The organism is Aromatoleum diolicum (assembly GCF_012910955.1).
Taxonomy (GTDB): Bacteria; Pseudomonadota; Gammaproteobacteria; order Burkholderiales; family Rhodocyclaceae; genus Aromatoleum; species Aromatoleum diolicum.
On sequence record NZ_WTVQ01000035.1, the window covers coordinates 1 to 51,105 of the forward strand.

General features: G+C 62.6%; 42 protein-coding genes and 3 pseudogenes. 19 read left to right on the plus strand and 26 right to left on the minus strand.

Annotated elements, in window-relative coordinates; all coding sequences use genetic code 11:
• From GPA25_RS17500 to GPA25_RS17515, 4 genes and pseudogenes are all read right to left on the minus strand, one after another.
• Positions 1 to 128: pseudogene (locus tag GPA25_RS17500) on the minus strand (electron transfer flavoprotein subunit beta/FixA family protein); the annotation flags it as partial.
• Between the two features lie 173 nt (positions 129 to 301).
• The gene (locus GPA25_RS17505; RefSeq protein WP_169261700.1) at positions 302 to 835 is read right to left on the minus strand and encodes a MarR family winged helix-turn-helix transcriptional regulator; all 534 of its coding nucleotides are present in this window, start codon (positions 833 to 835) and stop codon (positions 302 to 304) included.
• Positions 836 to 855: 20 nt separating this feature from the next.
• Positions 856 to 1,770: an SDR family NAD(P)-dependent oxidoreductase gene (locus GPA25_RS17510; protein WP_169261701.1), complete on the minus strand. Its 915-nt coding sequence runs from the start codon at positions 1,768 to 1,770 to the stop codon at positions 856 to 858.
• A gap of 21 nt (positions 1,771 to 1,791) precedes the next feature.
• Positions 1,792 to 3,801 (minus strand): annotated as a pseudogene (locus GPA25_RS17515) (acetoacetate--CoA ligase); the annotation flags it as partial.
• Positions 3,802 to 4,029: 228 nt separating this feature from the next.
• On the opposite strand from GPA25_RS17515, the gene GPA25_RS17520 reads away from it, so the two are divergent.
• From GPA25_RS17520 to GPA25_RS17555, 8 genes are read left to right on the plus strand one after another with little or no spacing between them, the layout of a single operon-like run.
• The gene (locus GPA25_RS17520; protein WP_246265803.1) at positions 4,030 to 5,472 is read left to right on the plus strand and encodes a 3-oxoacyl-[acyl-carrier-protein] synthase III C-terminal domain-containing protein; all 1,443 of its coding nucleotides are present in this window, start codon (positions 4,030 to 4,032) and stop codon (positions 5,470 to 5,472) included.
• Positions 5,473 to 5,484: 12 nt separating this feature from the next.
• Entirely contained in the window at positions 5,485 to 6,690 is a 1,206-nt protein-coding gene (locus GPA25_RS17525) for an acetyl-CoA acetyltransferase (protein WP_169261702.1), read from the plus strand.
• Positions 6,691 to 6,741: 51 nt separating this feature from the next.
• Positions 6,742 to 7,518, plus strand: a complete 777-nt coding sequence (locus tag GPA25_RS17530) for a glucose 1-dehydrogenase (protein WP_169261703.1) — start codon at positions 6,742 to 6,744, stop codon at positions 7,516 to 7,518.
• A gap of 51 nt (positions 7,519 to 7,569) precedes the next feature.
• On the plus strand, positions 7,570 to 8,367 hold the full coding sequence (locus GPA25_RS17535; protein WP_169261704.1) for an enoyl-CoA hydratase-related protein: 798 nt from the start codon (positions 7,570 to 7,572) through the stop codon (positions 8,365 to 8,367).
• A gap of 35 nt (positions 8,368 to 8,402) precedes the next feature.
• Positions 8,403 to 9,953: an enoyl-CoA hydratase-related protein gene (locus tag GPA25_RS17540; protein WP_169261705.1), complete on the plus strand. Its 1,551-nt coding sequence runs from the start codon at positions 8,403 to 8,405 to the stop codon at positions 9,951 to 9,953.
• Complete coding sequence (locus GPA25_RS17545) at positions 9,950 to 10,396, plus strand: FAS1-like dehydratase domain-containing protein (protein ID WP_169261706.1); 447 nt, start codon at positions 9,950 to 9,952, stop codon at positions 10,394 to 10,396. The genes GPA25_RS17540 and GPA25_RS17545 overlap by 4 nt, the downstream gene beginning before the upstream one ends.
• A 5-nt stretch (positions 10,397 to 10,401) precedes the next feature.
• Positions 10,402 to 10,809 carry a MaoC family dehydratase gene (locus GPA25_RS17550; protein ID WP_246265804.1) on the plus strand — a complete coding sequence of 136 codons (408 nt, stop codon included), beginning with the start codon at positions 10,402 to 10,404 and terminating at the stop codon, positions 10,807 to 10,809.
• Positions 10,806 to 12,044, plus strand: a complete 1,239-nt coding sequence (locus GPA25_RS17555) for an acetyl-CoA hydrolase/transferase family protein (protein WP_169261708.1) — start codon at positions 10,806 to 10,808, stop codon at positions 12,042 to 12,044. The genes GPA25_RS17550 and GPA25_RS17555 overlap by 4 nt, the downstream gene beginning before the upstream one ends.
• Here GPA25_RS17555 and GPA25_RS17560 read toward each other — a convergent pair whose 3' ends face one another.
• The 5 genes from GPA25_RS17560 to GPA25_RS17580 form a co-directional block, all read right to left on the minus strand.
• On the minus strand, positions 12,045 to 12,842 hold the full coding sequence (locus tag GPA25_RS17560; protein ID WP_169261709.1) for an enoyl-CoA hydratase/isomerase family protein: 798 nt from the start codon (positions 12,840 to 12,842) through the stop codon (positions 12,045 to 12,047).
• A gap of 114 nt (positions 12,843 to 12,956) precedes the next feature.
• Entirely contained in the window at positions 12,957 to 13,175 is a 219-nt protein-coding gene (locus GPA25_RS17565; protein ID WP_169261710.1) for a hypothetical protein, read from the minus strand.
• Positions 13,176 to 13,186: 11 nt separating this feature from the next.
• On the minus strand, positions 13,187 to 14,350 hold the full coding sequence (locus tag GPA25_RS17570; protein ID WP_169261711.1) for an acyl-CoA dehydrogenase family protein: 1,164 nt from the start codon (positions 14,348 to 14,350) through the stop codon (positions 13,187 to 13,189).
• A gap of 394 nt (positions 14,351 to 14,744) precedes the next feature.
• Positions 14,745 to 15,188, minus strand: coding sequence for a universal stress protein (locus GPA25_RS17575; RefSeq protein WP_169261712.1), 444 nt, complete (start codon positions 15,186 to 15,188; stop codon positions 14,745 to 14,747).
• A gap of 109 nt (positions 15,189 to 15,297) precedes the next feature.
• Positions 15,298 to 16,095, minus strand: a complete 798-nt coding sequence (locus GPA25_RS17580; protein WP_169261713.1) for an SDR family NAD(P)-dependent oxidoreductase — start codon at positions 16,093 to 16,095, stop codon at positions 15,298 to 15,300.
• A 261-nt stretch (positions 16,096 to 16,356) separates the two neighbouring features.
• On the opposite strand from GPA25_RS17580, the gene GPA25_RS17585 reads away from it, so the two are divergent.
• Positions 16,357 to 16,911: a MarR family winged helix-turn-helix transcriptional regulator gene (locus GPA25_RS17585; RefSeq protein WP_246265805.1), complete on the plus strand. Its 555-nt coding sequence runs from the start codon at positions 16,357 to 16,359 to the stop codon at positions 16,909 to 16,911.
• Positions 16,912 to 17,026: 115 nt separating this feature from the next.
• Positions 17,027 to 17,683 (plus strand): TetR/AcrR family transcriptional regulator, encoded by a 657-nt coding sequence (locus GPA25_RS17590; protein WP_169261714.1) that lies wholly within the window; start codon positions 17,027 to 17,029, stop codon positions 17,681 to 17,683.
• A 69-nt stretch (positions 17,684 to 17,752) separates the two neighbouring features.
• Here the strand turns inward: GPA25_RS17590 and GPA25_RS17595 are convergent, their stop codons facing one another.
• The 5 genes from GPA25_RS17595 to GPA25_RS17615 form a co-directional block, all read right to left on the minus strand.
• Positions 17,753 to 18,871 (minus strand): acyl-CoA dehydrogenase family protein, encoded by a 1,119-nt coding sequence (locus GPA25_RS17595; RefSeq protein ID WP_169261715.1) that lies wholly within the window; start codon positions 18,869 to 18,871, stop codon positions 17,753 to 17,755.
• A gap of 50 nt (positions 18,872 to 18,921) precedes the next feature.
• A complete protein-coding gene (locus GPA25_RS17600; protein WP_169261716.1) occupies positions 18,922 to 20,109 on the minus strand; it encodes a CaiB/BaiF CoA transferase family protein in 1,188 nt (395 codons plus the stop codon).
• Between the two features lie 74 nt (positions 20,110 to 20,183).
• Entirely contained in the window at positions 20,184 to 21,092 is a 909-nt protein-coding gene (locus GPA25_RS17605) for an acyl-CoA dehydratase activase (protein ID WP_169261717.1), read from the minus strand.
• Between the two features lie 28 nt (positions 21,093 to 21,120).
• Positions 21,121 to 22,485 carry a 2-hydroxyacyl-CoA dehydratase subunit D gene (locus GPA25_RS17610; protein ID WP_169261718.1) on the minus strand — a complete coding sequence of 455 codons (1,365 nt, stop codon included), beginning with the start codon at positions 22,483 to 22,485 and terminating at the stop codon, positions 21,121 to 21,123.
• 31 nt (positions 22,486 to 22,516) lie between these two features.
• Entirely contained in the window at positions 22,517 to 23,686 is a 1,170-nt protein-coding gene (locus tag GPA25_RS17615) for a 2-hydroxyacyl-CoA dehydratase subunit D (protein WP_169261719.1), read from the minus strand.
• Between the two features lie 448 nt (positions 23,687 to 24,134).
• Here GPA25_RS17615 and GPA25_RS17620 point away from each other — a divergent pair, with 448 nt between their 5' ends.
• The 3 genes from GPA25_RS17620 (at position 24,135) to GPA25_RS17630 (ending at position 27,187) form a co-directional block, all read left to right on the plus strand.
• Positions 24,135 to 25,004 carry an SDR family oxidoreductase gene (locus GPA25_RS17620; protein WP_343034991.1) on the plus strand — a complete coding sequence of 290 codons (870 nt, stop codon included), beginning with the start codon at positions 24,135 to 24,137 and terminating at the stop codon, positions 25,002 to 25,004.
• A 92-nt stretch (positions 25,005 to 25,096) separates the two neighbouring features.
• Positions 25,097 to 26,242 carry an acyl-CoA dehydrogenase family protein gene (locus tag GPA25_RS17625; protein WP_169261721.1) on the plus strand — a complete coding sequence of 382 codons (1,146 nt, stop codon included), beginning with the start codon at positions 25,097 to 25,099 and terminating at the stop codon, positions 26,240 to 26,242.
• 366 nt (positions 26,243 to 26,608) lie between these two features.
• Positions 26,609 to 27,187 carry a DUF2889 domain-containing protein gene (locus tag GPA25_RS17630; RefSeq protein WP_169261722.1) on the plus strand — a complete coding sequence of 193 codons (579 nt, stop codon included), beginning with the start codon at positions 26,609 to 26,611 and terminating at the stop codon, positions 27,185 to 27,187.
• Between the two features lie 127 nt (positions 27,188 to 27,314).
• Here GPA25_RS17630 and GPA25_RS17635 read toward each other — a convergent pair whose 3' ends face one another.
• The 8 genes from GPA25_RS17635 to GPA25_RS17670 all read right to left on the minus strand — a co-directional run bounded on the left by GPA25_RS17635 (position 27,315) and on the right by GPA25_RS17670 (position 39,163).
• Positions 27,315 to 29,771, minus strand: a complete 2,457-nt coding sequence (locus GPA25_RS17635; protein ID WP_169261723.1) for an efflux RND transporter permease subunit — start codon at positions 29,769 to 29,771, stop codon at positions 27,315 to 27,317.
• Positions 29,772 to 29,807: 36 nt separating this feature from the next.
• A complete protein-coding gene (locus GPA25_RS17640) occupies positions 29,808 to 30,878 on the minus strand; it encodes a YCF48-related protein (RefSeq protein WP_246265808.1) in 1,071 nt (356 codons plus the stop codon).
• A gap of 92 nt (positions 30,879 to 30,970) precedes the next feature.
• Complete coding sequence (locus tag GPA25_RS17645) at positions 30,971 to 32,314, minus strand: DUF1329 domain-containing protein (protein WP_169261724.1); 1,344 nt, start codon at positions 32,312 to 32,314, stop codon at positions 30,971 to 30,973.
• 19 nt (positions 32,315 to 32,333) lie between these two features.
• Complete coding sequence (locus GPA25_RS17650; protein ID WP_246265809.1) at positions 32,334 to 34,031, minus strand: DUF1302 domain-containing protein; 1,698 nt, start codon at positions 34,029 to 34,031, stop codon at positions 32,334 to 32,336.
• Between the two features lie 401 nt (positions 34,032 to 34,432).
• Positions 34,433 to 36,400, minus strand: coding sequence for an AMP-binding protein (locus GPA25_RS17655; RefSeq protein ID WP_246265810.1), 1,968 nt, complete (start codon positions 36,398 to 36,400; stop codon positions 34,433 to 34,435).
• A gap of 153 nt (positions 36,401 to 36,553) precedes the next feature.
• Entirely contained in the window at positions 36,554 to 37,843 is a 1,290-nt protein-coding gene (locus tag GPA25_RS17660; RefSeq protein ID WP_246265813.1) for an acyl-CoA dehydrogenase family protein, read from the minus strand.
• Positions 37,782 to 38,660, minus strand: a complete 879-nt coding sequence (locus tag GPA25_RS17665; RefSeq protein ID WP_169261725.1) for an HpcH/HpaI aldolase/citrate lyase family protein — start codon at positions 38,658 to 38,660, stop codon at positions 37,782 to 37,784. The genes GPA25_RS17660 and GPA25_RS17665 overlap by 62 nt, the downstream gene beginning before the upstream one ends.
• On the minus strand, positions 38,657 to 39,163 hold the full coding sequence (locus GPA25_RS17670) for a MaoC family dehydratase (protein WP_246265817.1): 507 nt from the start codon (positions 39,161 to 39,163) through the stop codon (positions 38,657 to 38,659). The genes GPA25_RS17665 and GPA25_RS17670 overlap by 4 nt, the downstream gene beginning before the upstream one ends.
• 443 nt (positions 39,164 to 39,606) lie before the next feature.
• On the opposite strand from GPA25_RS17670, the gene GPA25_RS17675 reads away from it, so the two are divergent.
• The 4 genes from GPA25_RS17675 (at position 39,607) to GPA25_RS17690 (ending at position 42,536) form a co-directional block, all read left to right on the plus strand.
• Complete coding sequence (locus tag GPA25_RS17675) at positions 39,607 to 40,794, plus strand: acetyl-CoA C-acyltransferase family protein (protein ID WP_169261742.1); 1,188 nt, start codon at positions 39,607 to 39,609, stop codon at positions 40,792 to 40,794.
• 85 nt (positions 40,795 to 40,879) lie between these two features.
• Entirely contained in the window at positions 40,880 to 41,548 is a 669-nt protein-coding gene (locus tag GPA25_RS17680) for a transglutaminase domain-containing protein (protein ID WP_169261726.1), read from the plus strand.
• A 338-nt stretch (positions 41,549 to 41,886) separates the two neighbouring features.
• Positions 41,887 to 42,114, plus strand: a complete 228-nt coding sequence (locus tag GPA25_RS17685; RefSeq protein WP_169261727.1) for a type II toxin-antitoxin system prevent-host-death family antitoxin — start codon at positions 41,887 to 41,889, stop codon at positions 42,112 to 42,114.
• Entirely contained in the window at positions 42,111 to 42,536 is a 426-nt protein-coding gene (locus GPA25_RS17690; RefSeq protein WP_169261728.1) for a PIN domain-containing protein, read from the plus strand. The genes GPA25_RS17685 and GPA25_RS17690 overlap by 4 nt, the downstream gene beginning before the upstream one ends.
• 115 nt (positions 42,537 to 42,651) lie before the next feature.
• Here GPA25_RS17690 and GPA25_RS17695 read toward each other — a convergent pair whose 3' ends face one another.
• Positions 42,652 to 46,524 (minus strand): BTAD domain-containing putative transcriptional regulator, encoded by a 3,873-nt coding sequence (locus tag GPA25_RS17695; protein ID WP_169261729.1) that lies wholly within the window; start codon positions 46,522 to 46,524, stop codon positions 42,652 to 42,654.
• A gap of 163 nt (positions 46,525 to 46,687) precedes the next feature.
• Between GPA25_RS17695 and GPA25_RS17700 the strand changes: the two genes are divergently transcribed.
• A complete protein-coding gene (locus tag GPA25_RS17700) occupies positions 46,688 to 48,091 on the plus strand; it encodes a tetratricopeptide repeat protein (RefSeq protein ID WP_169261730.1) in 1,404 nt (467 codons plus the stop codon).
• 10 nt (positions 48,092 to 48,101) lie between these two features.
• Positions 48,102 to 48,863: pseudogene (locus GPA25_RS24040) on the plus strand (alpha/beta fold hydrolase); the annotation flags it as partial.
• 89 nt (positions 48,864 to 48,952) lie between these two features.
• Here GPA25_RS24040 and GPA25_RS17710 read toward each other — a convergent pair.
• The 3 genes from GPA25_RS17710 to GPA25_RS17720 all read right to left on the minus strand — a co-directional run.
• Positions 48,953 to 49,783, minus strand: coding sequence for a sulfite exporter TauE/SafE family protein (locus tag GPA25_RS17710; RefSeq protein WP_169261731.1), 831 nt, complete (start codon positions 49,781 to 49,783; stop codon positions 48,953 to 48,955).
• A gap of 80 nt (positions 49,784 to 49,863) precedes the next feature.
• Positions 49,864 to 50,277: a rhodanese-like domain-containing protein gene (locus GPA25_RS17715; protein ID WP_169261732.1), complete on the minus strand. Its 414-nt coding sequence runs from the start codon at positions 50,275 to 50,277 to the stop codon at positions 49,864 to 49,866.
• A gap of 419 nt (positions 50,278 to 50,696) precedes the next feature.
• Positions 50,697 to 51,105 (minus strand): putative sulfate exporter family transporter (locus GPA25_RS17720; RefSeq protein ID WP_169261733.1); only part of this gene is annotated, 409 nt, incomplete at its 5' end.

Sequence of the window (51,105 nt, forward strand, 5' to 3'; positions counted from 1 at the left end):
ACTGCAATCTCGTCGAAGGGGTTCATCGACATCTTCACGTTCGCAATATCAACGCCCGTGCCGTCGCCCTTCACTCGCACCTTGACGTTGTAATCGACTACGCGTTTGACGGGTACCAGGATCTTCATTGCTTCACTCCACGATTTGACTCTGCCCGATTTTCGGGGACAGTCAGTTGCAACGTAACTGCGCACATACGTATTTATACATACCATACACTAGCGCACTATATAATTGCAAGGGTTACGGATGGACATCGACCGTGCCGCGGCGAGCAGCCGCCCGCTACCGGATCGTGCGATCAGGCCGTATCGGCGGTCGCCTGGTCCGCACCACCCGACGCCTCAAGGTATCGCATCAGGTTGCGTTTCATCGTTCCAAGCGTCGCCACTGTGGCGGTCAAGTATTCGTCGGTCAGCCCGGAGAGGATCTGCTCATTGAGCTGGTGGTTCACCTTACGCATGGTCTCGATCAGCTCGTTACTCTTCGGACTCAGGAAGATGCGCTTGACGCGGCGGTCGTTGGGATCGGATTCCCGACGAACCAGCCCGCTCTTTTCGAGGCGGTCGATCAGCCCACCAATCGCCACCTTGCCGAGATCCAACTCCTCGGCAAGTTGCGATTGCGCCATGCCTTCCCCGCGCGACAGGTATGCGAGCACCCACCACTGCGAGCGAGTGACATTGAGCGGTTTGAGGCAGCGATCGAAGGCGCTGCGACGCAGCCGCGAAACGTCGTGAATCAGGAATCCCAAGCGGAGTTCCCAGTCGGTATCGGCAGGAGGCATTGGCGTCGGGCCCGCCACTTCCGTGACGAGCATCCTTACTGTAAACATGCGAATAGTTTAGCCTGAATCTAAACCGGTTCCCACGTGAATACGTCGGCGGAACGGTCGAGCGGATAGAAATCGGCCTTGAACATCGGCAAAGCCGTTTCGAGGACACCTTCCGGCGTCCAGCCCTCACCACAATGCGCGGTGCGAATCGGGCGAGGCTGGCTGAAGAGATAGATCTCGTTGTTGCGCACGCCGAAGACCTGGCCGGTCACGTCCCGGGCAGCATCGGCGCAAAGTGCTACGACGAAGGGCGCGACCTTTTCCGGCACCAGTTTCTTCAAGGATTCGACCCGCTTTTGCTGCTCCGGCGTCTCGCTCGGGATCGAATCGATCATGCGAGTCCATGCAAACGGCGCAATCGCGTTCGAGCGCACGCCGAATTTCTGCATGTCCAACGCGATCGATTTCGACAGGCCGACAACGCCGAGCTTCGCCGCACTGTAGTTCGCCTGGCCGAAGTTGCCGACGAGGCCGGACGTCGACGTCATGTGGATGTAGACGCCGCCATTCTGCTCCTTGAAGATCGGAGCCGCTGCCCTGCTGACGTTGAAGCTGCCCTTCAGGTGCACGGCGACGACGTCGTCGAATTCCTGCTCGGTCATGCGATGGAAGATCGTGTCGCGTAGGATGCCGGCGTTGTTGACCACGATGTCCAATCGGCCGAACGCAGCGATCGCGTCGGCAACCATCGCCTGCGCTGCATTCCAGTCGGCGACCGATCCGCCGTTGACAATCGCGCGGCCGCCGAACGCTTCGATTGCCGCGACGACTTCCTGGGCCGGCTGCTCGCCGTCGCTCCGGCCGTCGAGCGTCGCACCGAGGTCATTGACGACGATGCTTGCGCCGGCCCTCGCGAGTTCCAGCGCGATGCCACGACCGACCCCGCGACCGGCGCCAGTTACCAGCGCCACCTTGCCTTCCAATAGCTTGTTCATGAATCCACTCCTTTGGGTTTGTCACGCGTGTGTTTCTTGTCGGCCTGCAGCGGCTTCGCGCTGTCGCGCGAAATCCACGAACCAGTCCAGTGCCTCGGGATTGGCGCAGGCGTCCTTGTTCACCACTTCGGCGAGCGGTTTGCCGAGTAGCAGCTTCTTCACCGGCAGTTCCTGCTTCTTGCCGGTCAGGGTCCGGGGAATCTCGGCGATCTGGACGATCTCGTCAGGCAGGAAGCGTGGCGAGACGCCGTCACGGATGCGTCGGCGCAACTCCCCCACCAACGCGTCGTCGAGCTGTTGCCCAGACTGCAGGACGACGAACAGCGACATGAAGCTCGCGCGCCCGAGGTACTCGATATCGACGACAAGGCTGTCGAGCACTTCCGGCGCGGCCTCGACCGCGCTGTACAATTCGCTCGTCCCCATCCGATGCCCGTGGCGATTCAAGGTCGCATCACTGCGCCCGTAAATCACCGCGCCGCCGCCCGGCGTGATGCGCAACCAATCGCCGTGCCGCCAGATGCCCGGGAACATGTCGAAATAGCTGTCGAGATAGCGGCGATTGCCGATGTCGTTCCAGAACCTCAGCGGCATCGACGGCATCGGCTGGACGACGACGAGTTCGCCTACCGCGTCGATCACCGGCTGCCCGGCCTCATTCCACGCCTGCACGTCGACGCCGAGGCACACACCCTGCATTTCGCCCGGCACCGTCGGCAACTCCGGCGTACCGCCAAGGAAGGCGCTCGCAATGTCGGTGCCGCCGGAAATGACGCCCCACCAGATGTTCTCGCGCACCTGCTCATAACTCCAGCGGTAGGCTTCAGGCGGCAACGGCGAACCAGTCGAGCCGAGCCCCTTCAGCTTCGACGTATCGATCACTTTGCGCGGCTCGACACCGGCCTTCATGCAGCCGGTGTAATAGGCCGCGCCGGCGCCGAGGAAAGTCGCGCCGACGTCGTCGACGAAGTGCCACAACGTGTCCGCGGCGGGAAAAGACGGATGGCCGTCGTAGAGGCAGATCGTCGTGCCAAGCAGCAGCGCTGAGATCTGCAGGTTCCACATGACCCAGCCGGAACTGCTGTACCAATGGAAGCGGTCACCGGTCTCGGCACTCGGGCCGAGGTCGAGATGGAAAGCGTGCAGCTTGAGCATTTCAAGCATCACGCCGCCGTGCCCATGAACGATCGGTTTCGGCAGCCCAGTCGTGCCGCTGCTATAGACGATCCACAGCGGGTGGTCGAAAGGCACCCATTCGGGCGCGCGCGCGCCGGCAAAACCCACGCAGTCCGGCCACAGCGTGATCTGTCCGCGCCACTCGCCAAGATCAGGCAGTCCAGCCGGCGTGCCGCTCGCCTCCTCCAAATACGGCACAAGAACCAGCATCTCGACGCTCGGCAGCGTCGGTAACAGCGACGCGATCAGCTCGCGACGGTCGGCGAGCTTGCCGCCATAGACCGTACCGTCGCATGCGATCAGCACCTTCGGTTCGATCTGCTTGAAACGGTCGCGCACGGTCGCGATACCCATGTCCGGCGCGCACTGGCTCCAGATCGCACCGAGTGAAGCACAACCGAGGAATGCGATCACCGCTTCGGGAATGTTCGGCAGATAGGCAGCGACACGGTCGCCGCGACGCACGCCCATCTCATGCAAGGCCGCTGCGACCGCCGCGACACGCTGCGCGAGCTCCGTCCAACCGATCTCGCGGCTGCGACCTTCGCCCTGCAGGCGCTCATTGCGGAAGATGATCGCCGGGACTTTGGCACGGTCGCCGGCCTCCACATGGCGCAACAAGTGCTGCACGTAATTGACCTGCGCACCGTCGAACCACTGGGCGCCGGGCATCTTCAGGTCCTTCAGTGCCACCGCATACGGTGTCGGCGATTCGACTCCAAAGTATTCCCACATACCACTCCAGAACGCCGGCAAATCCCGCACCGACCATGCGCGCAATGCATGGTAGTCGGGAAGACTCACCGCGTATCGCGCTCCCATCCATTCACGCAGTTTCACTGTATTTGCCACCGCAGTCTCCTCTCGTTCAAGGTCTGTGCCGCCCTGTGCGCCCCGCCATCAGCTCGACGTTCTGAAACGTCAACCGAGGGGCTTGCTTCGTCTTATTACACTAGTGTATTGTGTGCCACATGACGGTAAGACGCAATACTTCTTGTCTGGACCGTTTGGGCACGAGAGTCGAAAGCGATCTCCCCTGATCGCGCTCGTTTTTTCAGGGAAACAACCAACACCGGTCTCCATATGAACAACTCTCAAATCATTCATGGCGTGCTGTCCACGAGTCGCTATCTGCCACGCTTGAGGCTCGAGCGCAGCAGCATCTTTGCTGAGCACCGGTGGATGGCGCAGGGACTGAAATCCCTCGCAAAGGGCCGCCGTACGGTTGCGAACTGGGACGAGGACAGCGTGACGATGGCGGTCGAGGCCGCTCGCGCATTGCTCGCCAATTTTTCGGGCGCGAGGCCGGTCGAATTGACGCTCGCCTCGACGACGCTGCCGTTCGTCGAACGCATCAATGCCGGCATCGTCGCCTCGGCACTCGGCTTCGGGAACGAACTGGCGGTGCGTGACGTGACGTCGAGCGCACGCGCCGCCTTCACGGAGGTCGTCAGCGCGCTGCGTCACGCCGTGCCCGAGCATCGCGTCATACTCGGCGCAGAGCGCCGCGTCGCCCGCCCGGCGAGTACACAGGAAATGATCTTCGGCGACGGCGCCGCGGGTGTGCTGATCGGTTTCGGTCCGGCGATCGCGACCTACGTCGCAAGCCATAGTGTGCAGGCGGACTTCGTCGACCACTTCCGCGAGAGCGGCTCGGACTATGACTATGGTTGGGAAGAGCGCTGGGTGCGCGACGAGGGCTACATGAAGATCGTCACCGGGGCGATCGCCAAGTGCCTTACGTCGGCAGGCCTCGCCGCGAGCGATGTCGCGCATTTCGCGATGCCGGCACCGCTATCGCGCGTCAATGAAGCGGTCGCGAAACGCGCCGGCATCCGTCCCGAGGCCGTCGTTCCGACCGACTTCGAGTCAGTCGGCGATCTCGGCAGCGCCCAGCCGCTCGCCATGGTCGATACGGCCTTGCGCACGGCGGCGCCCGGCGCACTCATCCTTGTCGTCGCATTCGGCAGTGGTTGCGACGCGCTGCTCCTGCGGCGCACCGAGGAGCCGATCAGCGAACGTGCGGCCGACGATGGCAGATCCGAAACGAGCTATATGAAGTACCTGTCCTTTACCGGGCAGATCGCGCTCGAATGGGGTATGCGCGCGGAGATCGACAACAAGACCGCCTTGACCGCCGCCTGGCGCGAGGGAGCGAAAATCAGCCATTTCGAGGGTGGATGCTGTTCGGATTGCGGAACGGTCCAATTCCCGCGCTCGCGCGTCTGTGTGAATCCGGAATGCCGGGCCCAGGATACCCAGGACGCGAAGAGCCTCGCCAACGTTCCGGCGCACGTGCTTTCCCACACCAGCGACTGGCTGGCCTACACGCCGTGTCCACCATTCCAGTTCGGCCACATCGATTTCGAAGGCGGCGGCCGGGTGCTGATGGAATTCGCCGACACCGATCCGGATGAACTGCAGGTGGGCCTGCCGCTGCGGATGGTGTTCCGCGTCAAGGATTTCGATTCGAAAAGAGGCTTCCGGCGCTATTTCTGGAAGGCCACGCCGGCTCGCGGACAGTAAGGAGACAGCCAGATGGCTACAGGTATTCGCGACAAGGTCGCAATTCTCGGAATGGGTTGCTCGCGCTTTGGCGAGCGCTGGGACTGCGGTCCGGAAGACTTGATGATCGAAGCGTTCAACGAGGCGGTCGCCGACGCAGGCATCGCCGCGTCGCAGATCGAAGCCGCGTGGTTCGGCGTGTGCCTCGAGGAAAACAACGTCGGCAAGACGGCGGTACCGCTGGCGCAGGCGCTACGCCTGCCGCGCATTGCTGCGACGCGCGTCGAGAACGCCTGCGCGACCGGCACCGAAGCACTGCGGGGCGCCGCGTACGCGGTCGCCTCTGGCGCCTACGATATCGTGCTCGCGCTCGGAGTCGAGAAGCTCAAGGACACGGGCTACGGCGGGCTGCCGGTGCGCACCCGCGGCGTCAACAACGACTTGTGGCTGCCGAACGCGACCGCGCCTGGCGCCTTTGCGCAACTGGCATCGGCCTACGCAGCGAAGCACCGCGTCGACATGGCCGACCTCAAGCGCGCGATGGCGCATATCTCGGTGAAAAGTCATGCCAATGGCGCGCTCAATCCGAAGGCGCATCTGCGCAACCGGATTACCGAAGAGGACGTGCTGAAGGCGATGATGATCGCCGAGCCACTCGGCCTGTACGATTGCTGCGGCGTCAGCGACGGCGCAGCGTGCGCGATCGTCACCACGCCGGAGATTGCGCGGAGCCTGCGCCGGGACGCCGAAACCGTGACGGTCAAGGCGCTCGAACTGTCCGTCAGCAATGGCGAGGAAGCCGGCTTCAGTAATTGGGATGGCGCACATATCGCGACGGCGCGGACCGCGGCGGCACGCGCTTACGCGAGTGCGCGCGTCAGCGCCCCGCGCTCGCAGATCCAGATGGCGGAAGTCCATGACTGCTTTTCGATCACCGAGGCTGTGCTGATGGAGGATCTCGGCTTCAGTGAGAGCGGGCGGATGATCCACGACGTGCTCGACGGCGTGTTCGATCGCGACGGCACACTGCCGGTGCAGCCCGACGGCGGCCTGAAGTGCTTTGGCCATCCGATCGGCGCTTCCGGCCTGCGAATGATTTACGAGATCTACCAGCAGATCCACGGCCGCGCCGGGGAGCGGCAGTTGCCGCGCGTCGACCTCGGCCTGACCCAGAATCTCGGTGGCCATCCGCACCAGAACGTCTGCGCAATTTCCATCATCGGGCGACTCGGCGCCTGACATCACTTATGCAGCACCATCAACAACCATAGCGACTCAAGGAGACATCGAATGCGAGGACTCAGGGGCAAGACCGCCATCGTTACCGGGGCGGGCAGCGGCATCGGACGCGCAATCGCACTTCGGCTCGCCGAAGAAGGCGTGACAGTCGGCGTGTTCGACATCCGCGCCGAAGGCGCAGCGGAAACCGTCGCCGCGATCGAGAGCGCCGGCGGCAAGGGCCGCGCCGTCACCTGCGACATCACCGATTACGCGGGCGTCGTCGCGGCAGTGCAGTCCTTCGAGGCTGCGACCGGCACCGGCACCGGCACTGACATCCTGGTGAACAACGCCGGCTGGGATACGCCCATGCCTTTCCTGAAGACCGACGAGGCATTCTGGAAGAAGGTCGTCGGCATCAACTGGTTCGGTCCGCTGCACATGACACACGCTGTCGCCCAAGGCATGGCAAACCGCAAGTGCGGCCGCATCATCAACATCGCCTCCGACGCGGGTCGCGTGGGTTCGACCGGCGAGGTCGTCTATTCCGGCTGCAAGGGCGCAACGATCGCGTTCAGCAAGGCCCTGGCACGCGAACTCGCGCGCAGCAATGTGCTGATCAACAACGTCTGCCCCGGCCCGACCGATACGCCCGCAATGGACGCCTTCGTCGGCACCGGCGAGCAAGGTCAGAAGATCCGCGACGGCATGGTGCGCAGCGTTCCCGTCGGCCGCATCGGCGTGCCTGACGACTACCCTGGCATGGTGGCATTCCTCGCCAGCGACGATGCCTCTTTCATCACCGGCCAGACCGTCAGTATCTCCGGCGGCCTCACGATGCACGGCTGAGCGCCCTGCACCGAAACCTTTTCAGCACATCACTCCACACGGGACTACCGCATGAGCAACGAGTACAAAGACATCCTCTACGAAGTGGGCGAGAACGCCGTCCGCATCACCATCAACCGTCCGGAAGTCTTCAACGCCTTCCGCACGCAGACCGTCGAAGAACTGATTCACGCTTTCCGCCGTGCAGACGAGGAAAAATCGGTCAATACGGTCATCTTCGGTGGCGCCGGCGACAAGGCCTTCTGCACCGGCGGCGACCAGAAGGTGCATCTGTCCGAAGACGGCCTCTATGGCCCGCGCGGCATGGTCGGTCTGCCGATCGAGGAACTGCAGTCCGCCATCCGTGACTGCCGTAAGGTCGTGATTGCCCGCGTGCAGGGCTTTGCCATCGGTGGCGGCAACGTGTTCGCAACGATCTGCGATCTGACCATCGCGTCGGAAAAGGCGCAGTTCGGCCAAGTCGGGCCGAAGGTCGGCTCGGTGGACCCCGGCTTCGGTACGGCCTACCTCTCGCGCATGGTCGGCGAAAAGAAGGCCCGCGAGATCTGGTTCCGCTGCCAGCGTTACAAGGCCCAGGAGGCGCTGGAAATGGGGCTGGTCAACAAGGTCGTGCCGCACGAAGAACTGGACGCGGAATGCGAAACCTGGGCGGCCGACATCAACCAGATGAGCCCGACTGCGATCGCGATCGCCAAACGCTCGTTCAATGCCGACAGCGAGAACATCCGCGGCATCAGCTTCATGGGCGTAGCCGCTGTCAAGGGCTATTACCAGAGCGAGGAGTCGAAGGAAGGCGTGCGCGCGTTCAACGAGAAGCGCAAGCCGGACTTCAAGAAATTCGCCGGCTGATACCGCCCCACCAACCCCACCCGACGGAGCAGGATGTGAGCGAATTGATCCGCACTGAACTGGCGAGCGACGGCGTGCTGACCGCCTTCATCGACATGCCGGACCGCAGCATGAACGTGTTCTCGGCCGACTTGATGGATGCGCTCGAGGCGCTGATCGACCGCGTCGACGATACACCCGCGATTGGCAGCGTCGTCGTTACCTCCGGCAAGCCGGCGTTTCTTGCCGGCGCCGATCTGGACATGATCCGCGGTTTCACCGATCGCGCCCGGACCGACACGGAAGAGCAGATGTTCACCCTGTGCGGCCGCCTCGGTCGCCTGTTCGTGCGGATCGAAGCTTCGCCCCAACCGTGGGTGGCAGCGGTCAACGGGACGGCGCTCGGCGGCGGGCTGGAACTCGCGCTCGCCTGCCGCGCACGCCTCGTCAGCGACGACCCACGCAGCCTGATCGGGCTGCCGGAGGTGCGCTGGGGTCTGCTGCCCGGCGCGGGCGGCACGCAGCGCCTGCCCCGAACCGTCGGTTTCAAGGCCGGCATGTCGTTGCTGCTGAGCGGCCGTCCGCTGAGTCCGGCGGATGCGACCGCCGCAGGCATCTTCGCCCGCGCCGTGCCAGCAGCCGACCTGATCGCAGAAGCCACGGCGCTGGCACGCAGTCTGCAAGGCAAGCCCTACGACGTACTCACGAAATTTCCGTATCACAACCAAGCCGGCATCCCGGAGCACTCTCCCGACGCGGTCCGCGCGGTCGTGCGGGAGCACGGCGTCTCCGATGCCGACTTCGCAAACTACCCTGCCTACGGCGCGATCATCAACAGCGTGCTGCTCGGCACTGGCCAGCCGCTTGCCGAAGCCAGCGCGATCGAGATGCGCCAGTTCCTGCGCCTGATGTTCGATCCAGTGGCCGGCAACATGGTGCGCACGCTGTTTCTCAACCGCCAGCGGGCCGACCGCGATCTTGCCCCACCGAAGGACCTGCGCATCGAAAGCGTCGGCTTCGGTGAATTGTCCGACTCCCTCTGGCGTGACGCGCTGGCGAAATCGCGGCTCGTACTGACGCCCGACGTTGCATTGCCCACGAATACGATCGAGCTCCTCGACACGCGTGGCCGCCGGCAGCGAATCGCGGTCCGCAGCCTCGCCGACACGGCAGTGACCGAAACTTTCACGACACCGACCGCGGTGCTGACTCCGCTTGGTCCCTACGGCCGGGTACTCGAACTGATCTGGGCCGATAAAGAGGCCGCCGAAATCCTCGCCTGCCTCGCGGTTCGCCTTGGCGCCCTGCCCTATCGCACGAATGGAACAGTCAGCGTACTCGCGCGCCTGGCGCATGCCGCTCCCCAAGCCCCGGCACGGCTCGACGCGCAGGCGCTCACAGCGCTGCAACTCGCGGCAGAGGGCCTCGTCCCCGACGTCGAAGTGCTGGACGTGGCTGCCTGCGCCGCAGGGGTAACGCCCACCTACAGCGGCGGACCACTCACGCACCTGTGGCAGCACCGCGAGCGGCTCGCGACGGCGGTTCCGCCGGCACTCGCACGCGCATGGGCCGAACTCGAAGATCGGCTGAGGAGTGTCAACGCATGATCGACTTCCGGCACATCGGGTTCGCGACGCAGCCGTCGACGGTCGCCGTCGATCCGTGGCGCGTCCAACTTTTCTGCCAAGCGATCGGCGAGGCCGATCCGATCTACCGCGACGAAAGTGCGGCCCGCGACGCCGGCCATCCGGCCTGCTTGGTACCACCCACCTTCCTGCGCGCGATCGAGGCCGATCATTGCAGCGCCGCGGAAATCCTCGAGATCCTCGGTATTCCGGTCGCCTCCGTAATGCATGCCGAGCAGAGCTTCGAGTATCACGCGCCGGTGCATGTCGGCGACCGGATCGAGGTCACGCGAACGCTGACCGACAGCTATGACAAGCGCGACGGCGCGCTCACCTTCATCGTTCTGGATTCGCACTTCCGACGCGAAGGGGAAACCGTGTGCGACAGCCGCCAGATCATCGTCGTCCGCAACCCGAAGGAATGACCAGCATGAACGCACCCCGCCCCCCACGCATCGAACTCGAATGCGGACCGGTCAGCGCGCTGGACTTGGCGCTCTACGCCGCAGCGTCCGGCGACCACAACCCGCTTCACCTCGATGCCGACGTCGCGAAAGCCGCCGGCTTCGAGCGGCCAGTGGTACACGGCATGCTGACGATGGCCTTCTGCGGGCGCCTGCTGACGAGCCACTTCGGTGTCGCGGCCCTGCGCTCGCTGTCGGTCCGCTTCCTCGGCGCCGCGGTGCGCGGGGATCGCATCGTGCTGAGCGGAACATTAACCAGCGTCGACAAGGAAGGTATGGCCACCTACGAACTGGCGGGCCACAACGACGCCGGCAAAGAACTCGTCGCCGGCACAGCGCGGGTCTCCGCCCCAGCGCACAAGGCCGCACCATGAAACGCCTTTCGGATGCGCTGCGACCGGGTGCCCGGGTTTTCGTCCCCGCGTTGACCGGGGAGTCTTCGCTGCTGCTCGCCGAACTTGCCAACGACCCGGAGCGCGCACGCGATGTGCACTTCATCGGCGTGCAGTTTCCGGGAATCGGCACGGCCGACTACCTCGCCCTTCACCCGACCGTCCGGCAGACCGCGTTCTTCATGTCGCCGTCCGTGCGGCGTGGAATGATCGAGAACCGCGCCGACCTGCTCGGCCTCGACTATCCGGGCATCGTCCGTTACCTCGAAGGCATGGAGCCAGTCGACCTTGCATACGTGCAGCTGAGCCCGCCCGACGCGCAGGGCCATTGCACTGCGGGCCTGTGCAGCGACTTTGTGCCCATTGTGTGGCAAAGGGCAAAGCGCCGCGTTGCGCACATCAATCCTGCGCTACCACGCACCCGCGGCTCCTTCACCGTGCACGTTTCCGAACTGCATGACACGATCGAAGCCGAAAGTGCGTTACTTGCGTTCGCGGAGGCTACGGCCTCCGATATCGAGGACCGCATCGGTCGGCATGTCGCGACGCTGATCCAGGACCATGACACGCTGCAATTCGGCATCGGTTCGGTACCGGTCGCGCTTGCATCCGCACTGACGGGTCATCGGCGGCTCAAGCTTCACACCGGCATGGTTTCGGAGGCCGTCCGCCGGCTCTGGGAGGCCGGCGCACTCGACCGCGACTCGCGGATCACAACCGGCGTCGCGCTCGGCTCCCCGGACTTCTATCGATTCGTCGCCGAGAACCAGCGGATCTGGTTCACCGACGCTGGCCGTACTCACGATGTTGGCGCAATCGGCGCAATCCCGCGCTTCGTCGCCATTAACTCGGCAATTGAAGTGGACCTCTTCGGCCAGGTCAATTCCGAACGTGCGAACGGCAGTATCCAGGCCGGCGCCGGTGGCCTGCCCGCTTTCGCGCAGGGCGCGCTGCGCTCCCGCGGCGGAAGATCGCTGATCTGCATGGCGGCAACAGCGAAACGCGGTACGGTGTCGCGTATCGTGCCCGCACTCAACGATCAGGGGCTATGCACCCTGCCCCGTCACCTCGCCGACGTTGTCGTCACCGAACACGGCATCGCGGAGCTGCGCGGGCTGTCGCTTGACGCGCGCGCCCAGGCGCTGATCGCGATCGCGGCGCCGGAACACCGCGACACGCTCGCAGATGCGTGGGACAGAATGCGGCGAAAGTTCTGATCAGCGCCCGATGAAGGTCGGAATGCGCTTTTCCGTGAATGCCCGAATCCCCTCGAGGGCATCGACTCCGCGTGCGACTTCAAGCAACAGATCACGCTCCGCGTCGAGGTGATCACTCAGGCTGCGCTCCGAAGCGCCGTCACACAAAGCCTTGATTCTCCCGAGAGCCCCCGTTGCGGCCGCAGCAAAGCGCGCGGCGAGCGCAGTCGCAGCGGCCTCCAGCTGTTCATCGGGAAATAGCTGATCGACAATACCCAGTTCCAGACAGCGCTCGGCATCGAGCTGATCGTTCAACATGAACAACTGTTTCGCCTTCACAGGGCCGACGCGGCGCGCAAGAAGATACGACGCACCAACGTCAGGAGTCAGTCCGATTGCCGAATAGCCGGTACGAAACTTCATGGACGCTGCTCCGAGGACAAAATCCCCGCACAGCGCCAACCCGATACCTGCACCACCCACGGCGCCGTTAAGCGCCGTGATCACCGGCAGTGGTGCCTCGATCAGTCGCCGGATGGCTGGATGCAGGTTGGGGATGAGTTCCTCGATTCGGTCATCAAGATGCGGAAGTGAATCGCACACCTCTGACAAGTCTCCGCCCGCGCAGAACCTGGGGCCACTGCCCGTGATCAACAATACCCGCGGTCCCTCCGCCAGCACTTCACCGGTCGCCTGCAAAAGCGCCCTGCTCATTGCCAGGGTGATGGCGTTGGCCTTGTCCGGGCGGTCGAGAACAATCCGGCCGATACCGTCCTTCACTCCCCACGTCAGCCCATCAAGACTCTTTAATTCCACCATCGCCACGAACTCCCTTTTTCATATGTCCTGTGACGACCGGCGCCAGCTCGTCAACTCCGGCGAGACAAGTCTCGGAATGAACTTGCGACTACGCGATACGCCCCCGGCAGCCGGCTAGTGGACCATCGAGAATACGATCGACACCAGTTCCACATAGCTCTTGCACAACAGGAAAACCAAGCCGCCGACGAGTGGCGCCGTCAGCAGGGCGGGCCATCCGATCATCGACCACAGCAAGAGGCCGATACCGACGCAAACCAATGTGGCCAGCAGCGCCGCACCAACGGTTCCAAATCGCAGGATCAGTCGGATTGCGAAAAATCTGTCGCTCATCGCGCGCCTCCTTACAGGTTGTTGCGCCGGAACTGGTCGAACAGGCTCCGGCCGATGATCACTTTCATGATCTCGATCGAACCACCAGCGATTTTCACGATGCGTGCGTCGGCATAGGCACGTGAAATCGGGTATTCCCACATGTATCCCCATCCGCCGAAGAGTTGCAGACATTCGTCCACGACCTTGCAGTGCATGTTCGACAGCCACATCTTCGCCATTGCCGCGTCGACGGCATCGAGCTCCCCCTTCATAAACAGTTCGATACACCGGTCGGTGAAGACACGGCCCAAAACCGCCTCTGTCTTGAGTTCAGCGAGCTTGAACTGAGTGTTCTGGAAGTCGGCAATGGATTTTCCAAATGCTTTCCGATCCGCGGTGTACTCGACCGTATAGCCGATGACCTCCTCGGCCACGGCGGCCGACCGGATTGCCTGCGCCAGGCGCTCCTGCGCAAGCTTGGTCATCATCAAGGCGAAACCCTGCCCCTCCTCCCCGAGCATGCTGCTCGCGGGGACAAGAAGATCGTCGAAGAACAATTCTGAAGTGTCCTGAGCCTTCATCCCCAACTTGTCGAGGTTCTTGCCCCGCTTGAACCCCGGCAAACCGGTATCGACCAGGAATAGCGTGACGCCTTTGGCCCCGGCATCGCTGTTGGTCTTCGTCGCGAGTACCAGCACATCGCACATCTGGCCATTGGAGATGAAAACCTTTTGCCCATTGATGACGAAGTCGTCACCGTCGCGCACGGCGCGCGTGCGGATATTCTTGAGGTCCGATCCCGCGTGGGGCTCAGTCATCCCCAGCGCCCCGATTGCCTCGCCCTTCACCATCTTGGGCAACCAGAAACGCTTCTGCTCCTCACTGCCGAACGATTTGACATAAGTGGCGACCAGATCGCAATGGATCAGGAAGCCTGGGCCGGTAAAACCACTCTTTGCCATTTCCTCGAAGACCACGACATCGAACAGATAGTCGAGCCCAAGCCCGCCGTACTCTTCGGGAATCGTGCAGCAGAGCAGCCCCGCTTCGCCAGCCTTGAGCCATAGCTCGCGGGGCACGATGCCATCCTGCTCCCATTGATAGTGGTACGGTGCGATCTCCCGTTCGATAAACTTTCGAACGGTTTGACGAAACATTTCGTGCTCTTCGTTGAATAACGTACGCGCAATCATGCCAGACCCCAAAAATTGACTCACAATCAGTACGCTACACTACCATCTAGTAAATATCAATACTATTATAAAGACAGCAATTTGGGCGGGGCTTGGTCGGACGCAGCACCCACCCCCGTATAACAGGGTGTCGCGCGAATGGGATCTGGAATTTGACGCGCTTGCGCTCGATCACTGCAGACCACTATCTCGTTGGGGACGACATGAGATCAGCGATCCTGCTTGCCAGTCGCGCATTTGTGCCAGAGGGCATTGCCAAATTTGTTCGGACTTTGGCGCGCGCTAGTACGTATACTTACTTGAGTCAGCGTACGCTTTTGCGACAAACGGCGTCAGCCGAATGCGCCGCTGGCGTGTTTCGCGACGGCAGTGACAAAGCCACTCGTCCTCGACGCTAGCGATACACGAGCACCGGAAATTTCGAATGCGTCAGGACTTTCTGCGTCTGTGAACCGAGCACGACGCCCTTGATGCCGCGATGCCCATGCGAGGCCATGACGATCAGATCACAACTGCGGTTTTCGGCGGCTGCGATGATTGCCTCGTATGGATGATCCGAGATGGCCGACAACACTTCGCTGTTGATGCCGGCACTATTTGCCACGATCTGCGCTCGCGTCAGAATGCTGCGCGCCTCCTCATCAGCTGCCTTCTCAAATATTTCCGGATCGGTGGAGCGCAGCAAGGCCGCATCACCGTAGACTGAAGCCTCCGCATCAGCCCGCACGAAGAAAAAGGTGATGTGCGCCTTGATTTCCCGCGCGAACACGACGGCCTTTTCGACCGCTTGCTGCGACAGCTCTGACCCATCGGTGGGAACTAGCAGATGACCAAACACGAATCATTCTCCTCAACAAGGAAGCTTGAATTGCAGGACCCGCCCGTCCAGCACGCGAACCAAATTGCTGTCGGCCGGAATCGGTGACGGGCGCGGCGGCGATTGACGATCAGGCCGCAGAGATCCCGCCATTGACGCTGATCACCTGGCCGGTGATGCGCGCCCCCTGCGGACTTGCCAGGAACACGATCAGACTTGCGAGATCATCCGGCTGCACAACGCCGAGATGCGCCTGCGCTGCCGCGCGCTCGAAAATTTTCCAGCTGAAGGGGTCGGCACGGATGCGATCGTAGGTGAGCGTGCCTTCGATCAGGGATGGCGTGATAGCGTTCACGCGAATCCCCGTTCGCTTCGCCTCCATCGCGAGCCCCTTGGAGAACATGTTGATGCCGGCCATTGCGGCGCCAATGACGGACTCGCCGGGCGTAGCCACCTTGCCGGCATCGGACGAGATGCTGATGATGACCCCGCCCCTTTTCTCGCGCATCCCCGGCATGACCGCCCGACTCATGATCAGCGGCCCCATCAACTGCTGCGTCACGATCGAAGGAATGTCTTCGATCGGCGTTTCATGGAAAAGCATCGGGCCGAAAGGACCCACCGTAGCATTGACCAGGACATCGACGCTTCCCAACTGCGCGGTCGCCTCGGCAACCGCCCTGACCGCCTCGTCGGCCCGATTCGCATCGGCCTGGATAAACACGACGCGCACCCCCGGGTACCGCTCCGCGACCGCGCAGCGCGCCTTTTCGCCGCGTTCAGCGTTGCGTCCGACCAGCCCAATCCCTCTCACACCAGCCGCGGCAAACTGCTCGGCCGTGGCGAGCCCGACACCAGACGTTCCCCCGGCGATCAGGACACCACACTCATTCAGCGCCGGAACCCAGATATTCTGCGTATTAGTCATGACGATACCTATAAAAATGTCCTGTAATTCACGCCGTGCCGACGCTTCACTCTGAAAGTCTCATCTGTCGGACCCTCAATTACTACACAAGTATATGGTATTGTTACGTATCTGTTAGGTCAACCCCCACTTAGCGGTGCGCGGAACAATCTGTTACGCCATGGGCCCAAATCAGCATGTCTTATAGTGCTTTTTCGCACTGCGTCGACGGCGGATAATATTGATGTAGAATGATATGGATACGAATAGGTAGACACATCCATGGATACGGACGTCACAAATAAAGCGGGAACAATGTCCGCTCGCGGCAAAGCCGGCAAACGCAGCAAGGGCCCGATGGCAGACGGCATGGGCGAAAGCGTTCGCCGGGATATCCGGCTCGGCTTCCTGATTCACGACGTATCACGAATGCGCCGCAAGGCCTTCGATCAGATCATGAAACCCTTGGGGGTCACCCGGGCTCAGTGGTGGGTTCTCGCCCATCTGACGAGACAGGACGGGATGATGCAGACGCAGCTGGCCGACATTCTGGACGTCGGCAAGGCCAGCCTGGGCACCCTGATCGAGCGCCTGGAAACGAGCGGTTGGGTGGAGCGGCGTGCAGATCCGACTGACAAACGCGCAAAACGGATCTACCTCTCGCGTAACGTCCAGCCACTGCTCGAGAAAATGATTGCTTCCGAGCACACATTCAACGAGCAACTGCTGCAAGGCCTGACGGCCGAAGACAGGACGAATCTGGTTCGCCTTCTGTCTACCCTCAAGCAGTCGCTCGCGCAGATGGACCTTGGCGAGGCCTCGGGTGACGAGGAGTGAGGGCCTGAAGGACGCAGTCTGGCTTCATTGCGGCCTGGCAACCGGGCATGCGGACAACCCCGGTTAGGTGGGTGTTTCCGCACGTTTTCAGCATCCCGCAGCAAGGACTTTCAATATGGCTAGCCCCCCCGTCAGGACGCGCTCCCGACTGGCACCCGACGAACGGATTTCGGAGATCATGGCAGTAACGCGCCAACTGCTCTCGGAAAAGGGCTATCAGAACGTCGTCACATCCGAAGTCGCCGAACGCTGCGGGATTTCCGAGGGAACGATCTATAAATACTTCGACAGCAAGCGCGAGCTCCTCGCTCGCGTCGCGGAGGAATGGTTCGAGGAGATTCTCGGCGCCGACGAGAACCCGCCGCCGGGCGCCGGAGTACGCGAGCGCCTTCGCCAACTCGTGTGGAAAGGCCTGTCCATCATCCGGCAGGAACCGTCTCTAAGCCGCTTTGTGCTTATGGAACTGCGTTCTGACCCGACCTACCGCTCAATGCGCATCTACGAGTTGAATCGACGCTTCACCGCGAGGATTGGCGACCTGCTGCAGGAAGCGGTTTCCACAGGGCTTTTTCGCGCGGACGTGTCGGTGCGTTTGCTGCGCGACATGATCTTCGGCTGCATCGAACATCGGACTTGGGCGTACCTCCGCGGAGAAGGCGACTTCTCGGTCGACGAAGCCGCCGACGGCATCACCAATGTGATCTATCGCGGCATGCTGATGCCGGGTGTGCAAGACGAGGGCGCGTCGCCACAGTCGAAGAAGAAGCGTTAAACCCTTGTCAGGCAGTCCGCTGCCCGCCACAGTTTATGGCGGAAGCCCCGTCACGAGCCTTCCGTCCGATCAGTCCTGATAGACGTATTTGGCCACCAGAAGTCGCTGGATCTGGTTTGTTCCTTCCCAGATCTGCGTGACCTTGGCGTCGCGCATCATGCGCTCGACCGGGTAATCCTTCATGTAACCGTATCCGCCATGAAGCTGGATGGCATCGGTTGTCACCGACATGGCCGTATCGGTACAGAAGGTCTTCGCCATCGACGCAAAGCACCGCGCCCGATCGTCATTCGCGCCCGCAATGTCCACCGCGCGGTACAGGATCGACCGTGCTGTCTCCACCGCGATGGCCATGTCGGCAACCATTCCTCGCATCATCTGGAAACGCGAAACCTTGCTCTTGAACTGGGTTCGTTCGGACGTGTAACGCACCGCCTCGTCCAGCGCCCCCTGTGCCAACCCGAGCGCCTGCGCCGACACCAGCGGGCGCGTGTAGGTGAGCGTCTGCATCATGTACTCGTAGCCCTTGCCGGGGTCGCCGACGACGCGATCGTCCGGAATCAGGCAATCCTCGAGAAGGATGTCGGCGGTCGGGCTGCCGCGCATACCCATTTTTCGCTCGTGCCTGCCGATCGAGAATCCGGGGTCGTCACGATGCACCATGAAAACGCCGAATGCCTTTTCCGATATGCGCGCGAGAACAGCATACCAGTCGGACCACCCGACATTGGAAATGAAGCGTTTCTGCCCGTTGAGCAGCCATCCGTCACTAACGCGCTCGGCACGCGTCTTCAATCCCGGCAGGTCCGAGCCGCCCCCCGGCTCGGTCAGGCAAAAACTCGCTCCACACTGACCCGCGGCGACAGAAGGCACGATTTTTTGCTTCAAGGCGTCGCTGCCAAACCAGACCAGCGGGGTCAGCGCCGCCCACGGAATAAAGAGCACCAGGGCAGACGAGCCGCAGACGCGTGCGATCTCTTCGATAGCAATGACTTGCGAGAGCAAGTCGCCACTTCCACCCCCAAGCGCTTCCGGAAACGGCAACCCGTTCAGCTCGAGCGCCTTGTATGCGTCGATCGAAGCCATGGGAAACCGGGCCTCATCATCCACCATGGCAGCGTGAGGCTTGATCGCCTCCTCCGCCAGTCGCCGAACCTGTTCGCGGAATTCTTCGTGAATGCTGGTCATCGTCATGTCCTGTCAAAGATGCCTACCGTTGTAATCAAGCGGACAAGTCCTTACGCCTTGTTCAGTTTGATGACGCCGGACTCTCCCAATTTGCTGATCTGGTCTGACGAAAAGCCCCAGTCCGCCAGCGCCGGTTCCGTGTCCGCCCCCATGCGCGGAGGCGGACGGAGCAGTTCGGAACATGTGCGGCTGAATCGCGGTGCCGGCGCCGGATTGAGCACGCCGCCTACCTCCACGAATGCCCTGCGCGCGACGTTATGCGGATGTGTCACACACTCGTCCATCGTGAGGACGGGGGCGAAACAGGTGTCGGTGCCTTCGAGAAGCGTGCACCACTCGTCGCGGGTTCGAGTCTTGAATATCTCGGCGAAGCGCGCATGCATGTGCTCCCAGCTCGCGCGGTCGTTCTGCTCTGGCAGGTCGGCCGCATATCGGCCCTCTTCATCCGGCAGGTCGTCCGAATTCAATCCGACGTGTTCAAGCAGCTCTTCGTAGAACCTCGCCTCGACAGCCGCGATCGACACGTGATGCCCATCCTTTGTCTCATAGACATTGTAGAAAGGCGCTCCGCCGTCGATGATGTTGCTCCCGCGCTCGCCAGGCCACGCGCCCATCTGCTTCAGCGCGTACTGCATCGTCATCAGGCTGGAAACCCCGTCAACGATCGCGGCGTCGACCACCTGGCCCGAACCCGAGGTACGCGCCTCGATCACCGCGGCGAGGAGCCCCATCGCGAGGTAAAGTGCCCCGCCACCGAAGTCGCCGACGAGGTTCAGCGGAATCGTCGGCGGCGCACCCTTCTGGCCGATGGCATCGAGTGCGCCGGTGAGCGCAATGAAGTTGAGATCGTGGCCCGCAGCCCGGTTCAGCGGTCCGTCCTGGCCCCATCCGGTCATGCGCCCGAAGACCAGTCGCGGATTGCCACGCAGGCAATCCTCCGGACCGAGCCCGAGCTTCTCCATCACACCGGGCCGGAAGCCTTCGATCAGCATGTCGGCGCCCGAGATCAATTGCCGGACGGTGGCGAGACCTTGCGCGGATTTCAGGTCGATCGCGACCGAACGCTTGTTTCGGTTCAGAAGATCGAGCTTCGATGGAAAGTCGATGCCTCTGTCGGTCTCGACAAGGCGGTCGATACGCAGGACGTCGGCGCCCATGTCGGCCAGCAACATGCCGCAAAAGGGTCCCGGCCCGATTCCGGCCATTTCAATAACGCGTATTCCGTGTAGAGGTCCCATGGCAATCGCTCGCTTCGATAAGTTTCCTCGCCGGCCAATCGACCGGCGAGCGGTTGTGAATATGACCCGCCTGGTCAGGCCTTGAAGGTGACCGGAGTTTCCTTCTTGCCGCAGGCGGGCGTGCAGCGCTGCGGATCGGCAAGCAGTTGTTCGAGCTTTCCCTCGACCGCATCGTCGTCGTCGCGCTTGACCTTGCTTGCGCTGCGCAGATCGTCCAGCGCGAACAACGCTGCGCCCAGCGCGCCCGCAATCTGCGCCCCGGTCGGGATGATGAGACGCGTTTCCAACGCCTTTCCGAGGAAATGCACGGCGGCGATGTTCTGTGCGACGCCCCCCGTCATCACGATGGGGTCGTGTTTTCCGACGCGCCCGACCAGGCCGACGGTGCGGCTTGCAATCGATTGATGGACGCCGGCGAGGATGACCTGCTTCGGCCGACCTTCGGCAAGCAACGAAATCACTTCGGTTTCAGCAAAGGTCGCACACATGCTCGTGATCGCAACCGTCTCCTCGGCCTTGAGCGCCTCGGCGCCCATATCATCAAGCTCGACATTGACGGCGCGCGCGAGCACTTCGAGAAATTTCCCGGTGCCGGCTGCACAGCGATCGTTCATCGCGAAACGTGCGACCAGACCGTTACGGTCAAGCGCGATCACCTTGCTGTCCTGCCCGCCGATGTCGATCACCAGCCTCGCCTCGGGAACAAGCGCTCGCGCGCCCCGCGCATGGCAGGTGATCTCGGTGATGGTTCGGTCGGCAATGTCGAGCATGCGGCGACCGTAACCGGTGCTGACGACCCTGACGACGGCCGACAGGTTGATGCCCGCCTGCTCGAACGCTCCCCGCAGAGCGGCCCTCACACCCTCATCGCTCACTGCTCCCTTTTGGGAGACGCAAGAGGCGACGGTGTTTCCATCCTCATCGAGGATGACTACCTTGGCCGTCGTGGAGCCAAAGTCGATACCTAGCACATGGGACTTCATGATCTTTTCCTCTGCAGGGGCATCCGGATCAGCGCATCCGGGCGCGGCTGGCGTCGATCGCCTCCAGCATCGCTTCGACGCGGCTGCTGACGACCTCGTCCTTGTAGAAGGTCTCGTCAACCATGTCGCCCTCGAACATCGCGACCGGCAGGCCGAGGCGCTTGCCGACGGCGTCGGCGATCATGTACTGGGGGTAAGAGAAGGCCCGGCAGGTTCGCGCACCGTGCAGGATCAGACCGTCGATCTCGTAGTACTCGCAGTGCTCGATGATCTTCTCGATCACTTGCGGTGCCGAGATGCTAATGGGGCAGGTAATGTAGTTCTGCGCCATGCCGTCGAGCGGGTCGCGCAAGTCTATGACCTGTGGCTCCTGCCAGAAGCCCATGTGGGTGTAGCGACCGGCGACCATGCAGGCGTCGTAGCCGGCAAACTTGTCGGACAGCCACCCGATCTTGTTCCAGTTCATGATGCCATCCCACCACAGGCGGTACTTCTCGACTGGTACCGAGCCGATGCCTTGGGCGATACGCGATTCGATCTCGGCCTTCTTCTGCTCGAAGTAGTGCACGATCTCCGGCCCGCCGGGCAGGAAGTTGACCGGCGCGATGCTGTTGGTCCACTCGAAGAAACTGGCCGGCGACGGCCGGGCCTTGCACAGGCGCATGGCCTCCAGGCGCAACTCGGCGGCCCGCTTGGTGTATTTCATGATCTCGGACAGTCGGTCCCAATCGTAGGGCTTGCCGGTGATGCCCTCAATGAATCGCACGCAGTCCTGCAGCTGCTTCTTCAGGAACGCCACTTTTTCGCGGAACTCCGGCCCGCTCATGTACTTCGCCGAGGACTTGTTGCCCCACACCCAGTCCATCGAGATATTGAAGATCGGCACCTTCTTGCCGAAGGTGCGGTACAGCTCGTTATCCCATTGCTGGCCGGTGCTGCAGAAGGGGTAGGCGCTGATGATCATGTCCGGCGCCGGAATGCGCGAGCCCAGTGTGCGTGCGTCGACGTTCAGCAGCGTCTGGGCCTCAACAGTGGAACTCTGATTCATCACACCGCAGCCAATGTGCGTGCGGGCATAGGAACAGAGCTCGCGGTCATAGCCGAGCGTTTCCATGTGGGCCTGCGGCGCGGCCGATTCCTTGCGCGCGGCCAGCAGGGCAGCAGCAGCCTCGCCGTGGCACCAGGCGATGTCAGCGGCCTGCAGGATGGGGTTGAGCTGGATGCCTTCGGTCCAGCACACCAGCCGGCCCTCCTCCTTGGCGCGGAAGAGGTCTTCCCAGTAGGCATTGACCATCTGGTTGTTCAGCTTGGTCGCCTGCAGGCGGTTTGCCTTCTTGGCGATGGGCGGCTCGGCGCCCAGTATTCTCTGTTCGGGGGTAATGATCGCGCTCATGTCTATTTCTCCGGATCTCGCTCGTTGGGGGTCAGGCTGCGACGGCTCTTGCAGCGCGCTGTACCTTGATCATCTCGACGAAGGACTCGACCTTCGTACGCACGTTTTCCATCGCGACGCCATCGTGCTCGGTCTCGATCATGAGGTGCGGCACGTCGTTGCGTTCGAAGGCTGCCTTGATGCGGGGATAGGCGAAGTAATGCGGTTCACAGAACTTGACCAGCAGGACCACCAGCCCTTGCGCACCGCACCGATCCACGGCGCCAAGCAGCCATTCCTCCCAATCGACTTCCGGATCGATCCGGGTCGGACACGGGACGTTGTCGTTCTTGCGGATGTAGGCCGTCGCAAGGGCTACGATCGGGTCACCGATCCCCGCGTCGACGTCGGTGGAGACGTAGCGATAGCCGGTGTAGAGGTCATCGTCGACGATCGTCGCGCCACACTCCTCGATCAGATCGAGAATCTCGGGTCGCGGGGCGTGGCACAAGTGCCCCGACACGTAGATCGCCACCGTGTCCGAGCGGGGCGCCGTCGACGTCTTGAGGGAAGCGATCAACTCGCGCAGCAGCGCGTTGTGCGTCTCCTTATCCATCACCATGCTCGACTTGACGATGTGCTGCATCTGCGACGCACGGAGCTGAATCTGACCCGTCCTGCGCATCTGGTACAGGTCACGGATCAGGCGACGGTTTTCGTTGAATACGCTGATGCTGTGGCGCAGCGCCTCCTCGGTCACGACGACGCCGAGCACCTCCTCGAGGTCGGCGACGAGCTCGCGCAAGGTCTTGACCGAGCTTTCGAGTGACCAGGGCTGGCGCAGGGAGGCGATCAACTGATGAAAATGGATCGTGGTCTCCGGCCGCGAAATCCGGATTACGTCGGCGGCACTCAGCAACTGAACGCAGTGGTCGGTAAACATGATCGCATCAAGAAAACCGAGCTGATCCTCAGTGACCTGGTCCACGATGCTGCGGGTGTAGCCGCAGAAGAACGGGTACATCGCGCCGCCACCGCTCGTGATCGCGTCGGGCATTTCTTGGACGATTACCGGCAAGGCGCCGGTGGCGTGGATGATCTCCGCCGGGAAATGCATCGGAAGAGTCCCCACCGCCTTGACGCCGCGCTCCTGCTTCCACGCCTTGACGTGTTCGTAAGGCCGTTGCGCCGCTTGCGCAAATTTATCCAGAACCGTGTTCATCAGTTTTCTCCTGCTCTCGACAGTCAAACGGGTACGCCCCCCACACCCCGGCGCAGCGTGTCTCGACATGCGGGGCGCTAGTGAGTTACGCTCATTAACTCCAGATTAGTGAGCATCACTCACTAAGTCAACATGCCGGAATTAAAAATTTGTTCAGCGAAAGGTGTCAATATCTCGTAACCATACATATCAGACAATAAGATGTTTCCGGTTGCAGCGATCCGAACAGATGGCACGTCCGTGCTGCATGCGTCACCCGTAGTCAGTCTGGGCACAGATTGCTTGACATACATAGTATTCATGCTTACTGTTCGCTATAGAACAGCTTTTCGCTGCGGACAGCGCAGCAGCCCCGGCTACGCGCGACTCACTGCGAAACGACTGACTGCAACCACGAATCAGGCAAAAGGAGAAGGTGATGGGATACAGGTCCGTGTTCCGTGAAGGCGTGTTCGACGGTCAGGTTGTAATCATCACAGGCGGAGGCAGCGGCATCGGACGCTGCACCGCTCATGAGCTGAGTGCCCTGGGCGCGACGGTTGCGATCGTAGGTCGCGACCCGGAGAAACTCGCAAGCGTGAAGGGTGAGATCGAGGCGGAAGGCGGACGTGTGAGCACTCATGTCTGCGACATCCGCGAGGAATCGCAAGTCATCGAAACGATCGATGCGGTGCTGGCGACCCACGGCCGCATCGACGCGCTGGTGAACAACGCCGGCGGTCAATACCGAAAGGCCTTGAAGGAGATCAGTACAAAAGGCTTTGAGGCAGTGGTGCGCAATAACCTGACGGGGGGCTTCATCTTCATGCGGGAAACCTACAACCGCTGGATGGAGAACCATGGCGGAGCCATCGTCAACATCATCGCCGACATGTGGAACGGCTGGCCGAACTACGCCCACTCCGGCGCAGCGCGGGCGGGGATGTGGAATCTGACTGAAAGTGCGGCGTCCGAATGGGCCCCTTCTGGTGTGCGCATCAATGCGGTGGCGGTCGGCGGCGTCGCAAGCAGCGGCTTCGATACCTACACGCCCGAAGCGCAAAAGGAAATCCTCAAATTTCCCACCAAGATCCCGATGCAACGCTACGGGACCGTTTCCGAGATCTCCGCCGCAATTGTCTATCTGCTCTCCCCCGCTGCTGCATTCATTACCGGCAGTTGCATCCGTGTTGACGGCGGAGCACCAAACGCACGCGTCTGTTACAACGATTTCACCCCCCACCACAAATCCAGGCCGTTCAACGGATTCCATCTCGACGCTGAACCGAAGCTGCTTGCCGACGGCCCGAAAACAGAGACGGACACCGACAGGCGCTAGATACAGCCTCACACGCACGGCCGCGGGCGCGCGTGCCCACGCCACAGGATTTGCAATGCCACCTCAAGAAACGAGACTGAAAGGAAGTGAACATGCTCGCTCAGCGCCCCATTTACGATCAGGAACACAATCTCTTTCGCGACACGGTTCGCCGTTTCGCCGCGGAGGAAATTGCGCCCCATTTCGCACGCTGGGAGGAGGCAGGCATCGTCGATCGTTCTTACTGGGCGAAAGGCGCCGAAACCGGACTCCTCTGCCCTCAGGTACCTGAAACCTATGGCGGACTCGGCGGTGACTTCCGGTTCAATGCGGTGATCATCGAGGAGCTTTGGTACGCCGGCTTCGCGGGACCGGCTGCCGATTTTTCAGTGCATAACGACGTCTGTTGCGGCTATCTCATGTCCTACGGGACGGAGGAACAGAAGCAAAAGTGGCTACCGCGGATGATCTCCGGCGAGACCGTTTGCGCCATCGCGATGACCGAGCCGGGCACCGGCAGCGATCTGCAAGGCATTCGCACCCGGGCCGCGCGTGAGGGCGACGAATACGTCATTTCCGGACAGAAAACCTTCATTTCCAATGGCCAGATGTGTGATCTGGTGATCGTCGTTACCCGTACGAACCGCGAAGGCGGGTCGCGCGGCATGAGCCTGATCCTCGTGGAAACGGACCGTCCCGGCTTCCGTCGCGGCCGCAATCTTGACAAACTCGGGCACCTGTCAGCCGATACGTCGGAATTGTTTTTCGACGACGTCCGCGTCCCGGTCGAGAATCTGCTCGGTGCCGAAGGTGGGGCGATGGCTCAATTGATGACCGAGTTGCCGCAGGAACGCCTGACCATCGCGGTCCAGTCCATGGCGGCGGCGCAAAAGGCCTACGACATTACCGTGGATTACGTCCGCCAGCGTACGGCCTTCGGCAAGGCAATCGCCGAAATGCAGAATACGCGGTTCAAGCTCGCCGACATCAAGGCGGAACTCGCTGTCGGCTGGGCTTTTATCGACCAGTGTCTGGCGAAGCACGTGAAGCACGAGCTGACGCAAGTTGATGCATCGATGGCGAAACTGTGGGCGACCGAGATGCAGGGGCGCATGGTTGATCAGTGCGTGCAGTTTTTTGGTGGATACGGCTTCATGCGCGAGTACGAGATCTGCCGGCTCTATGCCGACGCCCGGGTCATGCGGATTTACGGCGGGGCCTCTGAAATCATGCGTGAACTCATCTCGCGCAACCTGTAAGCAAGGACAAGGAAGCCGTCCGACACCGCTTCCTTGTCCTCAAGACCATTGTCGGATCGTTTCCGACGGCCGGAGCCATGACTCGTCCGCTCTTGACCGGCACCGACAGCCTTGTCGTCGGCGCCGATACCTTGTTACGCTGAACGACGATCCGTTGCCCGTACAAACAGTTAGCGCATCCTGGGCAGGCCGATTGCCTTGACCTGATCATGGCCGTGGCTGCGTGATCTGCGCAGGGCGATGAAAGCCCGCCCACGGTTTCGCCACATCCCCACCTCCCTGGGCAGCACTCACTCTGCAAAACAGACCTTCGACCCGCTGACCACACGCGGCGGAGTCCCCAAGACATGAAAGGCGGCATCGACAATGACACTACCTGACGCACAACCCCGCACGCGCCTCCACACGCGAAAGTTTGTTTACCAGTGTTACCTCCGCGGTGACGGTTTATGGGATATCGACGGCGAACTCAGCGACATCAAGGATTACCCCTATACGCTTCACTCCGGCGAGGTTCCGCCACACGAACCCGTGCACAACATGCATATACGCCTGACTGTAGATGATTCGCTGACGATCAAGGAAATCGTCGCCAGGACAGCACATGCTCCATTTCCGGACTGCATGCAGACCGCCGACCCGATGCAGGCGATGGTCGGCGTTACGATCGGGCCGGGCTGGCGCAAGGAAATCGAACAACGCATCGGCGGCGTGAAAGGATGCACTCATCTCCGCGACCTGCTGTCCAATGCGGCGACCGCAGCATATCAGTCGGTTTCCGCACATGCGCTGCATGCGCGCCTCAATGACAGGAACTCGGCCACGACCCAAGGCGAGAGACCGCATTTTCTCGACAAGTGCATGGTGTGGGCACTCGATGGGCCGGTGGTTAAGGAATACGAGCCGCACTTCTACGTCTCGCCTTCGTCAGAGCAAAGAAAATAGCGCAGGCAGATGACCGATCCAGCGCCCAGCAAACCTGCCCGCTTGTCTGAAGCGGCGGCGCGCATCGAATGGCTCCGATGCGCGTCCGGAGCCTCACCCGCGCTCGCACTTCAAGCCCATCGCTCCGTCATGCCGCCAGCCGTTCCGCCTCTCCCGCAAGAATCGGCGTCGCTACCGGCTTTGGTGAAAGCAGGAAGTACGACAGTGCGGGAACCAGCACCAGTGCGCCAAACATGTTCACGATGAACATGAAAGTCAGCAGGATTCCCATGTCGGCCTGGAACTTGATCGGAGACCATGCCCAGGTTACGACCCCTGCACCGAGCGTGACACCCACCAGCGCGACGATGCGGCCGGTGAATTGCAGCGTCTTCTTGTAGGCCATCGCGAGACTGAGCCCGCTGCGCTGATACGCGAGCTGCGCGGAAAGCAGGTAAAGCGCGTAATCGACGCCGATCCCCACGCCCAATGCGATAACGGGCAAGGTCGCAACCTTGATGCCCATGCCCAGGAAGACCATCAGGGCCTCGCAAAGAATCGACGTGAGCACCAGCGGAACGACTGCGACCAGCACCGCACGCCAGCTGCGGAACGCGATGTAGCACAGGGCCATGACCGCCACATAGACGTAGAGCAGCATCGTGCGGTTGGCCTCCCTGACGGTAATGTTGGTGGCGGCCTCGATGCCGGAATTTCCCGCCGCGAGCAGGAACTGGCGTTCATCGACGCTGTGTTCGGCAGCAAATTCGCTCGCCGCCTGCACGACGCGCTCCAGCGTCTCGGCCCGATGGTCCGCCAGATAGGCAACCACCGGCACGATCGAGCATTCCTTGTTTGCCAGATCGGGATTGTTGATCAGGGACTGATTGCCAGCGAAATTGGCGGTCTCCTGATTGCGCGCGACGGTCAGCCACTTGGAACTGCCGTCGTACAGGCCGGCGGTGACCACGCGCACGGAATCGGCCAGCGACACGGTGGTCTGCACGCCGGGAACCTGCCGCAGGTGCCAACCGAGACGATCGACTTCGGTCAGTGTCTTGTAATCCACACAGCCATTGGGCGGCGTTTTCAGGATCACGGCAAACTGGTCGCTGGATAGCGAGTAGTTGCCCGTGATGTAGGCATTGTCGCGGTTGTAGCGGGATTCGGGCCTGAGCTCGGGGGCCCCCGCGTCGAGATCGCCGATCTTCAGGTTCAGACTGACGACAAATCCGCCCACCGCAAGCACTGCGGCGACCAGGACCACCTTTGACGCCCAGCGCCGCTCCGTAAAGCGTTCGAGGAACAGCCAGAACTTGCCGAACCCCTTGCCGCGCAACTCCTCGCGCTCAAGGCGCAGGCTGCGCTCGGCCGCCGTGCTGCTGACGCCGACATAGGAGAGCAGCACCGGCAGCAGCACCAGGTTGGTCACGATCAGGATCGCCACGCCGATGCTCGCCGTGATCGCCAGGTCCTTGATGACCGGAAAGTCGATCACCATCAGCACCGCAAACCCCACTGCGTCCGCCAACAGCGCCGTCAGGCCCGCCAGAAACAGCCGCCGGAACGTATATCGGGCGGCCACCAGCCGGTGTGTCCCCCGCCCCACGTCCTGCAGGATCCCGTTCATCTTCTGTGCGCCGTGGGATACGCCGATGGCGAACACGAGGAAGGGCACGAGTACCGAGAAAGGATCGATTTCGAAGCCGAGCGCCGACACCAGCCCGAGTTGCCACAGCACGGCAATCAGCGAGCACACCACCACCACAAGCGTACTGCGCACACAACGCGTATAGGCAAAGATGATTGCCGTGGCAATCAGGGCCGAAGCAACAAAATACGTCGCCATCTGGGCGAGGCCATCCATCAGATCCCCGACCAGTTTCGCAAATCCGATGATGTGGATCTTGAGCTTCGGACCATCCTTCGCATTTTCGTACTTCGCCCGAATGCTCTCTTCCAGCGTATGCGAAAAGCTGCGGTAATCGAGCCGCGCCATGGTTTGCGGATCGCGATCGAGCAGCGGGACGACGATCATGCTCGATTTCTCATTATTCGCGACCAGATTCTGGGCGGTGCTCGAACGGGCGAGGTTCTGGCGCAGCTGCGCGATGCTCTGCGGCGATCCATCATAGTCGTCGGCCATCACCGGGTCGCCCTGAAACCCCTCCTCGGTGACTTCGACCCAGCGCACGGCCGGCGTCCACAGGGACTTCACGCCCGCCCGGTCCACACCGGGAGTCAGAATCAGTTCGTCGCTGATCTCGCGCAGCGTCGCGAGGTACTGGGGATCGTAGATATCCCCCTCGGTGTTCTCCACCACCACGCGGATGGCGTTACCGAGACCGCGCAGGTCCGCCTGATTGGCCAAGTAGTTCTTAACGAACGGATGATTCTGCGGAATCATCTTCTCGAAGCTGGCATTCAGCACCAGTTGGGTAGCGAGAAAGTATCCCAGCACCGCCGTGGCGATCAGGCAAATCAGCATGACCGCCAAGCGGTTGTTGAAGAGGAGTCGTTCCAGCCAGCTCCCCGAGCTCGAATCAAAATCCTTCAAGCTCGGCACAACCGGCATTACGTCAGGGTTATTCGTTCCAACGGCCATGGCGGATTCTCTATCTCGTAATCGGGGGGGCAGCGCCTACTTCTTGAGCGGCTGAATGTTGACGCCGCGGGTTCCAACGAGCACCAATGCATGTGTACCGACCGGGGCCACGGCGCTGGCCGGCAGCGCCTGTGCCATTGGCGAGGGCGTAAAGGACCGACCGTTGTCGGCAGACATGAGCACGTCACCGCGCTGACTCACGAGAACGATGCGGCCGTCTTCGGTCAGCGTCGCCCCGGTGATCGTCACGTTCAAACCGGTCAACACCTTGTGCCACTGAGCACCGCCGTCCTCGCTCCGAAACACATTGCCGCGCAAGCCGAACACGACAACCGACTGTTCGCGTCCGGTCAGCCCGAAGAAGGTTCCGGGGTAGTCGACCGACACCGAACGAAAACGCTGCGCTTCCTTGTCGAGCTTGAGCACCATGCCGCGCTCGCCCACGAGGTAGAGCCCGTTGCCGGCACGCTGGATCGAGGAGAAATGAAGTTGCTCCGGATTTTCGGTGCGATCGAACCACGGGGTCCAGGTCTTGCCGCCGTCGCTCGTTTGGAAAATCAGGTTGAACACACCCACGGCGTATCCGTCAGTCTCACTGTCGAACCACACGGACAGGAAGGGCTTGTCGGCCCCCTCCTCGGCAATGCGCTGTGCCGCCGCCCGCAGTTCTTCCAGCTGCCTGGCATCGATACCCTTACCCTCGAACCTGGCGTAGTACTCTTGCATGACTTGCCCGAGCGCTCGTCCGTCGAGTTGCTTGATCCAGCTTTTCCCGCCATCGGTTGTCGCCAGCACTACGCCGTCGTGTCCAACCGCCCAGCCTTTTTGCGACGTCGGAAAGTGCATCGCCGTCAGGTCAGAACTTACCGGCACCTCGGCCTGCGTCCACGTCTTGCCCGCATCATCAGAGTAAAGAATGTGGCCGCGCTGACCTGCGACGACCAGTCGCTCGCCCGCATAGGCCACCGCATTCAGCAAGCTTCGTGGGGCAAGCGCGCTTTTCGTTGCCGGCCGGTCCAGTGGATCCTGAAACGCCCATGATGAACACGCGACGGTCATCAATACGAGCACGCTCGACAGCGTCCGGATTCGCTCACGAAATTTCATTACATGTCCTCCGAGCACCGATATCCTCGCCGCCCCGACTCATTCACGCCCCCGACGACAAGCTCGACGCCGCCGGGAGCCCTTTCAGAAAATTAGCGGACTCCGCCACCAGCCAGAGCTTCCGGCGCCCATTCGCGGTCGGGAAGCGGTTGCACATGGCGCATGCCGCTGGTTTCGGCAGTGTAAAAATTCATCGCGTAGATACCTGAGATCAGGTCATAGAAACCGTGCATGTCCGCCGTCGGCGCGGGGATTTCATAGCTCGGTGTCATGTAGGCGAAGCCGGCGCGGTAAAGCTGACCGCGCAAGTCGTATTGATCGCTGGCGAGCGCCACCCACGAGTCCTCGTCGAGGTAGAGCACGCGCTTGCTGTAGATATGACGTTTACCTTCGGCGAGCGTCGCTTCGACGACCCATACCCGATGCAGCTCCCAGCGAACCTCGTCGGGATTCAGGTGCATCGGCTTGAAGAGGTCGTCCGCCTTCGACTGGTAGGCCATCTTGTAGGTGTTGTAGGGAACGTACATTTCCTTCTTGCCCACGAGCTTGAAGTTGAAACGCTCCATCGAACCGAAGAACAGCCAGGTATCGTCATAAGTGGCGCTACCGCCCATAGAGGGGTTGGGCGTATCGAATGCGAGCGACGGCGCCAGCTTTGTGCGACGCTGCCCCGGCAGGTAGGCCCAAGCCCGGCGCCCCTTCTCCGCTGCATTAATGGCGTCATGAATCATGATGACTTCGCCACTGCGCCGCACGGGCTCCTTGTATTCGCTCTTCACGCGCAGCAGCAGTTCGGACGGCTTGCCGTCCTCCCAGTAGGGGTAGTCGGCCGAATACGTCCCGCCGGATGTCAGCGTCGGTCGTCCGGACGAATCGACGTAAAGTCCCTTGTAGTCGTACACCAGGCTACGGCCGCCGAAGCGGGTGAGGTGGTTCCACATCGCCTCGAAACCGTCCTTCGGGATCGGGAACGGAATGCCGGCGTGGCAGCCCTCCAGCGACAAACCGCCATTTGTGGCCTTTGCCGTCGTCGCGCATTTCAAGGTGTTATCGGTGACGTACTTTGGAAAAGCCGCGGTACGATGGGTCGGATACACGTCGATGCGATACGACGGATACTTCTTCATCAACGCTTTGGTTCCATCCGTCAGCTTTTCGGCGTGCTGATCCATGTTCTTGGCGTCGATGGAAACGGTCGGCTTCTCATTCGCGAACGGATCGGGGCGTATGCCACTGCCCTTCTGGTAGCCCTGCGGAGCGCTCGTGAGCCCTCCCCCATACGCCGGAATCGTGCCACCCGCATTGCCGGCTTTTTCGGCCCCCACCAGCGTGAGCGTGCTGCCGAGCTTGGCCGCTTCGTCCGCAGTGACTGCCGCCGCCGCGACACCCACATATGTGGCTGCCGCGGCACCCATCAACAAGTATTTGATGTTCATCTGTCGTCTCCTGCGGAAATCAGAATGTTGTCTTGAAGGTGAAACTCACCCAGCCACGATCTCGTAGCAGGGTGCTCAAGCCGTTGGCCGAGGTGACCTGGGTGGTGCCTGGAACGACGCCTGCCCCTTGTTTCACCTTGCCGAAATAGTCCACAAACTTCAGATCAAAGCGGTACTTGGAATAGACGTCCGCACCGATCCCGATGCTGTAGTTGCCATTGCCTTCATTGCCGCCCAGCTGCGTAGGGGCATTGCCGCTCAACGTTCCGGAGACGGACATCGGCAGCGACAGGTCCACGCCGGGCAGCGCCTGGAGCCAGACCGGGGTGAAATTGAGCGCGAGCGCAAACATCTCCCGGGTTGCGCACTGATCCCACTTGTCGCGGAAGCGTGCCCCCAGCGCCGCTCGCCGACTTTCGTCGCACACGCCATAGCCTTCGCCGAAGAACATGTCGCGGTTGTCGGTGACCTTCTGCAGACGGGCATAACTCAATTCCGCCGACCAGGTCGCGCTATCGAACAGTGCCGTGTCCGAGATCACGCCCAAAGCATTGACTACGGCATGCAGGGTCTCGCCACGCGCCTGGTAGGTATTGCCCTTCAGTGAGGGGGCGCCATTCGGAAACAGCACTGAAGCCAACGCGCCCGATGCCGTGGCGGAGCCGAGCGTCTGCGCAGTCAAGGGCATATTCTTGCGATACGAGATCTCGGTACTGACGCTGATGCCCGCGATCTGCTTCGACAAGCTTATGCCGAACAGGTCGATATCCTCACCGAAATATTCGCGATACTGCGATCCCGTGACGAAGATCGACGGAATCTTGTCGGTGAAATTCCGGTAATAGAGACCCATGCTGCCATCGAGCCACTCGGGGCTCCAGCTTGCACTGACACCCCAGTCACCCTGGCGCTTCGGCTTATTCACGCCCCCATTGATCAAGGCAGCGCTCGCACGGTCCGATCCGTACATCAGGAAATCGGCCGGTCCCAGATAGGTACCACCTTCAGGAATGCGGGTGGGATCCCAGTCGAGAAAATACTGACCGGCGACTGCCAGGTCGTCCGTGACCACCAGCTGCGCGGAAATGTTGTTGAGCGGCAGGAACAACTCCTTCGCTTCCACACCCGGCGTCGCAAAGGCCTTGCGCAGATCGAGCGGCATCTGCGAATAGGAAACGCCGTGCAGCGCACCGCTCAGTCCCAGCGATTCACCCCAGAATACAGTGTGCTGGCCGGCCTTCAACGTAAGCGGCATGTCCCCGAGGTCGAAGCGCCCGAAAACGAATGCGTCGAGGAATTCGCCCGACGGCCCGCGATAAAAGCGCTTGGTGAAACTGCTGTATTTATCGTCGACATAGCTTCCCGCGATTGATGACGGGAGATGCGAATTACGCTCGGACTCGCCGTTCTGATACGCGTTGTCGTACCAGCCTGCCGCGCTTACGCGGAAGCCGTATTTTTTCCGGTAGATGAAGTCGAACTCGGTCAGCAGGTCGACCCGGTTCGTGACGACATCACCTTGGTCGAACTTCGATTCCCCTTCGTCGAAGTTCGGATTGTTGGCGACATTTCCGGCCTTCTCGACACGGACACCGAGGTTGTACCGCACGGTGTTGTCCCAGCGCATCTGGACGTCGGGATTGTCGGTCTTGATCTCGGCCGCCTCGACGGACCCGATCAGACTCAACGCCGCAGCGATGGCAACCAACTTCGGCAACCCCTGCCCTGCGGTCCTTGTCTCCTTCCTTTGCTTTCCAGGCATTTTTTTCACCCCTTCGGGCCATATCGTGATTAACAAGCGCCTTCCTCAGCTGCCACTGCACGAAGACTCTGGCTTGCGCAGTTCGAAGATCATCGCATCGAGCGTGAAATCTCGTACGCAGCTCTATCGTATTGATACATATCATCTGTGTCAACACTAGAATAATAGTGCTCGCGAGCTTTCCGCACTCATGCGATGCGGGCACATCCCGCCATCAAGCAGGAGCGCCGGTCGCAAAAAGAAAGGAGATCAGGGACGAAGCCCAGAAGGGTGCGCGCACGCCGGGCTGGCGTGCGCGTCTTGTTCGAAGCCAGCGAAGCTCAGGGGCCGCGCTGACGCAGAATGAAAATACGACTTCAGGCGATCGAGGCGGACGCCCCATTGATGATCTCGACCAACACTTCGAACTCGAATTGCTGGAACGCCTGACGCAAGCGCTCCGAGAGCACAGCTGGATCGCCCAAACGCAGCATGACCGTCAGAACGACCCGCGGACGACGACCACTTTCATCCACCCCCACGTCGATCGAGCCGCTCTCGCCCACGATGGCGGCAGCCGTGTTCCTCGATACGCGAATCATTGCATCGACGCGCAGCGCTGGCTTGGAGATTTTCCCCACCGCCGTCAACGGCATTTGATCGATGACGATGATCTCGACCGGCACCGCCGCCCGCTCCTGCACCCGCTCGCGACATAGCTGAAGCAGTTCATCGGCGGCTACGGAACAACCGGCCTTCGCCTGTACGTAGGCAATCGGCATTTCCCCCTTTGCCGCGTCAGGTCGCCCGATGGCCGCTGCGGTCTGAACACCGGGATGACACACCAGGACCTCTTCGATGAGTCTCGGGTCGATGTTGTGACCGCCCCGAATAATGAGTTCCTTGGCACGCCCAAAGATCCATGCGAAACCCTGGGCGTCGAATGCACCCAAATCGCCGGTATTTGCCCAACGTGTACCACCAGGCGCCCCCTTGACGAAGAATTCACCATCGACACTCGCGTCGACATAGCCAGGCGTGACGCCTGGCCCGGTGACGCACAAGACCCCGCGTTCGCCCGGCGCACACTCGCGCAAAAATGTGTTGCTCGCATCCACTTCGAAGGCCTTCACGGTGTGGTACGGCAGGCAGCTTCCGACCGAACCAACCAGCGGTTGCTGGCCGTCATTGCGATTCATCGTGACGACGCCGTGAATCTCCGACATGCCCCAGATCTCCCGCAGCCAGATTCCGAAGCGCTTATGGAAGGCGCGCATCAGTTCGAGCGGTACGGTGCTGGCGCCGCAATTGAACGTGACGATGGAGTGCCCCTCGGACGACACATCAGGAACCGCCAGTAGGGCCGCAGCCGTCGTAGGCGTCGCGAGGACCGAAGTCATCCGGTAGTGCCGGGCGATGTCCCAGAAATTCCGGATCACCCCCTGATTTCGGAACCCGTCCGTGGTCAGGGTCAGCAGGGTCTGCCCGTAAAGCATGGTGCGCAGCGCGATCACGTTCAGGCCGCCGACATGGAAGTTCGGCATCGCGTGGCCGACCACGCCATCGCGCTCCGGTCCTATCACCGAGCCAACCATCCATGCATTGAGCAACTGACCGCGATGTGTCATGCGCACCAGTTTCGGCGCGCCGGTCGTACCGCCGGTCGGCAGGTACATGACCTCCGCGTGAGGATCATCCGTCGGTTCGAACACAAAGCGGTCGGCAGGGTAGGATTCGAGCGCACGCATGAAGTCGCTGGCCTGGTCGTCCGATTCGACTATCAGCACACGCCGCAAGGTCGGCACCTGGGCACAGATGGCCTCGAGCTTGTCCCACACCCCCGACCCGAATTTCGCGGTGCTGGTCACGAGCACCGTTGCCCGCGCCGCATTCATGATCGATACCACGACCCGCTCTTCCAGGTAGGGGTTGATCGGGCAGGCAATTCCGGCTGTCTGCGCCGCCCAGGTCGCAATCAGCGCCTCGGGCACCATCGGCAGGATCAGCGCAACCGACGGCCGTTCGCTGCCGGAAACCGCACTGAATAGGTTGGCCGCCTGCACGATCCGTTGCATCATCTCGGCATAGGTGATGATCCGCGGCGGAACCGCGAGATCCGCGGACAGGAGCTGTATCAGCGCGGGCTTCGCCGGTTCGAGCGCCGCCGCTGCGCTGATGCACTCATAAGTCGTCCGACCGGGCAGCAGGTCTTCCGGCTGCACCTGCTCGATCGCCCGCGTGTCAGCATCGCTCCTCAGGCAGGCTCGCGCAATGCGCCCAGCCTGCGGTTCACCACCCGGCAGCCACGGACCGCACTCACCTGCGGCAGCATCCCCGGCCGCCATAACTTTGTCTTGTAGCATATCGTCTCCTCCAAATACCATTCGCAAAGCCCCCGGGTACGGACTGACCTCAAGCCACGATCCCGAATCAATCTCACCCCCGACGGACGTCGCCCCTGCCCTGGGAAAAATCAGTCACCTGCCGGGGCCTTCGGCCTAATACGACGCCGGCAGTTCGAGCACCTTTTCCGCAATGAAGCACATGATCAGTTGCTCGGTGATCGGCGCAATCCGCGTTACCGTGACTTCGCGCAGCAGGCGCTCGACGTGATACTCCTTCGCGTAGCCGAAGCCGCCATGCGTCATCAGCGACTGGAGACAAGCGTCGTAGCCGGCTCGCGCGCCAAGGAACTTCGCCGTATTGGCCTCCGCACCGCAGGTCTTCTTGTTGTCATATAGCCACGCGGCTTTCATTGCCATCAGGTAGGCGGCCTCAAGGGCCATCCAGCGTTCGGCGAGCGGGTGCTGAATTCCCTGATTCTGCCCGATCGGTCGCCCGAAGACGTGGCGCTCCTTCGCGTAACGCGTTCCCCGACGCAAGGCGTCCTGGCCGATCGCAATCGCCTCGACAGCGATGAGGATTCGCTCCGGATTCAGGCTGTGCAACAAGTAACTGAATCCTTTTCCTTCCTCACCGATGCGGTCCTCCTCCGGCACAAACAGGTCGTCGATGAAGATCGCGTTCGAATCGACCGCCTTGCGGCCCATTTTGGGAATCCGCTTGACTTCAATCTTGCCGCGATCCAGATCGGTATAAAAAACCGTGATGCCGTCGGTGGGGCGCTTGCAGTCCTCGAGGCGCGTGGTCCGCGTGAGCAGCATTATCTTATTCGCCACTTGCGCCGTCGACGTCCAGACTTTCTGGCCACGGACGATGTAACCGCCGGGCACCCGCTCGGCAAAGGTCTTGATCGCGGTGGTGTTCAAGCCTGCATCCGGCTCGGTAACACCGAAGCAGCACTGATCCTCGCCGCTGATCAGCCGCGGAATCCATCTAGCCTTCTGCTCCGACGAACCAAATACGACGATCGGGTGCGGGCCGAACAGATTGATGTGGACCGTCGAGGCCGCAGTCATGCCGCCACCGTGCGAGGCAACCTCGTGCATCATAATTGCTGCTTCGGTCACGCCCAGACCTGCCCCCCCATACTCCTGCGGCATCGTGATACCGAGCCATCCGGCATCTGCCATGGCAGTGTGAAATTCGCGCGGAAACACACCGTCTTCGTCCCGCTGCAACCAATAGTCGTCGGTGAAATCCTTGACGACGGCGCCAACGCCTTCGCGAATCGCCTCGTGATCAGAATTGAAAGAGAAATCCATGGCAGTCATTCCTTGTATCGGCACGGCGCTGTCACATTCGGCTCGCGACGTGGGGGCATTGTCAGTAGGCGGATTCGCTTGCTGCGAGTGTCTTGAAGGCTTGTACGAGGTGAGGACGATCAAGCATCTTTCCATTGATCCCGACCGTGCCCGCGTCCGGCGCAGCAGCAAACGCGTCGACCACTGCGCGCGCAAATGCGACATCCTCACTACTCGGCGTGTAGCACCGGTTGATGATTTCGATCTGGTCGGGATGAATGGCAATCCTTCCGACAAAGCCTCGTCGTCGCGAATCGATGCAGTCCCGCTCCAAGCCTTCGGTATCGCGATAATCGGTGTAGAGCGTGTCGACAGCCGCGACATCGGCCGAGGCTGCGGCCACGAGACACAACGACCGCGCCATCAGGTACACATGCGAATAGCCTCCATCGCGTTCCCGATTCGTTGCCGCTCCGAGGGCCGTCGAGAGATCTTCCGCGCCCCAGGTCATTGCCACGAGCCGCGGTAGCTGCGTCGCGTAGCTATCGAGATTGAGCATTGCCCTGGCGGTCTCAGTGGCAACAACGAGAATTCGCACAGACCCCAACTCCAGGCCGGCGCGGGTTTCGAGCGCATCGAGATAGGCGCCCAGGCGGATCACGTCGGCAACTCCGTCGGCCTTTGGCAGCACGATCCCGTCGAGCCCCGGGCTAACGACAGCCGCCAGATCCGGAAGGGCTTCAGGAGTACTTAAAGGGTTAATCCGTACGAACGCCTTCCAGCGGTGCTGGCCCTGCATTTTTTCGAGGTGTGAGGCCGCCAGTTGTCGCGCAAGCGGCTTGCGTGCAGCCGCCACTGCGTCCTCGAGGTCGAAAATCAACGCATCGGCATTCGAGTCACGCGTTTTTTCCAGCTTGCTTTCGCTGTCCGCCGGAACGAATAGCAAGGAGCGCAGTTTCATGCGAGCCCCTTCTGCATCAGTGCCTGCCGCAAGCAACTCGTCACTTCTTCATTGCGCTGATTGAAGCCCTGATGCCTGAATGTGACGATGCCCTGGTTCGGTCGCGACTTGCTTTCTCGCCTTTCCACAACGGTCGTCACCGAACGAATGGTGTCGCCAGCAAACACCGGTTTCGGAAACTTCACGTCGGTCATGCCGAGATTCGCGATTGTGGTCCCGAGAGTGGTGTCCTGCACGGTCAGACCGATCACCAGGCCGAGCGTGAAAATGCTGTTCATCAGCGGGCGGCCAAACTCGGTCTGTGCGCAGTAATCCGCATCGATATGAATCTGTGCAGGATTGCAGGTGGCGCCGCAGAACCACATGTTATCGGCCTCGGTTACCGTCCTTCGAATCTCGTGCTCGAAAACCCGTCCCGGCTCGAGCTCACCAAAATATTTACCAGCCATGACTCCCCCGCGATCGTTAAAGCTGCTGCAATGTGTTGTCGCACGATTGCACATCAGTACGTACCGTGACGATACGCTGCCATACTATCTGCGTCAATAGTCACCGATGCGGGCTTGCCTCATAAGACTCAGGATAGTGAGCCCTCACCACGTCTCCGTCCTTCCTCAATGCGTGACACCCGCCGATGCGACTGGAACGGGAGGTATTCTGCTTCCGCACATCGGAGGCCGCCTGCGCTTGCATCGCAGTAGTTGCCAGCGGACCGATCAATTCGGTGAGATACGTGCAGCCACTGACAAGCACGACAGCTGCTCGGTATTCTTGCATACCGTCCGCTTAGGTATTATATTTAGTCAACCAGACCGGTCTTGCCGTTATCCGGAGGATTCGCGCACAGGATCGACGGCGGGCATGGATGTCGCTGGGAGCTCCCCACGCAACTTGTTGCTGGAGAGATTTTCAATACGGGCGAGACAGCCAGGAACAGGACTTCGAAATGTCACAACGAGAAGTAGTGATTGTGGGTGCAGCGCGGACAGCGATCGGGACCTTCGGGGGATCGCTCAAGGACGAGAAGTTGGGCCGCCTCGGAATGATCGCGGCCCGGGCCGCTTTGGAACGCTTCGGCGTCGCCCCGAACGAAATCGGCCACGTGGTGATGGGCAACGTAATCCCCACCGAGCCGAGCGACGCCTACCTGTCTCGCGTCGTGTCGATGGATGCAGGCCTGCCAAAAGAGGTGCCCGCGTTCAACGTGAACCGGCTATGCGGCTCGGGCCTTCAGGCGATCATCTCGGCGTCGCAGGCGATCATGCTCGGAGACACCGACATCGCCATCGGCGGCGGTGCTGAATCGATGAGCCGTGCCCCCTTCATCGCCCCCGCGATGCGTTGGGGAGCGCGCATGGGTGACACCCGATTCGAAGACTATATGCTGGGCATCCTGCACGACCCGTGGAAGAGAATCCATATGGGGATTACCGCGGAGAATGTAGCGGCGCGCTATGGTATTACGCGTGCAATGCAGGACGAACTCGCACTGGAAAGCCAGCGTCGCGCCGCGAAGGCAATCGCCGCCGGCTATTTCAAGGAGCAGATTGCCCCCGTCGACATCACGACGCGGAAAGGCGTAACGCTGTTTGAAACGGACGAGCATGTGCGCGCCGATATGACCGCTGACGGGCTGGCAAAGATGAAGCCTGCCTTTGCCGAGGGAGGATCGGTCACAGCCGGAAACGCATCCGGGCTAAACGACGGCGCTGCCGCCGTGGTTCTCTCGGACGCCAACCGTGCCAAAGAACTCGGCCTGAAGCCGCTCGCACGTCTCGTCGGTTACGCCCACGCGGGGGTGGAACCGGAATACATGGGCATCGGCCCGGTACCGGCGACGCGCTTGGTGCTGAAGCGCACTGGCCTGAGGATTGAAGACCTCGATGTAATCGAATCCAATGAAGCCTTCGCTGCGCAGGCTTGCGCCGTGGCCCGGGAACTTAATCTCGATCCGGCAAAGGTGAATCCGAATGGCTCCGGGATCTCGCTCGGTCACCCGGTCGGCGCAACCGGAGCGATCATCACGGTCAAGGCGCTTTACGAGTTGCAGCGTATCAAGGGTCGCTATGCACTGGTTACGATGTGCATCGGCGGTGGCCAAGGCATCGCGGCGATCTTCGAACGGGTCGACTGATTGCAACCACTTCCCTTCTTTGTATGGTTCGGGTGCGCCACCGCAGTCTCGCAGGCGAGCCCCATTGAAATGTAAAGGTGAAACCGTGATTTATCGTGAGTATCTGGAGCCGGGGCAGTTCGTCGAAAGCGACACGCCGGAAATCATTGCGTTCGCCCAACAGGCCGCCGGCCAGACGCAAGACAACATCAGCCGGGCAGTGTCGCTCTATGAAGCAGTAAGGGATCGCATCACGTACGATCCCTATGACAGGCTGGGCCATGCGGAGTCATGTTCGGCAAAGCGGGCGCTCATGCGCAATCGTGGTTATTGCATCCCCAAGGCCGCACTATTGGTTGCGTGTGCCCGCGCCCTTGGCATTCCGGGACGATTGGGGTTCGCAGACGTACGCAATCATCTCGCTTCGCCGCACCTGATCGAGGCCAACGAAGACGATGTGTTTCGCTGGCATGCCTACGCCGAACTGCATCTGGAAGGGAAATGGGTGAAGGCGACCCCCGCCTTCGATATGTCGCTGTGTAACCGGGTCGGAATCGAGCCTCTGCAGTTCGATGGACGCAACGACTCGATCTTCCATCCCTACGACCGACGCAATCGCAAGCATATGGAATATGTGCTTGATCGCGGCCATTTCGCCGATGTCCCGTTCGAGGCGATACTCGCCACTTGGCGAACTCATAGCCCCCGGCTGCTCGACGAAAGTTATTACTGCAGGGCGAAATCGTTCATCGAAGAGGTTCGACTCCGGTCGTAAGCGGCACCGACGCGCGACGAGTTGATCGAAGCAGGGTCATCGGCTCCGATATGGCGGGAGTCGCACGCCAAGCTGCCACCGCGGGCAGGCTGACGTTGGGATTGTCTGCCAAATTCGGCAAGTGTTTCCCGCGTCATGTAACCGCGTTGCAGCGCCCGCTCGGCGGGGCCACGAGATTCAGGACGCCGTAATCTTCTGCCAAGGGCGGACGAGGCAAAGCTACAAGACAACGACCTACTGCCGCCCGTCTCCATGCTGAAGCGCGAGATTGAGTCCTTTACGATCTGACCATTTGAGCCGACAATCTCGTCCGAGATGACCAGAAAAGGAGCCGCTGGGTGAAGACCACCACCGTCGCCGATGCCAAGTCGCATCTCTCCGCCCTGTTGACCGAAATCGAAGCCGGCGAGGAAGTCGTCATCACGCGGCGCGGCAAGCCGGTTGCCCGCCTCGTGCCGGAACCTCCCGTCCATGGTTTCGAGTGGTCCGACCTGCGCGACTGGGTTTCTGCCACCCCGGCCCCGGGACTGACCGTCGCCGAGATGCGCGAGCAAGATCTCCTGTGATCTATCTCGACACGTCAGTGCTCGGTGCGGTGTTCTTTCGCGAGGCCGGAGCCGCTGACCTCGTGTCGCGGCTCGAAAGCCTGCGCAAGGAACGGCTGATGATCTCGGCGTGGACGCTCACCGAAATGGCCAGCGTGGGCGGAATCAAGCAACGGACGGGTGCCGTCGACGGCGCCATGCGCCAAGCGGCGCTCGCCAATTTCCAACGGTTTGCGTCGACTCATCTGGGCACCGTCGAAATCGAACCCGCCGATTTCCGCACCGCGGCGGTGCTCATCGAAACGCCGGCCACGCTACGCGCCGGCGATGCCTTGCACCTGGCAGTCGCCCGTCGTCTCCGGGCCAGTTTCGCGACGCTGGACACGAGACTACGCCAAGCAGCCGACACGCTCGGCTTGCTGTGCATTCCGCTGGAGGACTGATTTTCGCGCCCTACACCGGTCACGTTCCGTCGGTCAGACTACGAATGGTGCGAAGGCCAGCACCCGCCGGCGGGATACCTTGTATCGAGACAGGCTCCAGGGGTTGAACGCGGCGCTACGACCCATCCGCCAGACGCTGCAGGGCTTGCTCCAGCTTGCCGAGGCGCCACTTGATGCCGGCCCGGCGCGCTTCGTCGGCCAGTGCCCGGAGCGTTTCGACCAGGGACGCATCGCGCACCCCCTCGCCGACGCGCGCCAGCGCCCGCGCCCGCCGAATCAGGAAATCGCTCCAGGGCATGGGCTCGACGCGTGTGTAATCCTCCAGTGCCCCGGCATAGCGCTCCACCACGGGCCAATCCCCCTGTTCGATCTCGATGTCGATCGCGTACTCGTAGAACAACAGGTGGCAGTGGCTGACGCAGCCGCCGGCCAGCAGCGCCTCACCCTCGTCCAGTGCGGCCTTTCGCTTGCCGGGATCGGACGTGACCGCCGCCAGGGCGGCGAGGATCGGTGGCCCGAAATAGGCGGTCGCGCCGGTTTCGACGCACAGGCCGTAGCTTCGATCGAGGATGGGCTCGCCCTGGGCGGGGCCGTCCAGGTGCCATCGGGCGATCCCGACATACATGAGCATTTCCGCCTCGAAGCGCTGCGCCCCCAGCCGGCGGGTAATCTCCAGGGCGAGCTCGGCGTGCCGGGCGGCGCCCTGCCAATCGGTGGCATAAGCCAGACAGGCACACCACAGATTCTCCGCCAGCATCTGTGCGCGCAGGTCGCCGATCTGGGCCGCGAGTTCGGAGGCGAGCCGGGCATCCTCCAGCGCCTCCGCGAGCTCGTTGCGGTTGAGGCGGGTGGCCGCGCGCATGGCCAGGTTGACGGCCTCCACGTTGCGGATTCCGTGCTGCTGGCACAGCTCGATGCAGCGATCGAAATAGCGGTGCGCGGTCAGCATCTGCGCGCGCTGGTAGTAGGCGTCGCCGAGTCCGGACAGCGCGCGCGCCTCGAGCTGGGGCGAACCGGAACGCGCTGCGTAGGCGCGTGCCTGCTCGTGCTCGGCCAGACAGGCTGCGCGGTCACCCAGCGGAAAGTACAGGTTGCCGCGCAGCAGGTGGATCTCCGCCAGCTCGCCGGGGGACGGCGGATCCCCTGCGATGGCCAGTACCCGAGCCAGTGCGGACAAGGCCTCCCGATGCCGGTCGCAGATGCGCAAGGCCGCCGCCAGGCCCGTCAGTGCCTGCCGCTCGTGGGCGCCGGTCGAGGCCAGGGTCGCGGCGGCCCGGTAAGCTTCCACCGCCTCCTCCACCCGCCCGAGGTCGAGAAGGAGACGGCCCCGCAATGCTGTCGCCTCGAATCTCATCGCCGCGTCGCCGGCGAGCGCCAATGCGTGCTCGGCCAGGCGCAGCGCCCGCTCGTATTGATACTTCTGCGCCTGGGCGCGCGCCGCCTCCACGTAAGCCCGCGCAGCGCCCGGGTCCGCCGCCAGGTCGAGATGCTCGGCGTGCAAAGCCAGGTCATGGCCCTCATACCACTGCGCCGCCAGGGCATGCAGCTCGCGCTTCCTGGACTTCAGGAGCGAGGCATACACCCCTTCCCGCACCAGCGCATGGATGAACAGGAAACCCTCGCCTTCGGGGCGTATCAACACCTGCTCGGCCAGCCGCGCGCAGGCCTCGTCGGCCCCGCCCGCCAGGCATCGCAGCGCCGGCAGCGAGAACGCCTGGCCCAGGACCGAAGCGGCCTGCAGCGCCTCGCGGTCTGCGGGCGCCAGGCGGTCCATGCGCGCGAGCACGATGCTTTGCACCGATCCGGGCAGGGGCCCGTGACCGGCCTCTGCGTTTCGCAGCAACTGATCGAGAAACAGCGGATTGCCCTGCGACCGTTCGATGCAGGAGCGCACCAGCGCCGCGTCGGCGCACGGGTAATGGGCGGCCATCTCGCGCGCCTCGGCCTCGCTCAGGGGAGCCAGATCGATGGCGGTGATGCTCGCGCCGCGCGCCGCGGCGCGCCACGCGGCATCGATCGGGTCGGCGTCTTCGCGCGTACTCATCATCAGGAGCAGCGGGCAGGCCCGCGCGCCGGCGGCAAGCGCGGCCAGCTGCGCCAGCGTCTCGCGCGTCGCCCAGTGGATGTCCTCCACCAGGATCAGGCGCGGCGCCTGTACGCTGGCCCATTGCACCAGGCTGCACAGCAGCGCCTGCGTCGCGCGCTGGCGTGCTTCGCGGTCCATGGCGTCGTAGAGCGCCCTGAGTTCGGCCGGCTGCGGCGCCCCCAGGGTCGGGTGGAGGACGATTTGCTGATGCCGTTCCAGCGCCGCGCCAGCGCCCGCCCGATCGATGGCCGCCTGCAAGGCGTTGGGGTCCGCCGAGGCGTCCAGGTCGAGCAGGCTTCGCAGCAACTGGACGATCAGATCCTCGTCGCCCTCCCCCGCCACATCCAGCACCCGTACGGTGTGGCAGCGCAGGCCCTGCGCGCGGGCCAGGCGAGCGCACTCCTGGAGCAAGCAGCTCTTGCCGATTCCCGCCTCGCCCCGGATCAGCACCACGTGGCCGCGGCGCGCAGACATGCAAGCCGCGGCGATGCCGGCGAGCTGGTGCAGCTCCGCCTGCCGTCCGACCAGCGGAAGGGCGGGTAATGGCTTCGGTCCGCCGCAGCGCCTGACGCGCCAGACCCTGGCCGCACGCTGCCCAGCCTGGATCGGCACATCGGGCAGGGGCTCCGCATCGAGGCAGGCCGCCAGCGCATCGCGCACCCGCGCCGCCACCCAGACCTCGCCGGGTGCGCTCGCTTCCACGATTCGCATGGCCAGGCGGAGCGGTTCGCCGGTCACGAAGAGCGCCCCATCCTGCCGCTCCGCCAGCACCAGGCCGCTGGCGATGCCGATCCGTGCCTGCGGCGGCGCCGCGCCGGCGCCGGCCAACCCGCCGACGGCTTGGGCGATGGCGAGGGCGGCGCGCACGCAGCGTTCGCCGTCGTTGCCGTGGGCGATCGGCGCACCGAACACCGCGACAAGCCGTCCGCCGATGTGGCTCGTCACGCTCCCGCCATACTGCTCCACGATGGCGTCGCTGCGACCGCGGTACCGCCCCAGAAGCTCGTGCGCTGACTCCGCCTCGTCGGCGCCCCCGGCTTCATCCACCCCGACGAGGTCGACCGCCATGACGACGGCTTCGCGCAACTGCGCGCCGGCGGCGCCCGGCGGCGCGGCGGGCGCCGCATCGTCCGGCACCGCGGGCACGACCGGGGCCGACTCCGGCGCGACCCCCGCGCGCCGCTGCTGCAGGATGTCGCGATGGACCCGCTCGGTCTCCGCCTCGGGCGAGACGCCCAGCTCGCGCTGCAGGATCTCCCGGCACAGTTGATACTGCTTGAGCGCCGCGGCCTGGCGGCCCTGCTTCAGGTAGAGCCCCATGAGCAAGCGATGGATTTGCTCGTGCAGCGGGTCGATGGCGATCAATCGGGTGGCTGCGGCGATCGCCCGCTCGATCTGGCCGCGTTCGGCGTGACCCTCGGCGAGCCGCGCCAGGGCGTCGACCGCGAGGTGGCGCAGATACTCCTGCTGTGCGCCGAGCCAGGCCTCGAAGCCGGGCGCAGCGACGCTGAAACCCTCCAGCAGATCCCCGCAATACAGCTCGACGGCCCGCCACAGCGACCCTTCGGTACCCTCGGCCACCAGCCGCTCGAACTCGACCGCGTCGACCGCCAGCGCTTCGGGCCGAGTCGTGATCGTCTGGGTGTCCGCCACGATGCAATCGTCCTCGCCCAGGGACTTGCGGATCGCGGCCAGGGCCTGGCGCAGGCTGGTACGCGCCTGGGCGTCGCCGCAATCGGCCCACAGCAGCGCCGCGAGCTTGTCGCGGGCGTGCGGACGCGACCCGCCCAGAGCCAGATAAGCCAGCAGCGCCTTCGCCTTCCTGGGCGGCAGGGACACAGGCGCGCCGCTACCGGACAGCAGCTCGAAACCGCCCAACAGGTTGAGGCGCAAGGCAGCCACAGGTCGGTCTCCTCCAGGAATGATGAATTTTAGCAAGGCTCCGCTTTCACGCGATTTTCACGCTGCGCCTGACGGGGCGACGACGGCCCCTTCCGACAATGGTCCCCAACCCGATTCCCGGGCCAATACGCAAGTACGCGATAGCAAGCGAAAGGAGTACATCATGACCCTCTTGGACCGTCGCGGAGTTTCCGTCTCCGCCACCAGCCATGCCGCACTGGAACGCCTGGAAACCGCCACCGATCTCTTTAATGGCTATTTCGGCGACCCCATTGCCGCCATCGACAAGGCCCTCGCGGAGGACCCGCAGTTCGTCATGGGGTATTGCTTCCGTGCCGGAGTGCTGGCCACCTGCACCGACAAGACCCTGGAAGCTGAGCTGCGCGGCAGCGTGGAAGCGGGAGAGGCCCTGTGGCGTCGCGCCAACGAGCGCGAACGCGGCCACATCGCCGCCGCGCGGGCCTGGCTGGACGGCGACATCCCTGCCGCGGTCGAGCGCTGGAGCGCAGTCCTGCTCGAGGTGCCGCGCGACAGCCTGGCACTGCAGTTCGCCCACCTCGGCGACTTCTACCTGGGCCAGTCCTCGATGCTGCGCGACCGCGTGGCGCGGGTCCTGCCGGACTGGGACGAAGGCGTCGCCGGCTACGGCTACGTGCTGGGAATGCATGCCTTCGGCCTCGAGGAGACCGCGCTCTACGACCAGGCGGAGCACACGGCGCGGCGTGCGGTCGAGCTCAACCGGCGCGACCCGTGGGCGATCCACGCTGGCGCCCACGTCATGGAGATGCAGGGACGCCAGGCCGACGGAATCCGCTGGCTCACCGAGCGGCAGGACGACTGGGCCATCGACAACGCCTTCGCCTTCCACAACTGGTGGCATCTCGCCTTGTACCACCTCGACCTCGGAGACACCGGGCGGGTGCTGGAACTCTATGACCGCGCGATCCGGCCGCGGCCGTCGAACGTGGTGCTGGAGATGATCGACGCCTCGGCGCTGCTGTGGCGACTTTACCTGCGCGGCGTGGACACCGGCACTCGCTGGCACGAGCTGGCGCAGGCCTGGGCGCCCACCGTCGAGCACGGCTACTACGCCTTCAACGACTTCCACGCAATGATGGCCTTCGTGGCCAGCGGCGACGAGCGCGCCGCGCAGACCCTGCTTGCGACCCTCGAACGCCGCGCCGCCGCTGGCGGCACCAACGGGATGATGAGCCGCGAGGTGGGCCTGCCGCTGTGCCGCGCCCTCGAAGCCTTCGGCCGCGGCGACCATGGCCGCGCGGTGGACCTGCTGCAATCGGTCCGCTGTGTCGCCCAGCGCTTCGGCGGCAGCCACGCCCAGCGCGACATCATCCACCTGACGCTGGTCGAGGCGGCGCTGCGTGCCGGCCAGGGACGGCTCGCCCGGTCACTCGTGGCCGAACGCAGCGCCCAGAAGCCGACGAGCCCCTTCAACCGCGCCCTGGCCATCCGTGCCGAGCGCGCCGCCGCGGCATCGCGTGAGGCAGGCGGTCACGGGCTGCGCGCGCCCGACGCTCGCCAGACGAAGGAAGCGGCCTTCCTTTCCTGAGGAAACAGCGATGAAACCGACCATCCAATCCATCCGCCTTTCCAGCGGGATCGAGCTGCCCTATGCCGAGCGGGGAGATCCCGCGGGCGTGCCCATCGTGTTCCTGCACGGGGTCACCGATTCCTGGCGCTCCTTCGAGGGCGTGCTGCCCCGTCTGCCGGAGTCCATCCACGCCTTTGCGCTGACCCAGCGGGGTCACGGCGATGCCGACAAGCCGCCGACCGGCTACCGGACGCGGGACTTCGCCGGCGACGTGGCCGCGTTCCTGGACGCAGTCGAACTGGAGCAGGCCTTCCTCGTCGGGCATTCGATGGGTACCACCAACGCGCTGCGCTTCGCGATCGACCATCCGGAGCGAACCCTGGGCCTGGTGCTCGCCGGCGCCTTCGCCACCTACCGCGGCAACCCCGGCCTCGTCGAATTCTGCGAGAACGCGATCGCGCCGCTCGCCGACCCGGTCGATCCCGGGTTCGCCAGGGACTTCCAGCAGAGCACCCTCGCCCAGCCGATACCGGGGGCATTCCTGGAGACCGCGGTGCGGGAAAGCCTCAAGGTCCCTGCTTACGTCTGGCGCGCGGCCTTCCAGGGCTTTCTCGAGGACGATTTCGTGAGCGCGCTCGGGCGCGTCAACGCGCCCACGCTGATCCTTTGGGGTGCGCTGGACAGCTTCTGTCCGCGCGCCGATCAGGATGTCCTGCTCGCGCAGATCCCCGACGCGTGCCTCGCGGTGTACGAGCACGCCGGGCACGCCCTGCATTGGGAGGAGCCGGAGCGCTTTGCAGCCGACGTCCTTACCTTCGTGGAGGACCGCGCCGCTCCTTCCAGTCCGGGAATCAGTTCGGCCAAACAGACTGAACGCGTTCAAAGGGATGCCGACGCGTCGAAGATCATGGCAACCGAAATCATCCCCGCCGCGACCGCAAACCCCTGCTGCAGTCTCGGCCCTGAGATCAAAGCGGCCACTCTCCGCCCGAGCACCATCCCCAATAGGGAGCCTGTAACAAAGGGCAGCGCCATATAGAATGGAATGTTTCGTCCCTGCAAAACGCAACTGACAAACGTAGTCGAACTGGTCAACGCTATCGCCATGAGCGACGTAGCCACAGCGGAGTGCATCGATAACGGTAGCGTGGCTCGCAGCGCTGGGACGATTACAAATCCACCGCCCACACCCAACAATCCGGAAAGGAAACCGGTGGCAGCTCCGATCATAGCGATTGTCATCGCCACGGATCGAGACCAGATCAGGCGCCCGCTCAAAGGATTCACCTTGCCGACCTTGCCGGTCGAGGACGCGCCCTCGCCTGTCACTGCGGAACGCACGACCGCGGTGTCCTCCTTTGAGACCGTCGCGGTGTAAAACATACGCACGGCGACAATGGCAAGTACGCACGCAAAGATCAGAACCAATACTGATGGATGCAACCGATCTGCGACGCGAATCCCCAGCGACGCAAAAAGTATCCCCACAACAGCGATGAGCGTGGCGGCGCGATAGCGCACATAGCTGTGCTTCCATGCCAATCCAGTACCCAGCGCCGCCGAGACCGCCACCGCGAGGAGCGAAATCGTGGCGGCTTGTGTGATCGAAAAGTCGAGCCCGGCCATCAGCAACGGTACCGCAAAGATCGAGCCACCGGCCCCTGTCAGCCCGAGGACCAAACCCACTATCAGCCCAATCAGAATACTCATCTGTAGTCCAACCGACGTAAGTGCGAACGGCAATATTACCGTCGGCATGCAAGCCTGCCGCGGGAAATTCGCCACACGCCTTAGGATCCGCATTGCCGACAGGCGCTGGTTTCCCACGGCAGTCCGTCAAAACGCCAGCCATTCACCCCGCCGCGTTGATGGTTTTCACCAAGATCACCCTCGAATCCGTGGAGGACCGTGAAAACTCGCGAAAAACCCGCGGCCTCTAGCGCTTTACCCGCTTCTACCGCGCGCTCGCCAGTGCGGCAGATCACCCCCACGGGGCGGTCGAGGGCGTCGTCCGCGAGCATTCTTACGGCGCCGACGAAATTCGGATTCACATCCCAACTTGGGCCATCGTTCCAGGAAACATGTCGAGTTCCCGAAGGATGTCCAACGAAGCGATACTCCATCTCGCTGCGACAGTCGATGAACAGCGCTCGCGGGTTGTCATTCAGAAACCGGACCGTTTCTTCCGGGGTAAGGTGCTCCATTGCTTGCCTCCCTTCATGCGCGTCGTCGACGAACGAAAAATCAACCGTGGGGCTACGATTGAAAGACGTCTAATCATGCAAGGCGCGAACCGCCTGGCTCTTGCCCTTTCGTGACGATTTCTTGACATCGTGAGACATCATGAATGGGCCGACCCGGCTTCCGCACGTACATGGTTCGCCACGACGCAATGCCTGCGACGAGAGCGCTGCGGGCGCGGCGCGGCGATCCCTTTCCCGATCGATTTTCGGACTGAGGATCATTACCAGGTGGCGGAATAAAAAAGGGTGTCCCAATCCATGAGGAGAGGAGGTTTGGAGTTCCGGAAACGACCGGGGGACACCCTGCGAAAACCCTTCTTTGGAAGCGCTTGCTCTATGGCCCCTCGTCGAGCCAATACCGTGCGCCGCGCGATACCGGCTCAGCGCAGCATCAGGAGGCCGCCCAGGATCAGCGCCGCGAGGAAGACCGTATTGGCGGCCAGCATCGCCACCGGTCGCCAGCCCACCGCGGCGAGTTGCTGGAACGAGGTCTTGACCCCGAGCGCAGCGATCGCCACGACGAGGCACCAGCGCGAGAGGCTGGAGGTGGCCTCGGTGACCGGCTTGGGGATGAGTCCCAGGCTGTTCACGACGACCAGCACCGCGAAGCCGACGAGGAAGCCCGGCAGCACCGGCGGCTTCTTGCCCGTAGCCGTGCCGTCGCGGAACAGCACCGACACCACCGCCACCACCGGCAACAGCATCGCGACGCGGAAGAGCTTGACGAAGGTCGCGCCGTCGCCCACTGCCGGCGAGATGATGTAGCCCGCCGCCACGACCTGCGCGACG

What these genes read in the sequence shown, in the direction of transcription:
- GPA25_RS17505 (WP_169261700.1), bottom strand. Translation starts at nt 835, where the DNA reads ATGTTTACAGTAAGGATGCTCGTCACGGAAGTGGCGGGCCCGACGCCA.
- GPA25_RS17510 (WP_169261701.1), bottom strand. Translation starts at nt 1,770, where the DNA reads ATGAACAAGCTATTGGAAGGCAAGGTGGCGCTGGTAACTGGCGCCGGT.
- GPA25_RS17520 (WP_246265803.1), top strand. Translation starts at nt 4,030, where the DNA reads ATGAACAACTCTCAAATCATTCATGGCGTGCTGTCCACGAGTCGCTAT.
- GPA25_RS17525 (WP_169261702.1), top strand. Translation starts at nt 5,485, where the DNA reads ATGGCTACAGGTATTCGCGACAAGGTCGCAATTCTCGGAATGGGTTGC.
- GPA25_RS17530 (WP_169261703.1), top strand. Translation starts at nt 6,742, where the DNA reads ATGCGAGGACTCAGGGGCAAGACCGCCATCGTTACCGGGGCGGGCAGC.
- GPA25_RS17535 (WP_169261704.1), top strand. Translation starts at nt 7,570, where the DNA reads ATGAGCAACGAGTACAAAGACATCCTCTACGAAGTGGGCGAGAACGCC.
- GPA25_RS17545 (WP_169261706.1), top strand. Translation starts at nt 9,950, where the DNA reads ATGATCGACTTCCGGCACATCGGGTTCGCGACGCAGCCGTCGACGGTC.
- GPA25_RS17550 (WP_246265804.1), top strand. Translation starts at nt 10,402, where the DNA reads ATGAACGCACCCCGCCCCCCACGCATCGAACTCGAATGCGGACCGGTC.
- GPA25_RS17555 (WP_169261708.1), top strand. Translation starts at nt 10,806, where the DNA reads ATGAAACGCCTTTCGGATGCGCTGCGACCGGGTGCCCGGGTTTTCGTC.
- GPA25_RS17560 (WP_169261709.1), bottom strand. Translation starts at nt 12,842, where the DNA reads ATGGTGGAATTAAAGAGTCTTGATGGGCTGACGTGGGGAGTGAAGGAC.
- GPA25_RS17565 (WP_169261710.1), bottom strand. Translation starts at nt 13,175, where the DNA reads ATGAGCGACAGATTTTTCGCAATCCGACTGATCCTGCGATTTGGAACC.
- GPA25_RS17570 (WP_169261711.1), bottom strand. Translation starts at nt 14,350, where the DNA reads ATGATTGCGCGTACGTTATTCAACGAAGAGCACGAAATGTTTCGTCAA.
- GPA25_RS17580 (WP_169261713.1), bottom strand. Translation starts at nt 16,095, where the DNA reads ATGACTAATACGCAGAATATCTGGGTTCCGGCGCTGAATGAGTGTGGT.
- GPA25_RS17585 (WP_246265805.1), top strand. Translation starts at nt 16,357, where the DNA reads ATGGATACGGACGTCACAAATAAAGCGGGAACAATGTCCGCTCGCGGC.
- GPA25_RS17590 (WP_169261714.1), top strand. Translation starts at nt 17,027, where the DNA reads ATGGCTAGCCCCCCCGTCAGGACGCGCTCCCGACTGGCACCCGACGAA.
- GPA25_RS17595 (WP_169261715.1), bottom strand. Translation starts at nt 18,871, where the DNA reads ATGACCAGCATTCACGAAGAATTCCGCGAACAGGTTCGGCGACTGGCG.
- GPA25_RS17600 (WP_169261716.1), bottom strand. Translation starts at nt 20,109, where the DNA reads ATGGGACCTCTACACGGAATACGCGTTATTGAAATGGCCGGAATCGGG.
- GPA25_RS17605 (WP_169261717.1), bottom strand. Translation starts at nt 21,092, where the DNA reads ATGAAGTCCCATGTGCTAGGTATCGACTTTGGCTCCACGACGGCCAAG.
- GPA25_RS17610 (WP_169261718.1), bottom strand. Translation starts at nt 22,485, where the DNA reads ATGAGCGCGATCATTACCCCCGAACAGAGAATACTGGGCGCCGAGCCG.
- GPA25_RS17615 (WP_169261719.1), bottom strand. Translation starts at nt 23,686, where the DNA reads ATGAACACGGTTCTGGATAAATTTGCGCAAGCGGCGCAACGGCCTTAC.
- GPA25_RS17625 (WP_169261721.1), top strand. Translation starts at nt 25,097, where the DNA reads ATGCTCGCTCAGCGCCCCATTTACGATCAGGAACACAATCTCTTTCGC.
- GPA25_RS17630 (WP_169261722.1), top strand. Translation starts at nt 26,609, where the DNA reads ATGACACTACCTGACGCACAACCCCGCACGCGCCTCCACACGCGAAAG.
- GPA25_RS17635 (WP_169261723.1), bottom strand. Translation starts at nt 29,771, where the DNA reads ATGGCCGTTGGAACGAATAACCCTGACGTAATGCCGGTTGTGCCGAGC.
- GPA25_RS17640 (WP_246265808.1), bottom strand. Translation starts at nt 30,878, where the DNA reads ATGAAATTTCGTGAGCGAATCCGGACGCTGTCGAGCGTGCTCGTATTG.
- GPA25_RS17645 (WP_169261724.1), bottom strand. Translation starts at nt 32,314, where the DNA reads ATGAACATCAAATACTTGTTGATGGGTGCCGCGGCAGCCACATATGTG.
- GPA25_RS17655 (WP_246265810.1), bottom strand. Translation starts at nt 36,400, where the DNA reads ATGGCGGCCGGGGATGCTGCCGCAGGTGAGTGCGGTCCGTGGCTGCCG.
- GPA25_RS17665 (WP_169261725.1), bottom strand. Translation starts at nt 38,660, where the DNA reads ATGAAACTGCGCTCCTTGCTATTCGTTCCGGCGGACAGCGAAAGCAAG.
- GPA25_RS17670 (WP_246265817.1), bottom strand. Translation starts at nt 39,163, where the DNA reads ATGTGCAATCGTGCGACAACACATTGCAGCAGCTTTAACGATCGCGGG.
- GPA25_RS17675 (WP_169261742.1), top strand. Translation starts at nt 39,607, where the DNA reads ATGTCACAACGAGAAGTAGTGATTGTGGGTGCAGCGCGGACAGCGATC.
- GPA25_RS17700 (WP_169261730.1), top strand. Translation starts at nt 46,688, where the DNA reads ATGACCCTCTTGGACCGTCGCGGAGTTTCCGTCTCCGCCACCAGCCAT.
- GPA25_RS17710 (WP_169261731.1), bottom strand. Translation starts at nt 49,783, where the DNA reads ATGAGTATTCTGATTGGGCTGATAGTGGGTTTGGTCCTCGGGCTGACA.
- GPA25_RS17715 (WP_169261732.1), bottom strand. Translation starts at nt 50,277, where the DNA reads ATGGAGCACCTTACCCCGGAAGAAACGGTCCGGTTTCTGAATGACAAC.